This is a genomic window from Geodermatophilus sp. SYSU D00766 (genome assembly GCF_054049915.1).
This window is the reverse complement of sequence record NZ_JBJGYI010000018.1, coordinates 1-57671: the sequence shown is the minus strand read 5'-3', so window position 1 is coordinate 57671 and position 57671 is coordinate 1. Positions and strand designations below refer to the sequence as shown.

49 protein-coding genes (1 of these 49 running past the window's edge) are annotated in these 57671 nt (G+C 75.4%); 26 read left to right on the top strand and 23 right to left on the bottom strand.

Annotated features, from left to right (window positions below; all coding sequences use genetic code 11):
• Together ACI8AD_RS14465 and ACI8AD_RS14460 are read right to left on the bottom strand one after the other, a co-directional pair.
• Positions 1 to 646, bottom strand: partial view of a flotillin family protein gene (locus ACI8AD_RS14465; protein WP_456871221.1) — the start only. 899 nt of this gene lie to the left of the window's left edge; the window shows 646 of its 1545 coding nt (coding positions 1-646); its start codon is at positions 644 to 646; its stop codon lies off the left edge, out of view.
• Complete coding sequence (locus tag ACI8AD_RS14460) at positions 643 to 1209, bottom strand: hypothetical protein (RefSeq protein WP_456871220.1); 567 nt, start codon at positions 1207 to 1209, stop codon at positions 643 to 645. The genes ACI8AD_RS14465 and ACI8AD_RS14460 overlap by 4 nt, the downstream gene beginning before the upstream one ends.
• A gap of 151 nt (positions 1210 to 1360) precedes the next feature.
• Between ACI8AD_RS14460 and ACI8AD_RS14455 the strand changes: the two genes are divergently transcribed.
• Together ACI8AD_RS14455 and ACI8AD_RS14450 are read left to right on the top strand one after the other, a co-directional pair.
• A complete protein-coding gene (locus ACI8AD_RS14455) occupies positions 1361 to 2704 on the top strand; it encodes a DNA polymerase IV (RefSeq protein WP_456871219.1) in 1344 nt (447 codons plus the stop codon).
• Positions 2701 to 3291, top strand: a complete 591-nt coding sequence (locus ACI8AD_RS14450) for a class I SAM-dependent methyltransferase (RefSeq protein ID WP_456871218.1) — start codon at positions 2701 to 2703, stop codon at positions 3289 to 3291. The genes ACI8AD_RS14455 and ACI8AD_RS14450 overlap by 4 nt, the downstream gene beginning before the upstream one ends.
• Before the next feature lie 164 nt (positions 3292 to 3455).
• On the opposite strand, the gene ACI8AD_RS14445 is transcribed toward ACI8AD_RS14450, so the two are convergent.
• The gene (locus ACI8AD_RS14445) at positions 3456 to 4637 is read right to left on the bottom strand and encodes a PucR family transcriptional regulator (RefSeq protein ID WP_456871217.1); all 1182 of its coding nucleotides are present in this window, start codon (positions 4635 to 4637) and stop codon (positions 3456 to 3458) included.
• A 104-nt stretch (positions 4638 to 4741) separates the two neighbouring features.
• Here ACI8AD_RS14445 and ACI8AD_RS14440 point away from each other — a divergent pair, with 104 nt between their 5' ends.
• The 3 genes from ACI8AD_RS14440 (at position 4742) to ACI8AD_RS14430 (ending at position 8321) form a co-directional block, all read left to right on the top strand.
• Positions 4742 to 5842, top strand: coding sequence for a ferredoxin reductase (locus ACI8AD_RS14440; RefSeq protein ID WP_456871216.1), 1101 nt, complete (start codon positions 4742 to 4744; stop codon positions 5840 to 5842).
• Positions 5843 to 5870: 28 nt separating this feature from the next.
• Entirely contained in the window at positions 5871 to 7082 is a 1212-nt protein-coding gene (locus ACI8AD_RS14435; RefSeq protein ID WP_456871215.1) for a fatty acid desaturase family protein, read from the top strand.
• Between the two features lie 105 nt (positions 7083 to 7187).
• Positions 7188 to 8321: a hypothetical protein gene (locus tag ACI8AD_RS14430; protein ID WP_456871214.1), complete on the top strand. Its 1134-nt coding sequence runs from the start codon at positions 7188 to 7190 to the stop codon at positions 8319 to 8321.
• 77 nt (positions 8322 to 8398) lie between these two features.
• Here the strand turns inward: ACI8AD_RS14430 and ACI8AD_RS14425 are convergent, their stop codons facing one another.
• The 6 genes from ACI8AD_RS14425 to rpsF form a co-directional block, all read right to left on the bottom strand.
• Positions 8399 to 10240 (bottom strand): Ig-like domain-containing protein, encoded by a 1842-nt coding sequence (locus tag ACI8AD_RS14425; RefSeq protein WP_456871213.1) that lies wholly within the window; start codon positions 10238 to 10240, stop codon positions 8399 to 8401.
• 296 nt (positions 10241 to 10536) lie between these two features.
• Positions 10537 to 14394 carry a replicative DNA helicase gene (locus ACI8AD_RS14420; RefSeq protein ID WP_456871212.1) on the bottom strand — a complete coding sequence of 1286 codons (3858 nt, stop codon included), beginning with the start codon at positions 14392 to 14394 and terminating at the stop codon, positions 10537 to 10539.
• 680 nt (positions 14395 to 15074) lie between these two features.
• Entirely contained in the window at positions 15075 to 15530 is a 456-nt protein-coding gene (gene rplI / locus ACI8AD_RS14415; RefSeq protein ID WP_456871211.1) for a 50S ribosomal protein L9, read from the bottom strand.
• A 2-nt stretch (positions 15531 to 15532) separates the two neighbouring features.
• On the bottom strand, positions 15533 to 15769 hold the full coding sequence (rpsR, locus tag ACI8AD_RS14410) for a 30S ribosomal protein S18 (protein WP_073422051.1): 237 nt from the start codon (positions 15767 to 15769) through the stop codon (positions 15533 to 15535).
• A gap of 98 nt (positions 15770 to 15867) precedes the next feature.
• A complete protein-coding gene (locus ACI8AD_RS14405) occupies positions 15868 to 16365 on the bottom strand; it encodes a single-stranded DNA-binding protein (protein ID WP_456871210.1) in 498 nt (165 codons plus the stop codon).
• 2 nt (positions 16366 to 16367) lie between these two features.
• Positions 16368 to 16655, bottom strand: a complete 288-nt coding sequence (gene rpsF, locus ACI8AD_RS14400) for a 30S ribosomal protein S6 (RefSeq protein WP_456871209.1) — start codon at positions 16653 to 16655, stop codon at positions 16368 to 16370.
• A 173-nt stretch (positions 16656 to 16828) separates the two neighbouring features.
• On the opposite strand from rpsF, the gene ACI8AD_RS14395 reads away from it, so the two are divergent.
• Positions 16829 to 17641 (top strand): deoxyribonuclease IV, encoded by an 813-nt coding sequence (locus ACI8AD_RS14395; protein WP_456871208.1) that lies wholly within the window; start codon positions 16829 to 16831, stop codon positions 17639 to 17641.
• A 79-nt stretch (positions 17642 to 17720) separates the two neighbouring features.
• On the opposite strand, the gene ACI8AD_RS14390 is transcribed toward ACI8AD_RS14395, so the two are convergent.
• The 3 genes from ACI8AD_RS14390 to ACI8AD_RS14380 form a co-directional block, all read right to left on the bottom strand.
• Complete coding sequence (locus ACI8AD_RS14390; protein ID WP_456871207.1) at positions 17721 to 19178, bottom strand: glycosyltransferase family 87 protein; 1458 nt, start codon at positions 19176 to 19178, stop codon at positions 17721 to 17723.
• Between the two features lie 91 nt (positions 19179 to 19269).
• Positions 19270 to 21687 (bottom strand): transglycosylase domain-containing protein, encoded by a 2418-nt coding sequence (locus ACI8AD_RS14385; RefSeq protein WP_456871206.1) that lies wholly within the window; start codon positions 21685 to 21687, stop codon positions 19270 to 19272.
• Between the two features lie 159 nt (positions 21688 to 21846).
• Complete coding sequence (locus tag ACI8AD_RS14380) at positions 21847 to 22257, bottom strand: DUF5318 family protein (RefSeq protein WP_456871205.1); 411 nt, start codon at positions 22255 to 22257, stop codon at positions 21847 to 21849.
• A 156-nt stretch (positions 22258 to 22413) separates the two neighbouring features.
• On the opposite strand from ACI8AD_RS14380, the gene ACI8AD_RS14375 reads away from it, so the two are divergent.
• The 3 genes from ACI8AD_RS14375 to ACI8AD_RS14365 all read left to right on the top strand — a co-directional run bounded on the left by ACI8AD_RS14375 (position 22414) and on the right by ACI8AD_RS14365 (position 25097).
• Entirely contained in the window at positions 22414 to 23034 is a 621-nt protein-coding gene (locus ACI8AD_RS14375) for a PadR family transcriptional regulator (protein ID WP_456871204.1), read from the top strand.
• Positions 23035 to 23141: 107 nt separating this feature from the next.
• Positions 23142 to 24221 (top strand): inositol-3-phosphate synthase, encoded by a 1080-nt coding sequence (locus ACI8AD_RS14370; protein ID WP_456871203.1) that lies wholly within the window; start codon positions 23142 to 23144, stop codon positions 24219 to 24221.
• Positions 24222 to 24335: 114 nt separating this feature from the next.
• Positions 24336 to 25097 carry a hypothetical protein gene (locus ACI8AD_RS14365; RefSeq protein ID WP_456871202.1) on the top strand — a complete coding sequence of 254 codons (762 nt, stop codon included), beginning with the start codon at positions 24336 to 24338 and terminating at the stop codon, positions 25095 to 25097.
• 134 nt (positions 25098 to 25231) lie between these two features.
• Here ACI8AD_RS14365 and ACI8AD_RS14360 read toward each other — a convergent pair whose 3' ends face one another.
• Entirely contained in the window at positions 25232 to 25894 is a 663-nt protein-coding gene (locus tag ACI8AD_RS14360; protein WP_456871201.1) for a YqgE/AlgH family protein, read from the bottom strand.
• 63 nt (positions 25895 to 25957) lie between these two features.
• Between ACI8AD_RS14360 and ACI8AD_RS14355 the strand changes: the two genes are divergently transcribed.
• Positions 25958 to 27247, top strand: coding sequence for an MFS transporter (locus tag ACI8AD_RS14355; RefSeq protein ID WP_456871200.1), 1290 nt, complete (start codon positions 25958 to 25960; stop codon positions 27245 to 27247).
• Here the strand turns inward: ACI8AD_RS14355 and ACI8AD_RS14350 are convergent.
• A complete protein-coding gene (locus tag ACI8AD_RS14350; protein WP_456871199.1) occupies positions 27244 to 27996 on the bottom strand; it encodes a matrixin family metalloprotease in 753 nt (250 codons plus the stop codon). The genes ACI8AD_RS14355 and ACI8AD_RS14350 overlap by 4 nt on opposite strands.
• A 99-nt stretch (positions 27997 to 28095) precedes the next feature.
• Entirely contained in the window at positions 28096 to 29550 is a 1455-nt protein-coding gene (locus tag ACI8AD_RS14345; RefSeq protein ID WP_456871198.1) for a CCA tRNA nucleotidyltransferase, read from the bottom strand.
• Between the two features lie 42 nt (positions 29551 to 29592).
• On the opposite strand from ACI8AD_RS14345, the gene ACI8AD_RS14340 reads away from it, so the two are divergent.
• The 9 genes from ACI8AD_RS14340 to ACI8AD_RS14300 all read left to right on the top strand — a co-directional run bounded on the left by ACI8AD_RS14340 (position 29593) and on the right by ACI8AD_RS14300 (position 41646).
• A complete protein-coding gene (locus ACI8AD_RS14340; protein ID WP_456871197.1) occupies positions 29593 to 30069 on the top strand; it encodes an NUDIX hydrolase in 477 nt (158 codons plus the stop codon).
• Between the two features lie 97 nt (positions 30070 to 30166).
• Complete coding sequence (locus tag ACI8AD_RS14335) at positions 30167 to 32461, top strand: DUF6049 family protein (RefSeq protein WP_456871196.1); 2295 nt, start codon at positions 30167 to 30169, stop codon at positions 32459 to 32461.
• Positions 32458 to 34521, top strand: coding sequence for a murein biosynthesis integral membrane protein MurJ (murJ, locus tag ACI8AD_RS14330; protein WP_456871195.1), 2064 nt, complete (start codon positions 32458 to 32460; stop codon positions 34519 to 34521). The genes ACI8AD_RS14335 and murJ overlap by 4 nt, the downstream gene beginning before the upstream one ends.
• 83 nt (positions 34522 to 34604) lie before the next feature.
• Entirely contained in the window at positions 34605 to 36260 is a 1656-nt protein-coding gene (locus ACI8AD_RS14325) for a hypothetical protein (RefSeq protein WP_456871194.1), read from the top strand.
• A gap of 65 nt (positions 36261 to 36325) precedes the next feature.
• Positions 36326 to 37336: a thioredoxin-disulfide reductase gene (trxB, locus tag ACI8AD_RS14320; RefSeq protein WP_456871193.1), complete on the top strand. Its 1011-nt coding sequence runs from the start codon at positions 36326 to 36328 to the stop codon at positions 37334 to 37336.
• An 83-nt stretch (positions 37337 to 37419) separates the two neighbouring features.
• Positions 37420 to 37749, top strand: a complete 330-nt coding sequence (gene trxA / locus ACI8AD_RS14315) for a thioredoxin (RefSeq protein ID WP_089405465.1) — start codon at positions 37420 to 37422, stop codon at positions 37747 to 37749.
• Between the two features lie 144 nt (positions 37750 to 37893).
• Positions 37894 to 39039 carry an N-acetylmuramoyl-L-alanine amidase gene (locus ACI8AD_RS14310; protein WP_456871192.1) on the top strand — a complete coding sequence of 382 codons (1146 nt, stop codon included), beginning with the start codon at positions 37894 to 37896 and terminating at the stop codon, positions 39037 to 39039.
• Positions 39040 to 39244: 205 nt separating this feature from the next.
• Entirely contained in the window at positions 39245 to 40654 is a 1410-nt protein-coding gene (locus tag ACI8AD_RS14305) for an aminotransferase-like domain-containing protein (protein ID WP_456871191.1), read from the top strand.
• Positions 40651 to 41646, top strand: coding sequence for a D-alanine--D-alanine ligase family protein (locus ACI8AD_RS14300; protein ID WP_456871190.1), 996 nt, complete (start codon positions 40651 to 40653; stop codon positions 41644 to 41646). Before ACI8AD_RS14305 ends, ACI8AD_RS14300 begins: the two co-directional genes overlap by 4 nt.
• A gap of 71 nt (positions 41647 to 41717) precedes the next feature.
• Here ACI8AD_RS14300 and ACI8AD_RS14295 read toward each other — a convergent pair whose 3' ends face one another.
• From ACI8AD_RS14295 to rpmH, 8 genes are all read right to left on the bottom strand, one after another.
• Positions 41718 to 42770: a ParB/RepB/Spo0J family partition protein gene (locus tag ACI8AD_RS14295; RefSeq protein ID WP_456871189.1), complete on the bottom strand. Its 1053-nt coding sequence runs from the start codon at positions 42768 to 42770 to the stop codon at positions 41718 to 41720.
• Positions 42767 to 43876 carry a ParA family protein gene (locus ACI8AD_RS14290; RefSeq protein WP_456871188.1) on the bottom strand — a complete coding sequence of 370 codons (1110 nt, stop codon included), beginning with the start codon at positions 43874 to 43876 and terminating at the stop codon, positions 42767 to 42769. The genes ACI8AD_RS14295 and ACI8AD_RS14290 overlap by 4 nt, the downstream gene beginning before the upstream one ends.
• Positions 43877 to 43984: 108 nt before the next feature.
• Positions 43985 to 44641 (bottom strand): 16S rRNA (guanine(527)-N(7))-methyltransferase RsmG, encoded by a 657-nt coding sequence (gene rsmG, locus ACI8AD_RS14285; RefSeq protein ID WP_456871187.1) that lies wholly within the window; start codon positions 44639 to 44641, stop codon positions 43985 to 43987.
• Positions 44638 to 45288: a Jag family protein gene (locus tag ACI8AD_RS14280; RefSeq protein WP_456871186.1), complete on the bottom strand. Its 651-nt coding sequence runs from the start codon at positions 45286 to 45288 to the stop codon at positions 44638 to 44640. Before ACI8AD_RS14280 ends, rsmG begins: the two co-directional genes overlap by 4 nt.
• Before the next feature lie 125 nt (positions 45289 to 45413).
• A complete protein-coding gene (gene yidC / locus ACI8AD_RS14275; protein WP_456871185.1) occupies positions 45414 to 46595 on the bottom strand; it encodes a membrane protein insertase YidC in 1182 nt (393 codons plus the stop codon).
• Positions 46588 to 46974 (bottom strand): membrane protein insertion efficiency factor YidD, encoded by a 387-nt coding sequence (yidD, locus tag ACI8AD_RS14270; protein ID WP_456871184.1) that lies wholly within the window; start codon positions 46972 to 46974, stop codon positions 46588 to 46590. The genes yidC and yidD overlap by 8 nt, the downstream gene beginning before the upstream one ends.
• A 23-nt stretch (positions 46975 to 46997) precedes the next feature.
• Positions 46998 to 47411, bottom strand: coding sequence for a ribonuclease P protein component (gene rnpA / locus ACI8AD_RS14265; RefSeq protein ID WP_456871183.1), 414 nt, complete (start codon positions 47409 to 47411; stop codon positions 46998 to 47000).
• Position 47412: 1 nt separating this feature from the next.
• Entirely contained in the window at positions 47413 to 47550 is a 138-nt protein-coding gene (gene rpmH, locus ACI8AD_RS14260) for a 50S ribosomal protein L34 (RefSeq protein ID WP_040338882.1), read from the bottom strand.
• A 680-nt stretch (positions 47551 to 48230) separates the two neighbouring features.
• Between rpmH and dnaA the strand changes: the two genes are divergently transcribed.
• The 7 genes from dnaA (at position 48231) to ACI8AD_RS14225 (ending at position 57578) form a co-directional block, all read left to right on the top strand.
• Positions 48231 to 50114: a chromosomal replication initiator protein DnaA gene (gene dnaA / locus ACI8AD_RS14255; RefSeq protein WP_456871182.1), complete on the top strand. Its 1884-nt coding sequence runs from the start codon at positions 48231 to 48233 to the stop codon at positions 50112 to 50114.
• An 883-nt stretch (positions 50115 to 50997) separates the two neighbouring features.
• On the top strand, positions 50998 to 52182 hold the full coding sequence (dnaN, locus tag ACI8AD_RS14250) for a DNA polymerase III subunit beta (protein ID WP_456871181.1): 1185 nt from the start codon (positions 50998 to 51000) through the stop codon (positions 52180 to 52182).
• Positions 52183 to 52291: 109 nt separating this feature from the next.
• Positions 52292 to 53224 carry a phosphogluconate dehydrogenase (NAD(+)-dependent, decarboxylating) gene (gene gnd, locus ACI8AD_RS14245; protein WP_456871180.1) on the top strand — a complete coding sequence of 311 codons (933 nt, stop codon included), beginning with the start codon at positions 52292 to 52294 and terminating at the stop codon, positions 53222 to 53224.
• Between the two features lie 90 nt (positions 53225 to 53314).
• The gene (gene recF, locus ACI8AD_RS14240; RefSeq protein ID WP_456871179.1) at positions 53315 to 54478 is read left to right on the top strand and encodes a DNA replication/repair protein RecF; all 1164 of its coding nucleotides are present in this window, start codon (positions 53315 to 53317) and stop codon (positions 54476 to 54478) included.
• Positions 54475 to 54975 (top strand): DUF721 domain-containing protein, encoded by a 501-nt coding sequence (locus ACI8AD_RS14235; protein WP_089405451.1) that lies wholly within the window; start codon positions 54475 to 54477, stop codon positions 54973 to 54975. Before recF ends, ACI8AD_RS14235 begins: the two co-directional genes overlap by 4 nt.
• A gap of 13 nt (positions 54976 to 54988) precedes the next feature.
• Entirely contained in the window at positions 54989 to 55798 is an 810-nt protein-coding gene (locus tag ACI8AD_RS14230; protein ID WP_456871178.1) for a hypothetical protein, read from the top strand.
• Positions 55799 to 55805: 7 nt separating this feature from the next.
• Positions 55806 to 57578: an ABC transporter ATP-binding protein gene (locus tag ACI8AD_RS14225; protein ID WP_456871177.1), complete on the top strand. Its 1773-nt coding sequence runs from the start codon at positions 55806 to 55808 to the stop codon at positions 57576 to 57578.
• Positions 57579 to 57671 lie beyond the last annotated feature (93 nt).

The window sequence follows — 57671 nt, the reverse complement described above, 5'->3', positions numbered from 1 at the left end:
CCTCGGCGATGGAGGCCTCCTTCAGCACGCGGGCGGCCTCGGGGCGGCCGAGGTCGGCGAGGTAGGTGCCCTCGGCCTGGATGTCCTGCAGCTGGAAGGTGTCGAGCACCAGCCCCTGACCCGTCAGCGAGGACTCGGCCTCCTCGGCGACGGCGGAGGCGAACGCGGCGCGGTCGCGGATGATCTCCTCGATCGTCAGCCGGCCCACGATCGAGCGCAGCGCACCGGCCAGCACCTCCGAGGTGAAGGTGTCGATCCCCTGCTGCTGGTTGAGGAACCGCTGCGCGGCCGCCCGGATGGCGCCCTCGGTGCCGCCGACCTTGACGATCGCCACGCCCTCGAGGTCGCACTTGACGCCCTGCTTGGACACCGCGCCCCGGATGCCGACCGGGATCCGCCGGCTCGACAGGTCCATCGTGTGCAGCTTCTGCACCACGGGGAGGACGAAGACGCTGGCGCCCATGACCACCTTCTGGCCGGAGCTGTCGCGCGAGACGACGCCGGCCCCGTCGGTGACCTGGCGGCCCTGCCGGCCGGTGACGATGAAGGCCTGGTTGGGCCCGGCCACCTTGATCCGGCTGAGCACGAACAGCACCAGCACGACGACGAGGACGACGATGCCGCCCACGGCGAGCAACAGGGTCATGCGGGGCCTCCGGGGTCTGGGAGGGAGCCGGGGAGCGGCTCGGGTGCGGTGGACACGACGTGGACGGCGGTCTCGCTGAGCGCCTCGACGACGTAGACGGGGGTGCCGGCCGGCAGCGGGATGTCGCTGCGGGCGGCGAACTTCAGGCCCTGCCCGGCCAGGGACAGCCGGACCTCGCCGAACCCGCCGGCCGGCACCGCGGAGACGACGACGCCCTGCGCGCCGGCCAGGTGGTGGCGGGTCAGGGTCTCGGCGGTGGGCATGTCACGCAGCGCGCGCGAGAGGCGGGCCGCGCCCCAGGCCAGCGGCGCGGCGGCGACCACGCCGACCAGCAGGGCCAGGAGCACGGTGAGCGACGTCGACAGGTCCGCGGGCAGCAGGACCGTGGCCGCGGCCCCGCCGAAACCGATCCCGCCGAGGAGTGCGGCCACGACCTCCAGCGAGACGGGACCGTCGGCGTCGGCGCCCCCGAGGTGGCCGATCTCGCCGACGACCAGGGAGAGCAGCAGCAGGGCGACCCCGAGCCCGCCGACGAGGAGGAACGCGGTGGCGACGGGGTCCACGGGCCTCCTCCGGTCGTCGTCCTGGGCCCGCAGCCTCACATCCGGCGCGGTGGTGATCAACGGGTTCTGGCACGGCGCGGTGCCGGTTCACCCGGACGGTGCCCGGCGCGGTCGCGGCGGTCCCGTCGCCCCCGCGTAGGACGATGGGGGCGTGCGGCGGGAGGCGAGTGTGCTGCACCTCGACCTCGACGCGTTCTTCGCCGCCGTCGAGCAGCGCGACAAGCCCTCGCTGCGCGGCCGGCCGGTCGTCGTCGGCGGCACCGGCGGGCGCGGCGTCGTCGCCACCGCGTCCTACGAGGCGCGCGCCTACGGGGCGCGCTCGGCCATGTCGACGGCGGAGGCGCGGCGCCGCTGCCCCCCGGGGACGGCGTTCCTCGGCGGCCGGTTCGGCGCCTACCGGCGGACGTCGGAGGTGGTCATGGGCCTGCTGCGCGAGCTGTCGCCGCTGGTGGAGCAGGTGTCCATCGACGAGGCCTACGTCGACCTGGCGGCCGGCGGGGGCTGCGACCTGTCCGTCGACGGCGTCACCGCGCTGGCCCGCGACCTCAAGGCGCGCATCGCCGCGGCCACCGGCGGGGTCACCGGCTCGGTGGGCATCGGCAGCTCCAAGCTCATGGCCAAGATCGCCTCCGACCTGGACAAGCCCGACGGCCTCGTCGTCGTCGCGCCGGGCACCGAGCTCGACGTGCTGCACCCGCTGCCGGTGACCCGGCTGGGCGGGGTGGGCCCGGCCACGGCGGAGCGGCTGCGGCAGGTCGGCGTCGGCACGGTGGCGCAGCTGGCGGCCAAGTCGCTGCCGGACCTGGTCGCGCTGGCCGGCCGGGCGCACGGCGGCGGGCTGTACCAGCTGGCGCGCGCGGAGGACGACCGGCCGGTGGTGGCCGAGCGGGAGGCGAAGTCGGTCTCGCAGGAGGAGACCTTCGAGCGCGACCTGACCGACCTGGCCCAGCTCAACCGGCTCGTCGACGCGATGGCCGGCCGGGTGGGCAGCCGGCTGCGCGCCTCGGCGCTGTCGGGGCGGACGGTGACGGTCAAGCTGCGCCGCTACGACTTCACCACCATGACGCGCTCGCAGACGCTGCCGCAGCCCACCGACGACGCCCGGCAGGTCGCCGCGGTCGCCCGCCGGCTGCTCGCCGAGGCCGGCACGGGCGGCGGCCTGCGGCTGCTCGGCGTCGGCGTCTCGGGGCTGTCGCAGTACGCGCAGGGCGACCTGTTCTCCGGCGACGACGCCGCCGAGGAGGTCGAGGACGCCGCCGACGAGGGTCCGGCCGTGCCCGAGCCGCCGGCCGACCGGCGCTGGTGGCCGGGGCAGGACGTGGTCCACGACGAGCTGGGCGCGGGGTGGGTGTGGGGCCGCGGCATTGGCCGGGTGACCGTCCGGTTCGAGGGACCGCTCACCCCGCCGGGGCCGGTGCGCACGCTGGCCGCCGACGACCCCGCGCTGCACCCGGGCGACCCGCCGGACTGGCGCCCGACGACGATGGGGGCATGACCGAACCGAGCGCCTGGGTGCGGATGACGCAGGCCGATCCCGGCCACTCGGCCGCGTACGTGCAGCGGTTCCGGGACCTGGCCGCGGGCGGGATGGACCTCGTCGGCGAGGCCCGGCTCGTCGACGCGATGCTGCCCCGCGGTTCGCGGGTGCTCGACGCCGGCTGCGGCCCGGGCCGCGTCGGCGGGCACCTGGCGTCCGTGGGTCACACGGTGGTCGGGGTCGACGTCGACCCGGTGCTCATCGCGGCGGCCGAGCAGGACCACCCCGGGCCGCGCTGGCTCGTCGGCGACCTCGCCGAGCTCGACCTGCCCGACCGGTTCGACGCGATCGTCTGCGCCGGCAACGTGGTGACCTTCCTGGCGCCGTCCACCCGCGGTGAGGTGCTGCGCCGGTTCCGCGGGCACCTGGCCGAGGGCGGGCGGGCCGTCGTCGGCTTCGGTGCCGGGCGCGACTACGACTTCGCCGTCTTCCTCGCCGACGCCCGCGCCGCGGGACTGGAGCCCGACCTGCTCCTGTCGAGCTGGCACCTGCACCCGTTCACCGCGGAGTCGGACTTCCTCGTCGCGGTGCTGCGCCCCGGGTGACCCGAGGACCGGCGGCTGCCGTGCCTCGCCCGTGCCGCCCGCAGTGCCGGTCTTCCTCGCGCACCGAGGGCGCTGCAGTACCCGCAGAGCGAGCGGAACGCCCGCAGTGCGGCGGCGCCGGCGGGCGATGGCGGGGGACGGCACCGACCCGGCCGCGGCCGGGCTCAGCGGGCGCCGAGGGCGAGGGTCAGCTCGAGGACCGTCTGCGGGTCGTCGAGGCGCTTGCCGTAGAGGTCGCGCAGCTGCCCCATCCGGTAGCGCACCGTCTGCGGGTGGACGAACAGCTCGGCGGCCACCTGCTCGCGCCGGCCGTGGTGCAGCAGCCACGAGCGCAGCGTCTCCAGCAGCTTCTCCCGCGGACCGGGGCCCAGGCCCTCCAGCGGCGCGAGCACCTGCGCGCGCAGGTCGGTCAGCGCCTCGGCGTCGGCACGCAGCACCAGGTCGGCCAGCCGGAGCTCGGTGTCGACCGGGGCGTCGCCGTCGGGCAGCAGCTGCAGCTGCAGCGCCCGCAGCGCCCGCGTGTAGGACGACCGCGCGTCCTGCCACGGCCGCGGGGGTCCGACGACGGCGCCGTGCCCGGTGAGCGAGGTCAGCAGCGCTGCCCGCGCGTGGCCCTCGGCGTCGGGCACCAGCAGCACGGATCGCTCGGTCGACGGCTCGGCGCCGGGCAGGTCCTCGCCGGCCTGCAGCGTCCGCGCGTCCAGCGCGCCCATCGCCCCGCGCGCGTCGGCCTCGGGCAGCAGGACTGCGGTGAGCGTCCGCGGCGGCGTCCAGTCCGCCCGCTCCGCGGCGGCGTGCAGCTCGTAGGGCGGCGCCCCGGTGACCAGCAGCGCCGCCAGCCGCTCGAGGTGCCGGCGCCGCTCGCGGCCGCTGGCGGCCAGGTGGTCGGCGTGGCCGGACGCGCTGGCCGCCGACAGCCGGTCGATGTAGGCGAACACGAGCTCGGCGAAGCGGGCCAGCGACCCGGCGGGCATGCCGGCGGCCACCGCCGTCTCGCTGAGGTGCCGCCAGGCCACGCGGGCACCCACCCGGTAGGCCGCCAGCAGCGCGTCCATCGGCCGCCCGGTGCGGGCCTCCCCGCGGCCCAGGGAGTAGGCACCCTCGATGGCCGGGTCGACCGGCCGGCTGGCGTCGGCGCCCCCGGCCGACGTCGCCAGTTCCAGGAAGCCCGCGAGCGCGAGCTGGACGGCGTTCTCGATCTTGCGCCCCATCGGGCCGCGGAACGCCTCGGCGTAGCTGGGCACCTCGACCACGATCGCCGCGACCGTGCGCTCGGCCACCGACGGCAGCTCGCCGACCATCGCCGCCGCGATCTCCGGCGCGAACATCCCCTGCTCGGGTGTCACCGTGACCTCCCCGTGACCTCGGTTGTGCGCTGGGAACAGTATCCGGCGCGACGTTCACGTCCAGGGCACAGGTAGTTAGACGTTCGGCAGGGAACTGTGGAGGCATGACCGCGACCGTTCCGCGCCCTTCCCCGGCCCGGCCGGGCCTGCGGGCGCTGCGCGACCGCGCGCTCCGTCTCGCCGAGCTCGTGACCACGCCGCTGCTGCCCGCCGACTACCTCGACCTCATCGACCCGCTGCGCTCCGGTGCTGCCCTGCGCGGGCGCATCGAGGCCGTGCTGCCGGAGACCCGCGACGCCGCCACCCTGGTCATCCGCCCGGGTGCCGACTGGCGGCCGCACCGCCCCGGCCAGTACGTGCGCCTCGGCATCGACGTCGACGGCGTCCGCCTGTGGCGGGCCTACTCGGTCACCTCCGACCTCGGCCGCGCCGACGGCTGCTTCACCGTCACCGTCAAGGCCATCCCCGACGGCAAGGTCAGCAACCACCTGGTCCGCCGGGCGCGGCCGGGCACGATCGTGCAGCTCGACCAGGCCACCGGCGAGTTCTGCCTGCCCGAGCAGCGGCCGGCCAAGGCGCTGTTCGTCACCGCCGGCTCCGGCATCACGCCGGTCATGGGCATCCTGCGCAACCACCCCGAGCTCGACGACGTCGTCCTGGTGCACTCCGCGCCCACCGCCGACGACGTCGTCTTCGGCGCCGAGCTGCGGCAGCTGGCCGCCGACGGCCGGATCCGGCTGGTCGAGCAGCACACCGACACCGCCGGCATGCTCGACGCCGCCGCGATCGCCGCGCTGGTGCCCGACCTCGCCGAGCGCGCCACCTGGGCCTGCGGCCCGGTCGGGATGCTCGAGGCGCTCGAGGAGCACTGGGCCGCCGCCGGCCTCGCCGACCGCCTGTACACCGAGCGGTTCCGGCCCACGGTGCTGGTCACCGGCGAGGGCGGCACCGTCTCCTTCACGCGGAACGGGACGACGGTGGAGGCCGACGGCGCCACCCCGATCCTCGACGCCGCCGAGGAGGCCGGCGTCCTCATGCCCAGCGGCTGCCGGATGGGCATCTGCTACGGCTGCGTGCTCCCGCTGCGCGAGGGCGCCGTCCGCGACCTGCGCACCGGCGAGGTCACCACCGCCGCCCCCGGCGACGGCGTCCTCGTCCAGACCTGCGTCAGCGCCGCCGCCGGCGCCTGCGACATCGACCACTGACCCGAGAACCCCGGAGGAGCCGCACCGCATGACCGCGCTGCAGAAGAAGGACGTCAACCCCATCGAGCACCTCACCCCCGAGGACGTCGAGCTCATCGGCAAGGAGCTCGACGAGATCCGCCAGGGCGTGGTGGACAGCCGTGGCGAGGCCGACGCCCGCTACATCCGCACGGTCATCGACGTGCACCGCAAGATCGAGCTGGGCAGCCGCGCCGTCCTGCTCGCCTCCGGCTTCCCGCCGGCCTGGATCGTCGGCACGATCGGCCTGTCGATCGCCAAGATCCTCGAGAACATGGAGATCGGGCACAACATCCTGCACGGCCAGTGGGACTGGATGCGGGACCCGAAGATCCACTCCACGACGTGGGAGTGGGACATGGCCAGCCCGGCCGAGCAGTGGAAGCACTCGCACAACGAGCTGCACCACACGTACACGAACGTGATCGGCAAGGACAACGACCTCGGCTACGGCATCATGCGCGTCGACGAGGACCAGCCGTGGACGCCGATGTACCTCGGCCAGCCGCTGTGGAGCTTCGTCAACGCCTGCTTCTTCGAGTACGGGATCGCCGCCTACGACCTCGAGCTCGGCGCCGTCATCGCCAAGAAGCAGACCGGCGACCCCGAGTTCCGCCGCCGGGCGAAGCAGGTGCTGGTCAAGATCGGCCGCCAGGTGCGCAAGGACTACCTGATCCACCCGCTGCTGTCGGGCCCGAACTTCCTGGCCACGCTGGCCGCGAACGTCACCGCCAACACGGTCCGCAACCTGTGGACCAACTCCGTCATCCTGTGCGGCCACTTCCCCGAGGGCGTCGAGACCTTCGAGAAGAAGTCGATCGACGGCGAGACCCGCGGCGAGTGGTACCTGCGCCAGATGCTGGGCTCGGCCAACATCTCCGGCTCGAAGGCCATGCACGTCATGACCGGTAACCTGTCGCACCAGATCGAGCACCACCTGTTCCCGGACCTGCCGAGCAACCGGTACGCCGAGATCGCGCCGAAGATCCGCGACCTGTTCGACCGCTACGGCCTGAACTACCACACCGCGCCGCTGCACCGGCAGGTCGGCTCCGCCTGGCACAAGATCATCCGGCTGTCGCTGCCCAACGGCTGGCTGCAGAACACCACGGCCCGGAACCTGCCCACCCAGGTGGCCAAGCTGTGGAAGATGACCACCGGCAAGCCGCGGGTCCGCCGCCTGCTGATCCGGGAGCAGGCCGCCATGGCCGCTGCCGCGTAGCGGACCGACCCACCGCGAGAGGGCGGGGTGCCCGGCACCCCGCCCTCTCGCGCGTCCGGCCGTGTCGCGGCCGGCACCGGCCCGGACGGCACCTACCGTCGCCCCGTGCTGGTGAGCATCGTCCTCGTGGCCGACACCCGGGTCTCCGCCGTCGAGGCGTCGCTGGAGGCGCTGGTCGCCGCCGTGGGCACCGCCGAGGCCGCCGGGCACGCGGTCCAGACCGTGGTCGTCGACAGCTCCGGCCGCTTCGACGTCGCCGACTTCCTGCGCCTCGTCGAGGGCGCGGAGGTGGTGCGCGCCCCCGGCGCCGACCGCGCCACCGCCCTGCTGCTGGGCCTGGACCGGGCCGACGGCGACGTCGTGTGGGCCGGCGGCACCGAGGGCTGCGCGGTGCCGACGGCGGTCACCGCCCTGGCCGAGGCGGCCGCCCGTGACGGCGGGGTCGCCGTCGCCGCCCCCGGGGACCCCGCACCGCACGTCGCCGCCCCGGCCGGGCTGCTGCGGCGCTGGGCCACCCCCGGGGACGACGCCGAGGCGGCCGACCCCGTGCCCCGCCTCGTGCGCCGCGCGCTGGCCGAGGGCGTCCCGGTCACCCCCTGCGCCGGCGCGGGCAGCCTGCGCGAGCGCGTGCGCCGGCCCTTCGGCGGCAGCCCCGGCGTCGTCGCCGGTCCGGGGACCTACGCCGGCCAGCGCACCCTCATGCAGACCTTCACGCCGCTGGACCGGGTGGAGCTCGGCGGCTACTGCTCGATCGCCGACGACGTGCGCATCGTGCTGCCCGGCGGCCGGGTGCACGACGAGACCGGCGAGGAGCTCGCGCTCGACCAGCGCGGCCTGCACCGCCCCGAGACCGCCTCCACCTTCCCCATCGGGATCCTGGTGCCCGACGAGCCCTACGACGAGCCGCCGCCGGGTGTCACCGGTGAGCGGCTGGTGGTCGGCGACGACGTCTGGATCGGCTACGGCGCCACGCTGCTCGGCGACGTCACCGTGGGCACCGGCTCGATCGTGGGCGCCCGGGCGCTGGTCAACGCCGACGTGCCGCCGTACTCCGTGGTCGGCGGGGTGCCGGCCCGGGTGATCCGCCGGCGCTTCCCCGACGACGTCGTCGACCGCCTGCTGGGCGTCGCGTGGTGGGACTGGCCGCAGGTGGCCGTGCAGGGCGCGCACCGCTGGTTCGGCCGGCCGGTCGGGGAGTTCCTCGACCACTTCGACCCCGGGTCGCTGGCGCCGGCCTGATCGCCGGACACGCAGGAGGGGCCCGGGACGACGGATCGTCCCGGGCCCCTCGCGTGCGCCCTGCGGTCAGCGGCCGGTCAGGGCCGCAGCGCCGGCTGCGGGAAGTTGAGCGAGAGCAGCACCGACGGGTCCTCGACCGGCACCTCCCACACCCTCCCGGCCCCGTCGGGGTCGATCACCTCGCCGCGGCCGAGGAAGGCCGCCACCTGCGCCTGCCCCTGCAGAGCCGAGGGGTGGGTCAGCACCAGCAGGAACGAGTGCGGGTTGGGCAGCGGCGGCGTCGCCCGGTCGTTGCGGTAGAGGCTGGTCCGCGACCACAGGTCCCCGGCGTCGACCAGCGTGTACGACGTCGGGTTGGGCACCGTCTGGTCCCCGAAGGCCACCTGCACCAGCACCCGCTCCGGCTCGGTGAGCGGGGCGAAGGTCTCCGGGCTGCCCGGGCGGGACAGCCAGGTCGACCGGGCCAGGTACTCCTGGATCTGCACCGCGCCGGGCACGGTCGCCGTCACCGGGCCCTCCCCGCGCAGCGGCAGCTGCTCCTGGAAGAAGTTGCGGGTCGGGTCGGTGCTGTTGAGCAGGCCCGCCGCGTCCAGGGCCGCCGCGGTGAGCGGGCGGAAGGACGGCGACAGCCGGGCGATCTCGCTGACCGGCCCGCCGGGCACGTTGAGCACCGAACGGGAGACCGCCGGGTCGGTGCCGGTCAGCAGCGTGCCGTAGATGCCGCCGAAGCTCTGCCCGAAGTAGGTCACGTCCTCGCCGGAGAGGTCCGGCGTCCCGTCGCCATCGACGTCGGTGCCGCCCAGCGAGCGGATCAGCGTCATGTTGTCGGCGGCGGTCTGCCGCAGCGCGTCCCGGGAGGACTGCGCCGCGGCCGCGCCGGTGGCCGAGGACCCCTCGGTGGAGTCGATGGCGCCGTCGCCGTTCTGGTCGGTCCCGCGCCCGTAGGCCGGGATGGTCGTCGTCGTACCCCCGCTGGTGACGACCCAGCCGCTCTCGGGCCCGTACCCGTGGCCGACGACGTTGGTGCCGATCGTGGCGATGCCGTTCTTCGCGTTCTCGACCGCGGCGAGGAAGACGGCGTTGGTCGAGCTGGTGAACCCGTGGCCGAACACGGCCACCGGCCAGCCGCCGGAGGGCGGGGTGCCGGGGGGGAGCACCGCGACGAAGGGCAGCTGCTCGGCCCCGACCGGGCGCGGGCCGGCGTCCCCGGTCGGCGTCTGGGGGATGGTGACGTCGGACGTGAGCCAGGACGGCGCCTGGAACGAGCCGAAGACGATCGTGCCGCCGAGGGCCGCCGTCGGGACGGGCGTGGGCGTCGGCGCGGGGTCCGTGGCGCCGCGGTCGGTGGCCCACGCGACCGTCGTCCCCCGGGCCGGGAAGGCGCCCTGCACCTGCAGGGCCGGGTCGTCGATCCCGGCGGCGGCGAAGGCGTCCCCGCTGTCGATCTGCCGCTGGATGTCCAGCAGGCCGTCGGTGGCGCTCATCGTGGTGAACGTGTCGTGGGTGGCCTTGTTGGCCGGGCCGCCCTGGACGCGCAGCCGGTAGGTGGTCGACGGCGCCAGCTGCTCGGCCGGGTGGGCGTAGAGCGTGTTGGTCGCGGGGTCCCAGACGACGCGGTCGACGCCGATGCGGGCGTCGGTGCCGGCCGGCTGCAGGGTGATGCGGGCGGCGGTCGCGGCCGGGTCCACGGGCCCGCTGAAGCGCACCGCGATCCGCGGGTCGAGGTCGAACCCGTCGAGCCGGTTGAGCTGCTGCACCAGGCCGCAGGCGATCGGGGCGCCGCACCCGTCCGTGGGCAGCGCGACCCGGCGTCCGGTCAGCTGCGCGGGGTCGCGGACGGTCAGCGAGTCGGTGGGGAAGACCGAGAGCGGCTCGGGCTTGTGCGGGGCGGCCAGGGCGGGGGTGGCGGAGACCGTCACGGCGGCGGTCAGGGTCAGTGCACCGAGGAGCGACGAGGTCGCCCGGTGCCAGCGTCGTTGCTGCACAGGCTTCTCCAGGTTGAGGGAGGACGCCCCTTCCTAGTCGACGGAGATCCGGATCACAAATCCGCATCCGATCGCTCACATCGGGTCATCCGAGGGGCGCGGTCCTCCCGCCCGTCCGCCGGTGATCCACGTGGAACACCGCACCTCCCATGGATGCGGGGCCGTCCCCGTGACCCACGAGGGCCCGGGACAGTGGCGGTCCCGGGCCCTCGTGCTCGAGTTCAGCGCGCTCAGTTGGCCATGTCGACGAAACGGCTGTAGTGGCCCTGGAAGGCGACGGTGACGTTCGCGGTCGGGCCGTTGCGGTGCTTGACCAGCATGATGTCGGCCTCGCCGGCCCGCGGGCTCTCCTTCTCGTACATGTCCTCGCGGTGGATCATCATGACCATGTCGGCGTCCTGCTCGATGCTGTTGTGGACGGCGATGCCCTCGGCGATGAAGTTGTGCCCACCCAGCACCGTGGCGTCGTAGACCTCCTCCTCGGGGCCCTGCTCGACAGAGACGATCTCGTCCCACAGCAGGTCGTTGACCGCCTGGATCTCCAGATCGGCGTCGTCCAGGACGGCCGCGATGCGCCCGAGCCGCTCGCGGCTGGGCGCGCGCTTCCACATGGCGCTGCCACAGAAGGCCGAGTCCATCGCGGCGGCGAAGGCGCGGTGGCTCATGCCCTTCTCCTCCAGGACCGCCCGCACCCGCTCCCAGACCTGCACCGGCACCGTGTCGACGTCCGGGTTGCCCGACGTCTCCCGGACGATCCCCAGCAGGCGCTCGGCGGCGGCGCCGCGGGCTCCGTGGACGCCGATCTCGCCGAGGAATCGCCGCTGGTCGTCGCAGCCGCTGACGTCGAGCGTCCAGCCGTCCCGGTATCCGGCCTTCCGGACCCGGCGGATGCGGCAGGAGATGCCGAACCGCAGGAGCAGTCGGGAGACGTCGTCGACGAGCCGGCGGCTGGTCGAGGCGTAGTACACGCGCCCACCCCGGCCGTCCTCGTTCACCGTGACGGATCCGTCGGTGGCCCACAGGTGCCGCAGGAACACCGCGATCTGCTTCTTCGGCAGGGAGAACACCGGCTCGGGCACGAACTTCTCGTGGCTGCGAAGGCCGAACAGCCCCAGCTCGTCGAGCCAGGCCGCGATCGGGTTGCGACGGCCGTGGGTCAGCGGGAACGGCGACCGCAGCCGCAGGGTGGTGCAGCGGGCCGCGGCGTACTCGTCTCGCACCGCCACGACACCGAAGTGCAGCGCCGCCGCCGTGACCGCCCGCAGGTTCTCCTCGTCGATCGAGGCATAGCGGAGAGGCTGGCGCCGGACGAAGCTGCCGTCGCCGATGAGGTGGGCGAGCAGGACGACCCGCTCGTCCTCCCACACCGTCATCCGGTCCGGCGCGGGCACGTGCCGCGGCACCGCGATGCGATCACCGGGCACCAGCTCCCCGAGCGGCCGGAACCCGTCGTAGGTGAGGAACGGGTGGTTGGCCGTGGCGCGCACCGTCTTGCCCGACGCGGTGGTCAGCTGCAGCACGGGCTTGCGGCCGGTGGAGAAGACGTGCGTCAGGTGACGGCGCACGTAGCGGAGGTTGTCGTCGAGCGCCCACACCGGGACGTCGGTGGCACCGGCCGTGAACAGCTCACCCATCGTCGTCTCGGCGCCCGTGTCGGCCCGGAGGACGCGGGTCTCCGCGGGCAGACACCCCGACTCGCGGAGGTCCGACAGCATCGGCTTCTTGTCCTGCCGCTGCTCGGAGCCACGGTTGAGCTGCGACATCGCGATGACGGGGACCTCGAGCTCCTTGGCCAGCAGCTTGAGCGCACGGGAGAACTCCGAGACCTCCTGCTGGCGGCTCTCGACGCGCTTTCCCGACGTCATGAGCTGGAGGTAGTCGATGACCACGAGCTTGAGGTCGTTGCGCTGCTTGAGACGTCGCGCCTTCGCCCGGATCTCCATCATGGTCATGTTCGGTGAGTCGTCGATGTAGAGCGGCGCGTCGGCCACCTCACCCATGCGGCGGGCCAGTTTCGACCAGTCCTCGTCGGACAGCGTGCCGGCGCGCATGTGGTGCAGCGGCACCTTCGCCTCGGCCGACAGCAGACGCATGGTGATCTCGTGCTTGCTCATCTCGAGCGAGAAGATGCACGTGGCCAGGTGGTTCTTCACCGCCGCAGAACGCGCGATGTCCAGCCCGAGGGTCGAGTTGTGCGTCGGGACGAAGCTGCGGCCGGCGAGGAAGAGGGAGTCGGCGGCGTCGACCTGGATGCACCGCACGGGCACGCTCTGGACCGGCCGGACGTCGGTGACGAAACGGACGCCGCGGGCGGTGAACGTGCGGGCACCCCGCTCCTTGTGCAGCAGCCGCTTGCGTTCCAGGCGGAACACCTCGTCGTCGGTGCTGAAGGTGAGCGTGTAGCAGGTGGACGAGGCCTCGCTCCGGCCGCGGACCCGCTTGGTGCTCATCCGGACGCGGTGGCCCAGGCCCGCGATCAGCTCACGGGCGTCCTCGGCCAGCCGACGGCTGGTGACGGCGAACTGCACCGCACCGCCTCCCGTCACGGTGCCGTCGGTGTCGAGCAGGCCGGCCAGCAGCGCCCGCCGCTGGGTCACCGACGCGCGCAGGTAGGCGGTCGGGATGTGCTTGTCCCCGAGCACGCCCAGGCCGCGCAGGAGGGCCTGCACGGTGCCGTGGTCGTCCCGGCAGTCCTGGCACTGCGCCAGGCCGCTCGAGGGGCCGCCGCAGTCGGGGCAGGTCGCCGCGCGGCCGGCTCCGCCGCGGGCCCGCAGCGCACCGCCGCAGGTCTTCCCGCAGGTCTGCACCTGGGAGGTCTTCGGCACGAAGGGCTCGCCGCACATCGGGCACGGCCGCGCCTCGGGGCCGGGACGGGCCGGCAGGCGCAGGGAGTACCGCCGGTCGGCGCCCGTGGGGACGACGACCAGCCCCTCAGCCTCGATGTGGACGGCGATCTCGGGGTCGGCGCTGGTGTACTGCGCGGCGGCCGACGTGCCGTCGCCCAGCCAGACGCCGAGGGCGTACGGCGGCACCGGGAGGTCGGCGGTGGGCAGGTCGAGCGGGGCGGCGTTGACGACGGCGTGGTTGAGCCGCCGGTCGGCGGTGGCGCAGCGGACCGTGCGGGCCAGCTCCTCCGTGGTGCGGACGCGGGCCTGCCCACGCGCGCCGAGCCGGCGGGCGGCGCGGTCGGTGGTCACCCACTGGTGCCGGGCGTCGGCGACGACCACGGTGCCGTCGGAGAAGTGCACCTCGTAGCAGGGCCGGTCGGTCATGACGCCGGTGGCGGCCACGACCGTCGTCGGGCGGCCGTCGGCACCCAGCACCCGGTCGCCGACGGCGATGTCGCCCATCGTGGTCCAGCCCGTGGGTGTGGGGATCGGGGTGTCGAGGGCCAGCGCCTTGCCCACACCGGGACGGGCGGCGATGACGACCATCTGCCCGGCCTGAAGACCATTCGTCAGTTCGTCCAGGTCGCGGATCCCGGTGGGCACGCCGCGGGCGGTGCCGCCGCGGGAGGCGATGGCGTCGAGCTCGTCCATCGTCGGCTGCAGGATGTCCTCGAGGCGCGAGTAGTCCTCGCTCATCCGCTTCTCGGTGACCTCGTAGATCTCCTGCTGCGCGCGGTCGACGATGTCGTCGACGTCGCCCCGCCCGCCGGCCGCTCCGTAGCCGAGCTGCACCACGCGGGTGCCGGCCTCCACGAGCCGCCGGAGGGTGGCCTGCTCGGCGACGATCTGGGCGTAGTAGCCGGCGTTGGCCGCCGTGGGCGTCGAGGCGATGAGCGTGTGCAGGTAGACCGCGCCGCCCATCTTCGACAGCTGGTCGGTGCGGTTGAGCTCTGCGGCGACGGTGATGGCGTCGGCCGGCTCTCCGCGGCCGTAGAGGTCGAGGATCGTGTCGTAGATGACCTGGTGCGCCGGCCGGTAGAAGTCGTTGCCGGTCAGCTGCTCCACGACGTCGGCGATCGCGTCCTTGCTCATCAGCATGCCGCCGAGCACCGACTGCTCGGCCGCGACGTCCTGCGGGGGCTGCCGGTCGTACTCCGGCGCCGTCGCCTGCGGCCGGCTGAAGTCGTCGGCCACCGCCACCTGGGTACCTCCCTCCGCTCACGCGCACGCTGACCAGCCCCGGCCTGTCCGGCCGGGGCCCGGTGGGGGAAGCACCAGGACGCGCGTCGCCTGCACTCGAACGCCCGTTCGAGGACCGTGGTACCGGGAGCCACTGACAGTTCTCGCAGTTCCCGGCGCCGGAGAGACGGTAGGAAGCGACGGCGGGTCCGTCCAACACCCCGTGTGCACCGCGTTCTGCACAACTTGTGGACAAGTCGGTGGACAGCCCGAGTCGACATGTGGAGACGGGCGGGACACCGGCCGGACATCCAGCGGTCCTGCGGGTGTCACCTGCGCCGGGTCCGCCCACCGGCTGTGGACACGAGTTTCTCGGCGCGCCGGACGCCCGGGCGTGTCGTGTCGTCCCGCCCGGCGCAGCCGTCACAGCACCGGCGGTGACGGCGCGCGACGACCCACCGGCGGGGACGCCGTCACCCCGTGGCCGGCGCCTCGCCGGGGCGAGGACGCCAGGCAGGCCGGCCACGCCGCCTCGGGGTGCCCCGGCCGCAGGGACGGCCCGGGGGGCGTCAGCGGGCCGTGGACGGTCCTCCGCGCCCCGTCCGACCACAGCAGGCCTGCTCCGCCGGGCGAGGCCCGAGACGACGCGAGGGGCGCCGGACGACGTCCGGCGCCCCTCGCGGGCAGTGCGGTGCGGTGCGTCAGCCGGCGACGACCTCGATCGCCAGCCGGGTGGTGACCTCCGGGTGCACCCGCACGGTGACGGTGTGCTGGCCGGTGGTCTTGATGCTGCTCGGCAGCTCGATGCGGCGGCGGTCGAGCTCCGGGCCGCCGGCGGCGGTGACGGCCGCGGCGACGTCGGCGGTGGTGACCCGGCCGAAGAGGCGGCCCCCGTCACCGGCACGGGCGGGCACCCGGACGGTCAGGCCGGACAGGCGCCCGGCCACGGACTGGGCCTCCTCGAGCGAGCGCACCTCGCGGGCGGCACGCGCCCGGCGCAGCGACTCGACCTGCTTCTCGGCACCGCGGGTGGCGACGATGGCCAGACCGCGGGGCAGGAGGTAGTTGCGGGCGTACCCGCCCTTGACCTCCACGGTGTCACCGGAGGACCCGAGACCGGTGACCTCCTGCGTCAGGATCAGCTTCTGGGTGCTCATGGTCAGCGCGCCGTCGAGGTGTAGGGCAGCAGGGCCATCTCACGGCTGTTCTTGACGGCCGTGGCGACGTCCCGCTGGTGCTGGCTGCAGTTGCCGCTCACGCGGCGGGCACGGATCTTGCCGCGGTCGGAGATGAACTTCCGCAGCAGGGTCGTGTCCTTGTAGTCGATGTAGGTCGCCTTGTCCTTGCAGAACTGGCAGACCTTCTTCTTGGGCTTGCGCACGGGGGGCTTGGGCACTGGGTTCTCCAGGTACGGCTAGGGGGGTAGATGGAACGGCCCTCTCGCAGGGACCCGCGCCGCGCGGAGCGGGGCGTGGGGGGCGAGGGGGTCCTCTCTCAGAAGGGCGGCTCGTCGGACGGGCCGGCGGGCGTCGACCACGGGTCGCTCGCGCCGCCGCCACCACCGCCGCCGAAGCCACCGCCACCGCCACCGCCGCCGCCGAAGCCGCCACCGCCGCCGCCCTCACCACGGGAGGCGCGGGTGACCTTCGCGGTGGCGTAGCGCAGCGAGGGGCCGATCTCATCGACCTCGAGCTCGATGACGGTGCGCTTCTCGCCCTCCTTGGTCTCGAACGAGCGCTGCTTGAGGCGCCCCGAGACGATGACCCGCGAGCCGCGGGTGAGGGACTCGGCCACGTTCTCGGCCGCCTGCCGCCAGACGTTGCAGCGGAGGAACAGCGCCTCACCGTCCTTCCACTCCTGCGACTGCCGGTCGAAGGTGCGCGGCGTCGAGGCGACCGTGAAGTTGGCGACCGCGGCACCCGACGGCGTGAACCGCAGCTCCGGGTCGGAGGTCAGGTTGCCGATGACGGTGATGACGGTCTCGCCAGCCATGCTCAGTGGACCTCGGGCCGCATCAGCTTGGTGCGCAGCACCGACTCGTTGAGGTTGAGCTGGCGGTCGAGCTCGGCGACGGCGGCCGGCTCGGCCTGGATGTCGACGACCGCGTAGATGCCCTCGACGTGCTTCTTGATCTCGTAGGCCAGGCGGCGCCGGCCCCAGATCTCGGTCTTGACGGTGCCACCGGAGTTGGTGACGACGGTCAGGAACCGGTCGAGGGAGGGAGCGATGGTGCGCTCCTCCAGGTCGGGGTCGAGGATGACCATCAGTTCGTAGTGACGCACGGAGAACCCCACCTCCTCTGGTCTGGGCGGCTGCAGTCGGTCTGCAGCAGGAGGGTCGTACACGCGTCGCGCGCCCGGTCCCGCCGGGGACGGCGGACGGACGCGCACCTCCAGGCTACCAGCGCGGCCGGGAGCCCCGGCCGCCGTCACCGGACCTGACTACCGTCGCCGGGGTGAGCAGGCACCCGATCGGCGTCCACGTCGGACCCGGACTGACCGAGGACAACGAGCTCGACGCCGGGGGCCCGCTGGCCCGGGCGGCGGAGATGGACGCCGACGCCGTGCAGGTGTTCCTCGGCGACCCGCAGGGCTGGAAGAGCCCGCCGCCGCGCCCGGACGCCGAGGCGCTGCTCGCCGGCGACGTCGCGGTGTTCGTGCACGCGCCCTACGTGCTCAACGTGGCCTCGACGAACAACCGCATCCGCATCCCCAGCCGCAAGAGCCTGGCGGTGCACGCGCGGGCCTCGGCGGCGATCGGCGCCCGCGGGATGGTCGTGCACGGCGGGCACGTGCTGGCCAAGGACGACCCGGCGGCCGGCTTCGACAACTGGCGCAAGACCTTCGCGCGGCAGGCCGAGGACGGCGGCTTCCCGCTGCCGCTGCTCATCGAGAACACCGCCGGCGGCGAGAACGCGATGGCGCGCGAGCTGGGTGCGGTGGCGCGGCTGTGGGACGCCGTCGGCGAGTTCGGCGCGGGGTTCGTGCTCGACACCTGTCACGCCTGGGCGGCCGGCTGGGACCTCGCCACCGCCGTCGACGACGTCCGGGCGATCACCGGTCGGGTCGACCTGGTGCACCTGAACAACAGCCGCGACCCGCAGGGATCGGGCCGGGACCGGCACGCGCCGCTCACCGCGGGCGAGATCCCGCTGGACCTGCTGCTCGGCCTCGCCCGCGCCGCCGACTGCCCCGTCGTCCTGGAGACCCCCGGCGACGCCGCGTCGCACGCCGAGGAGGTCGCCCTCGTGCGCGAGGCGCTCGGGTAGCCGACCGCCCGCACGGCCGTCCTCCCTCACCCCGCGGCGTCCTCCCTCGTGACCGGACGTGCGGGAGGACGCCCCACGATCAGGTCACCTGATCCCAGCGGCGCCGCCCGCGCAGCACCACGCGGTCCTCCGCGCCGTCCAGCGGACCGCCGGCGGGGTCGTCGACGGCCGGCCAGGAGGTGCGCACGACGTCGCCGTCGGGACGCCACACGTCCCGCACGACCAGCCCCACGAGCACGAGAACGGCGACGTCGCGGGCGGTCACCGCGAGGAAGAACCACTCGGTGCCCACGCCGCGCTCGTCGGTGCCGAGGTACCAGAGCATCCGCACCACCCACAGCACCGCCTCGGTGGCCTGCCAGAGCAGCAGCGACCGCCACCTGGGCCGGGCCAGCACCGCCAGCGGCAGCAGCCACAGCGAGTACTGCGGGCTCCACACCTTGGTGACCAGCAGGAACCCGGCCACCAGCAGGAAGGCGACCTGCGCCACCCGCGGCCGCACCGGCGCGGCGAGGGTCAGCCAGCCCACGGCGGCCACCACCAGCAGCACGCAGACCGCCACCAGCGCGTTGAGCACCACCGGCGTCTCGCCCTCGGCGAGCGGCCCGTCGAGGAGGTCGCCGCCGGCCGCGGTGATCGCGATGTTCCACAGCGTGTCCGGATCGGCCGGGCGGGTGCTGTTGAGGCGGAAGAACAGCGACCAGTTCTCCGGCGCCAGCAGCGCGACCGGGACGTCGACGGCCAGCCAGGCGACGGCGGCGGCCAGCGCCGCGCGCAGCCACACCCGCAGCCGCCCGGCCCGCAGGCACAGCAGGAACAGCGCGCCGAGCAGCAGGGCGGGGAACAGCTTGGCCGCGGTGCCCAGGCCCAGCAGCACGCCGGCCAGCACCGGCCGCCCGCGCGCCCACGCCCACAGCCCGCAGGCGGCCAGGGCGACGGCGAGCAGGTCCCAGTTGGTGAACGCGTGCACCAGCAGCAGCGGCGAGAGGCCGACCATCGCCGCGTCCCACGGACGGCGGCCGGAGGCGCCCAGCACCGCCCGGACGGTGACCAGCGCGCACAGGCTCAGCAGCAGGCAGGTCGCCGCGTAGTAGGCCTGCACCGGCGGGACCTGGGGGAGCAGGCCGGCCGCGCCGGCCAGGTCCTCGTAGCCGCGGCCGAGGACCGCCGCGAGCGCCATGAGCGCGCCGGTGAGCACCGGGTACTCCACGGCCGCGTCCAGGTAGGGGAGCGCGCCCTCGCCGAGGCCGTGGATGCCGAACAGCGGGACGGTGTCGGAGTAGCACAGGTGCGTGTACTGCACCGACCCCGCCCAGTTGCCGTCGGAGCACGGCGCCTGCTTGAGCCACGCGGCGGCCAGCACGACGGTGGCGTAGAGCAGGCAGACCCGCAGCGGCGTCCAGAACAGCGCCCGGCCGGTGACCGCGTGCCGGCCCCACGGGCCGCCGACGGCCTCGCTGGCCTGCGCGGCCACCCGGTCCGACCACGTGGGCACCACCCGGTCGGGGCGGCGGTCGGTACCGGGTGCGGGCGCCACCGCAGACGCCGCGGGCCCGTCCGCCGGCTGGGGTGCCGGAGCGGACGGGCCCGTGGGGGAGGAGCTCACCGGGTCAGTGTGCCCGGGACGGTCAGCCGGTCGGTTGCGGTTCCGGCTGCGTCGTCGGGGCGGCCGGTGCGGGCTGGCCGTTGGCCCAGCCGTTGCCGTCGGTGCCGTCCTCACCGCCGAGGGTGCCGCTGACCGGCGGCTCCACGACCTCCGTGGGTTCCTCGGGGGACCCGGTGTCCGGCGCGGTCGGCGGCGTGGTGGGCGCCGGTGCCGTCGTCGGTGCCGGGGCCTCGGTCGTCGCGGGCGCGGACGGCTCGGTCGGCTGCGCCTGCGTCGGCGGGGCCTGCGTGGTCGGCGCCGCGACGCCCTCGCCGGTGTCCCCGCGGATCTTCGGCGAGTCGGGCAGGTCCTCCTCCGGCGTGCCGGCGAGGGCGGTGTCCATGAACTGCTGCCAGATGGCCCCGGGCAGACCGGCGCCGTAGACGATCTGGCCGGCGGCGTTCTCGATCGGGACGGTGGGCGAGTCGTTGCCGATCCACACCGCCGCCGACAGCGAGGGCGTGTAGCCGACCATCCAGGCGTCGGAGTTCTCCGAGCCGTTGAGGCCCTGCGTACCGGTCTTGCTGGCCACCTCGCGGCCGCCGTCGAGCGCCCGGCGGGAGTACTGCGCGACGCCCTCGAGGGCGAAGGTGGTGTCGTTGGCGACGTCGGGGTCGATGACCTGCTCGCCCGGGCCCTCGCCGCTCTCCAGCAGCACGGTGCCCTCGGAGTCGGTGACCCGGGCGACGAAGTGCGCCGGGCGGTGGACGCCGCCGTTGGCGAGGGTGGCGAAGCCGACGGCCTGGTCGATCGGGCGCATCTCGTACTGGCCGATGCCGATCGACCCGCCGGTGGCCCCGGTCTCGGGGTCCGACAGCGTCCGGGCGTCGTCGAGCGTGCCGCCGGTGACGGCCGGCCACGTCTCGGGCAGGCCCGTGGCGCGCAGGATGGTGTCGCGGACGTTGTCCGGGCCGACCTCGTAGGCCAGGCCGTAGTACGTGGTGTTCAGCGACCGCGTCATGGCCTCGACCAGGGTGCAGGCGCCGCACTGGGCGTTGCCTGAGTTGCGCACCGGCAGGCCCGGGCGGTCGGGGAACTCCTGCGGCGAGCTGCCGTCGCGGCGGGAGTTGACGCCGATGCCCTCCTCCAGCGCGGTGGCCAGCACGTAGGGCTTCACCGACGAGCCGGGCTGCCGGCGCGCCTGGGCGTAGTCGATCGCCCCGTCGCCGGACCCGACCGGACCGCCGTAGTAGGCGCGCACCGCGCCGGTCCGGGGGTCGACGGCGACCAGCGCCTCCCGCAGCGGGTCGGGCTCGCCGTCCATCACGTCGTTGACGGCGGCGACCGCGGCGTCCTGCGCGGCCTTGTCCACGGTCGTGGTGATGCGCAGGCCGCCGGCGCGGATCTGCTCCTCGGAGTAGCCGCGGGCCTCGAGCTCGGCGATCGCCTGCGAGACCACCAGGCCCTCGGGACCGGTGGGGATGCCCAGCGACGAGGACTCCGGCCGCGGCAGGACCGGCGGGTAGACGGACGCGTCGCGCTCGCCCTGGGTGATCCAGCCCTCCTCGACCATGGCGTCGAGGACCAGGCCCCAGCGATCCTGGGCGCCCTCGGGGTTGGCCTCGGGGTCGTAGGAGCTCGGGCTGCGGACGAGGACGGCGAGGACGGCGCCCTGCTGCGGGGTCAGCTGCGCGGCGGGCACGCCGAAGAAGGTGTTCGCCGCGGCCTCGATGCCGTAGGCGCCGCGGCCGAAGTAGATGGTGTTCAGGTAGTTCTCGAGGATCTCGTCCTTCGAGTACTGGTTGTCGAGCTTGACGGCCAGGAACAGCTCCTGGAACTTGCGGCTGAACGTCTGCTCGTGGGTGAGGAAGGCGTTCTTGACGTACTGCTGGGTGATCGTCGAGCCGCCCTGCGTCGAGCCGCCGGTGAGGTTGTTCCACGCGGCCCGGACGATGCCGGTCAGGGAGATGCCCGGGTCGGAGTAGAACTCCCGGTTCTCCGCGGCGAGGATGGCGTGGCGGGCGCCCTCGGAGACCTCGCCGAGGGCGACGTTGGTGCGGTTGGTGTCGCCGAGCCGGCCCATCTCGGTGGTGCCGTCGGCGTAGTAGACGACCGTCGTCTGCGCGTTCTGCACCGAACTGGGGTCGGGCACCTCGGTGGTGGCGTAGACGACGCCGACGAAGACGCCGAGCAGCACGAACAGCCCGGCGACGGTCGCCAGGGCGATCTTCAGCCGGCGACGGCGGCGCTGCTTCTTCGTCCGCGCCTTCTTGCCGCCGGGCTTGCCGCCGGCCGGGCGGGAGCCGGTGGGCCGGGAGCCGCCCGGGCGCGACCCCCCCGGCCGCCCCGCGGTCGGGCGGCTGCGCCCACTGCCCGCTCCGCCGGTCGCGCGGGCGGCCGGCGGGCGACGGGGCGGCACGCCGGACGGGCCGACCGGCGAGGTCTCGTCGTGGGGAGGCACCAGGGAGCCCCTCCTCGGTAGTCGGTGGGCAGGACGGGATCCGGCCCAGCGTGGCGTTCTCGGCTGTGTGCGCCGGGGAGGACGCGCGAGGCGCGCCGCACCCCCGGGGCGGGTGTGACGGACGGGTCCGCCGGTGTGGCAACCGCCGGACCGGCGGAGTTAGTCCGTGGCAGCGCGACGACGACGGCGCGGCTGCCGGCCCGGGTCGGGCTCGGCCCCGAGGACGAAGGAGCAGTCCAGGTGGTTCCACCCGCACCCGCGGCACACCTCGACGGTGTACACGGAGAACTCCTCCTGAGCGGCGTCCATCCGGACGAGCTCCGCCTCGGTCTTGGCCTGGCCGGACACGTGGCCCAGCCCTTCACCGTAGACGTAGTTGACCAGGGAGAGGCGCTCGCGGCGGCAGACCGGGCAGGGGAGGTCGGTCTGCTCCCCGTGGTACCGCGCCGCACGGGTCAGGTACGGACTGGCGTCGCAGACCTCCGAGAGCCCGGTGCGCCCGGCCTGGACGTCGCGCAGCACCGCTCGCCGGTGCAGCGAGTAGTCCACGACGGAGCGACGTCCGGGCACGGCGCCAATGTACGCAGGTGCACCAGTCGGCAGGTCCTCTCCGGCGGCGTCCCGCGGCCCTCCGGGCGGCCCGTCCCCGATCGGGCGACCTCCCTCCGGTTGCCCTCCCGTTCCCCTCCCGATGTATCGTCCCGATACATCGACCGGCAGGGACCGATGGGGGGCGAGGTGCTCGAGTTCGCCATCCTCGGGTTGCTGCAGCAGTCCCCGATGCACGGCTACGAGCTGCGCAAGCGGCTCGCGGAGGTCCTCGGCGGGCTGCGCAGCATCTCCTACGGGTCGCTGTACCCCGCGCTCAAGCGGTTGCACGCCGCCGGGCTCGTCACCACCGACGAGCCCGACCGGCGGGCGCCGCTGCCGGCCGACGCACCGCCGTTGACCGGCCGGCGCGGGAAGGTGGTCTACACGATCACCGCGGAGGGCAAGGAGCGCTTCGCGGAGCTGGTCAGCCAGGCCGGCCCCGAGGCGTACGACGACGACCGGCTGTTCGGCGTCCACCTCGCCTTCTTCCGGCACACCGCCGCCGACGTGCGGCTGCGCATCCTCGAGGGGCGCCGCCGCACGGTCGAACGGCAGCGGGACGGCCTGCGGTCCTCACTGGCGCGGACCCGGGAACGGCTCGACCGCTACACGCTGGAGCTGCAGCGCCACGGCCTGGACTCGGTCGACCGCGAGGTGCGCTGGCTGTCGGAGCTCATCGACAGCGAGCGCCGCCGGCCCGAGCCGGACCCGGACCCGGCGAGCCGGACCGGGGAGGACCGACCACGGCACGACTGACCACGGCACGACTGCAGGCACCACCGGCTGCGCCGCCACCGCAGCCACCGCCAGGACCGGAACGGTCCCGCGACACGGACCACCCGGTCCAGGGAGAAGGGAACACCATGGGAGCTGTCAAGGTCGCCATCGTGGGCGTCGGCAACTGCGCCGCCTCGCTGGTGCAGGGCGTGCACTACTACCGGGACGCCGACGAGACCACCTCGGTGCCGGGCCTCATGCACGTCCGCTTCGGTGACTACCACGTCTCCGACGTGCAGTTCGTCGCCGCCTTCGACGTCGACGCCAAGAAGGTCGGCCGCGACCTCTCCGAGGCGATCGTCGCCAGCGAGAACAACACGATCAAGATCTGTGACGTGCCCCCGCTGGGCGTGACGGTGCAGCGCGGCACCACCCTCGACGGCCTGGGCAAGTACTACCGGGCCACGATCGAGGAGTCCGACGAGCAGCCGGTCGACGTCGTCGCCGCCCTGCGCGAGTCCGGCGCCGACGTGCTCGTCTGCTACCTGCCGGTCGGCTCGCAGCAGGCCGCCGAGTTCTACGCGCAGGCCGCGCTCGACGCCGGCGTCGCGTTCGTCAACGCCCTGCCGGTGTTCATCGCCGGGACGAAGGAGTGGGCGGACCGGTTCACCGCCGCCGGCGTCCCGATCGTCGGCGACGACATCAAGAGCCAGGTCGGCGCCACCATCACCCACCGGGTGCTGGCCAAGCTGTTCGAGGACCGCGGCGTGCAGCTCGACCGCACGATGCAGCTCAACGTCGGCGGCAACATGGACTTCAAGAACATGCTCGAGCGCGAGCGCCTGGAGTCCAAGAAGATCTCCAAGACCCAGGCCGTGACCAGCCAGGTCGACCGCGACATGGGCACCGACAACGTGCACATCGGCCCGTCGGACCACGTGCCGTGGCTGTCGGACCGCAAGTGGGCCTACGTGCGGCTCGAGGGTCGCGCCTTCGGCGACGTCCCGCTGAACCTGGAGTACAAGCTCGAGGTCTGGGACTCCCCGAACTCGGCCGGCATCATCATCGACGCCGTCCGCGCCGCGAAGATCGCCAAGGACCGCGGCATCGGCGGCCCGATCCTGTCGGCGTCGTCGTACTTCATGAAGAGCCCGCCGGTGCAGTACGACGACAGCGAGGCCCGCGACGCCGTCGAGGCCTTCATCCGGGGCGACGTCGAGCGCTGATCGCGCCGCACCGACCGCACCGGGGCCCGTCCTCCGACCCGGAGGGCGGGCCCCGGTGCGTTCCGGGCCTGTCGGGGACCGCACGGGGCCGCGGCGCTGCTTACGCTGGCCGCCATGCCGCGCCGCCTCCTCGCGTCCGCGCTGGTCCTGCTCGGGGCGGGGCTGGCCGGCTGCTCGGACGACGAGGCCGACCGGCAGCCGGGTGACCCGGTGACCGCCGCGCAGGCCGAGGTGCTGGCCGGGCTCCTCGCGCGCGGTGTCGAGGAGGGCGGCGGCGCCGACGTCGTCGCCACGGCACCCTTCGGCGAGGAGGGCCTGCTCACCCTCACCGGCGAGGTCGACCTGGCCGGGGCCGCCGGCCGCGCCCGGGTGGTGACCTCCTACGGGGACGGGCGGCCCGACGACGTCCGCACGCTGTTCTTCACCCGCGAGCAGGTCTGGTTCGGCGACGTGCCGGGTCTGCCCGAGGCGCTGGCCGCCGCCGGCCTGCCCGACGTGCCGTTCGTGCGCCGGCCGCTCGCCACGGGGCCCGACGCGGTGCCGCTGACCGACGTCCTGGTGCAGGTGGTGCTCAACCTCGGCGCCGAGGAGCCCGACGACGCGGCGGCGTTCCTCGGCGGGACGGCGACCTGGGAGGGGCAGCGGTCGATCGACAGCCGGCTGGCGTCGGTCTACGCGTCGGAGGCGGGCTGGTCGGTGGCCGTCGACGACAGCAGCGACCTGCTGGTGCAGTTCGAGGCGGAGCTGCCCGGCCAGGGGACCGAGGTGACGGTGACCCTGGCCGACCACGGGCCGCGGACGATCGCGCTGCCGGAGGACGGGCAGACCCTCGACGCGCTCGCGCACCCGGAGGTGGCCGCCGTCCTGGGGCTGTGACGGTCCCTGGACATGGGGGGAGGGGGCGGCCTCTTCCCCAGACCGCCCCCTCCGGGCTCTTTCCTACCAGACCCCGCGGTCGCGCGCAGCACCGTGGCGTGTCCGGCGGCGCCGGACTCCCCCGGGCGGGTGGGTCAGTTCGCGGACGGGTCGGCCGGCGCCGTCGACAGCACGGCCAGCCGGCCGGTCTGGCGGGCCAGCACCGCGCGCCACAGCTCCGGGCCGGACAGCCCGCTGAGGACGTCGCCCGGCGTGCCCGGCACGCAGGCCCACGCGCCCTCGGCGATCTCGGCGGCCAGCTGACCTCGGGACCAGCCCGCGTACCCGGCGAACACCCGCAGGCCCGCGACCCCGGTGTCGAGCGCGTCCGGGTCGGCGTCGAGGTCGACGAGGTAGACGTCGCCGGCCACCCGGCGCAGGCCGGCCGGCTCCTCGCCCTGGCCGGGGCAGGTGGCCAGGCACAGCGCGGTGTCGGTCTCGCAGGGACCGCCGACGTGGAAGACCCCCGGCTCGACGGCGAGGTCGCACCAGCCGGGCAGCACGTCGCGGATCTCGACCTGGCTGGGCCGCCCGAGCACGACGCCGAGGGTGCCGCTGTCGTTGTGGTCGAGCACGTAGACGACGGTGCCGGCGAAGTTGGGGTCGCTCAGCGCGGGCATCGCGACCAGCAGGGACCCCGGGCCGACGTCGTCGAGCGTGCCGGTGGACAGCGTGGGGACCGCCGGACGACGTCGCCCCCGGGCCGCCCGGGCGGGGCGGCCGGAGTCGGGGTCGGGTGACGCGGGCACCGAGGACATCGGATCCAGTGTGCAACAGTCCGGCGGCCGAGGGTGGACGAGGCCGCGCCGTACGGTGATCGGGTGCAGCAGGCCGACACCAGCGTCCGGCACCTGCTCGCCCGGGGGGACTTCCGCCGGCTGCTGGCCGCCCGCCTGCTCGCCCAGTCCGGCGACGGCGTGCTGCAGGCCGCCCTCGCCGGGACCGTGCTGTTCAACCCGCAGCGCGCCGCCGACCCGGTCGACGTGGCCGCCGCCTTCGCCGTCCTGCTGCTGCCGTACTCGGTGGTCGGGCCGTTCGCCGGGGTGTGGCTGGACCGGTGGAGCCGCCGCCAGGTGCTCGTGCGCGCCAACGTGCTGCGCGCCGGGCTGGTCGCCGTCCTCGCCGCGCTCGTGCTCGCCGGCCAGGCGGGCGTGCCGTTCTACGCCGCCGGGCTCGCGGTCTTCGCGGTCACCCGGTTCCTGCTGGCGGCGCTGTCCGCGGCGCTGCCGCACACCACCGACGCGGCCTCGCTGGTGCCGGCCAACGCGCTGTCGACGACGTCGGGGGCGGTGGCCACGGTGACCGGCGGCGTCCTCGCCCTGGGCCTGCTGCAGCTGGGCACGGCCGGGGACGCCGCCTACGCCGCGGTGGCGCTGTCCGCGACGGTGCCCTACCTGGCGTCGGCCGCCGTCGCCGCCGGGTTCGGCCGCGAGTACCTCGGCCCCGACTCGGGCGTCCGCTCGGCCCGCCTGCCGGCGCGGGCGGTGCTGCGCGGGATGGTCGCCGGTGCCCGGCACGTGGCCCAGCACCCGCCGGCCGCCGCGGCGCTGGCGGCCATCACGGCGCACCGGGTCTGCTACGGCCTGCTCACGCTGATGACCCTGCTGCTGTACCGGAACACGCTGACGGAGTGGACCGGCCCGCTCCCGGGCGGGCTGGCCGGGCTGGGCGTGGTGCTCGCGGCCGGGTCGGCCGGCACCCTGATCGCCGCCGTGGCCACCCCGCCGGCGGTGCGGCGGCTGGGCACCCGGGGATGGGTGGTCGCGCTGCTGGCCGGCGGCGGCGTCCTGCAGCTCGTGCTCGGCCTGACCTTCACGGCGCCCGGGTGGGTGGCCGCCGGCCTGGTGCTCGGCGTCGTCGCGCAGGGCGTGAAGATCTGCGTCGACGCCACGCTGCAGCGCTCGGTCGACGACGACTTCCGCGGCCGGGTGTTCTCCGTCTACGACACCCTGGTCAACGTCGCCTACGTGGCCGCCCTGGTGGCCGGCGCGCTGCTGCTGCCCGAGTCGGGGCGGTCGGTGACCGGGTTGCTCGTCGTCGCCGCGGTCTACGCCCTCACCGCCGTCGGCTACGCCGCCGCCACCCGCACGCACGCCTCCGACCGGGTCTAGAGGCGCGGCTCGCAGGGACCCCGGCCGAGCCGGGCGAGGCCCGCGCGGTCGCCGGGACCCAGGTCGACCTGGCCGTCGTTGACCGCGTGCATCAGCTCGCCGGCGTCGTCCACGTGGGCCAGGCCGACGACGTGGCCGAGCTCGTGCACCAGGACGGCGCGCAGCGCGGCACGGCCCGGCGCCGACGTCACCGCGGCGGCGGCCCAGTCGGCGTCGACGAGCACGCTCCCGGTGACGTAGACCGCCGGCCCGCCCGCGGAGGCGGCGTCGCTGCCGCCGCGCGCGGCGATGCCGCCGCCCACGTCGGGGGTGTCCGCCGGCGGCTCGAAGGAGACCAGCACCGGCGCCCAGCGGTCGCCGTAGCGGGCGGGCTGGCGCGCCGGGCGGTCGCGGGTGACCCGCTCGTCGGTGCGGCCGTCGTAGGCGAACCGCAGGCCGGTCGCCGCGGCGATCTCCCCGACGGCGCCGGCCAGCAGCTCCTCGGCGCCCGGCGGGGCGTCGCCGGGGCGCAGCACGTAGTGGACGACGCGGCAGGGGTCGTAGGCGACCGGGGTGACGCCGTCGTCCTGGTGGTGCAGGAACGCCCAGCTGCCGGACCCGGTCGGAGCGGGCGGCGCGACGTCGTGAGGCCAGGCGGCCGAGGGCTCGCGGACCGGCCACGACAGCAGCGCCAGCACCAGGCAGGCGACCGTGACGGTGCGCCGGCGCGCTGTCGCGCCGAGCACGCGGCCGTGCGGTCGACCGTGCACCCGCGCCCCCGTCCTCCCGGTCCGGCCGTCGGTCCTACCGGCGCGGGGCGGGGCGGGGGAGACCGCGCGGGGGAGGTGTCACCCGGGCGGGTGAGGGCGCTACGAGCGGGCGGCCCACCAGGCACGCAGCTCCGCCTCGGCCTCGTCGGGGTCCAGCGGCCCACGCTCGAGGCGGAGGTCCTTCAGGAAGCGCCACGCCTCGCCGACCTCGCGGCCCGGAGGGAGGCCGAGGATCTCCATGATCGCGTTGCCGTCGAGGTCGGGCCGGACGCGAGCGAGGTCCTCGGCCTCCGACAGCTCGGCGATCCGCCGCTCCAGGGAGTCGTAGGTGGCCGACAGCGCCGCGGCCCGGCGCCGGTTGCGGGTGGTGCAGTCGGAGCGGACCAGCTTGTGCAGCCGCGGCAGCAGGTCACCGGCGTCGGTGACGTAGCGGCGCACCGCGGAGTCGGTCCACTCACCCCGGCCGTAGCCGTGGAAGCGCAGGTGCAGGAAGGTCAGCCGGGCCACCGCCTCGACGACGTCCTTCGGGTAGCGCAGCGCGGTCAGCCGCTTGCGCACCAGCTTGGCGCCGACCACCTCGTGGTGGTGGAAGGAGACCCGGCCGCGGGGCTCGTGCCGGCGGGTCGCGGGCTTGCCGACGTCGTGCAGCAGCGCTGCCAGCCGCAGCACCAGGTCCGGCGACGGCGCCTCCGGGTCGGCCTCCTCCAGCGCGATCGCCCGGTCCAGGACGGTCAGCGAGTGGCTGTAGACGTCCTTGTGCTGGTGGTGCTCGTCGATCTCCATCCGCAGCGCGGACAGCTCCGGCAGGACGACGTCGGCCAGGCCGGTGGAGACGAACAGCTCCAGCGCCGCGCGGGGGGCGTCCTGCAGCAGCGTCCTGCTCAGCTCGGCCTGCACCCGCTCCGGGGTGATCCGGGCCAGTTCCCCGGACATCGCGGTGAGCGCCTCGAGCACCTCGTCGACCGGGGTGAGGCCGAGCTGGGCGACGAAGCGCACCGCGCGCAGCATCCGCAGCGGGTCGTCGGCGAAGGAGTCCGACGCCGCCCCGGGCGTGCGCAGCCGGCTGGCCAGCAGGTCGCCGAGGCCGCCGAAGGGGTCGGTCACCGTGCGGTCGGGACCGAGCGAGACGGCCATGGCGTTGACCGTGAAGTCGCGGCGGGCGAGGTCGTCGACCAGCGACGTCCCCCAGGCCACCTCCGGGTCGCGGGAGATCCGGTCGTAGCGGTCGGCGCGGAAGGTGGTGATCTCCACCCGGGTGCCGCGGATCTCGGCGCCCACCGTGCCGAAGGCGATGCCCTGGTTCCACGTGGAACCCGCCCAGCCGCGCAGCAGCCGCAGCACCTGCTCGGGGCGGGCGTCGGTGGTGACGTCGAGGTCACCGGGCGGCAGCGCCGACCGGCTCCCCGCGGCGAGCAGCGCGTCGCGCACCGATCCGCCCACGAGGTGGGCCTCGAAGCCCGCCGCGGCGAACCGCTCGCCCAGCTCTCCCAGGACGGGGGAGACGTCGACGAGGTCGCGCACGGTCTGCTGGACCGCCGGGGGCACACCGGACACGACGAGCCAGGGTAGTGCGGTCTCTCGCGCTACCCTCCTGGCATGGGAGGGACCGGTGGACGAGGCCGCCCCGGCCGCCGACTGCGCCGGGTCGACGAGACCTCCGCCGGGGGACTGGTGGTCGCCGACGACGGCATCTCCGGTCCCCGCGCCGCGCTCATCGGTCGCACCGACCGCCGCGGCCGGCTGCTGTGGTCGCTGCCCAAGGGCCACATCGAGGAGGGGGAGACCCCGGAGGACACCGCCGTCCGGGAGGTCGCCGAGGAGACCGGGATCATCGGCGAGGTCCTCGCCCCGCTCGGGATCATCGACTTCTGGTTCGTCGCCGAGGGCCGGCGCGTCCACAAGACGGTGCACCACTTCCTGCTGCGCGCCATCGGAGGTGCCCTGTCCGACGCCGACGTCGAGGTGACCGAGGTCGCCTGGGTGCCCCTCGACGAGCTGAGCGGCCGGCTCGCCTACGCCGACGAGCGTGCGCTGGTCGAGCGCGCGCCGGCGCTGCTCGCCGACAGTGCGTGACCGCGCGCGCGAGGTCCGTCCCAGGCACAGCACCCCCGCACCCGGGGCCGGCCGGCGCGGGAGGGCCCGGACGCGCCCCGGCGCCTCCGTCCGCCGGGTGCTGACCACGGCCCTGCTGGCCGTCCCGCTGCTCACCGGCCCCGGACCGGCCGCGCCGGCCGCCTCCGCCGCGCCGCCGCTGCCGCTCCCCGCGGCGCCGGCCACCCCCGCCCCGGCCCCGCCCCCGGCGGTCGACCCGGAGCGCCCGGTGACGGTGGAGCTGACCCGCCTCGACCCGCGCACGGTCGCGCCCGGCGGCACGGTGACGCTGGCCGGGACGCTCACCAACGGCGGCGCGGAGACGCTCACCGACCTCGGCGTCCGCCTGCAGCGCGGCGACGTCGTCACCACCCGGGCCGGGCTGCTCGCCACCGACGCCGACCCCGACGCGCTGTCGGCCGCCTCCACGCCCTTCGTGCCGGTGCCCGGCGAGCTCGGCCCCGGCGCCTCGCTGGACTTCAGCTACACGGTGCCCACCGCCGACCTGACCGTCGACCGCGACGGCGTCTACCCGGTGCTGCTCAACGTCAACGCCACCGGCGAGGACCGCACCCAGCGTCGGGTGGGCGAGGTGACCACCTCGGTGATCCAGCAGAGCGCCGCGCCGCCCGCCGCCACGGCGGTGGCCTGGCTGTGGCCGCTGGTCGAGCGCACCCACCGCGACGCCTCCGGCGACTTCGTCGACGACGACCTCACCGCCCTGGTCTCCGACGGCGGCCGCCTCGACCGGGCGCTGCAGGTGCTCGAGCGGCTGCCGACCGTCCTCGCCCCGGGTGCGCTCGACGCCGTGCCCGTCGCCCCGGTCACCGTGGCCGTCGACCCCGCGCTCGTCGAGGAGCTGTCGGTCATGGCCGAGGGGTCCTACGACGTCGCGGGCGAGGAGGACGCCGGCACCGGCACCGAGGCCGCGGCGGCCTGGCTGGAGCGGCTGCGCGCGGTGGCCGCCGACCACCCCGTCGTCGCGCTGTCCTACGGCGACGTCGACGCTGATGCGCTGCAGGCGGCCGGCCTGCCGGCCGCGCTCACCCGCAGCCTCCCCGCCGCGGCCGCCCCCGCCGGGACCGCGGGTGACACCCCCGACGGCACCGACGACGGCACCGACGAGGGCACGGTCTCCGCCGCGTCCCCGGGCCCGGCCGGCGCGGCGCTGCTGGAGGACGTCCTCGGCGTCGCCCCGCGCACCGACCTGTCCTGGGCGGTCGGCGGCTCGCTGCGCCCGGAGACCCTCGGGACGCTGCGGGAGGGCGGCGTCGAGCGGGTCGTCGTCGCCTCCAGCGCGCTGTCGGCCGGCGAGGCCGTCCTCGGCGTCACCGGCGGCGGTGCCGCCGCCCGCACCACCGTGCCCGGCGCCGACGGGCCGGTGGAGGCGCTGGTGGCCGACAGTGGCCTGTCCGCCCTGGCCGGCGCCACGCGCAGCACCGCCGGCGGGCCCCGGGTGGCCGAGCAGCGGTACCTCGCCGAGCTGGTGCTGCTCTCCTCCCAGCCGGTGGCCGACCCGGCCGGGCAGACGGTGCTCGTCGCGCCGCCGCGCGACGTCGACCCCGACCCCGAGACCGCCGCGGCGATGGTCGCCGACACCGCGCTGCCGGGTCTGCGCCCCGTCTCGCTGGCCGACCTGGCCGCCGGCCCGGCCGTCGACGCCGGCACGCCGCTGGAGCCGGCCGACGCCGCGGTGCTCGACCCCGAGGGCCTGGTCGACGTCGTCGCCGCGGCCCGGCTGCGCGACGACCTCGCCGGCGCCGTCGCCGGGGACCCGGCCACCGAGCTCGCCCCCCACGACGCCGCCCTGTCCCGCACCGCCTCGGCGTCCTGGCGCGACGAGCCGGCCGCCTTCCGGGCCGCCGCGGCCGACCTGCGCGCCACGATCGACGACCTGCGCCAGGAGGTCACCCTGATCGCGCCGGCCGACGGCACCTACAGCCTGGCCTCCACGGACGCCCCGCTGGCCCTCACCGTGCAGAACGACCTGCCCTTCGCGGTGCGCGTGCTCCCCGTCGTGCGCACCCGCGGCAACGTGGGCCTGACCTTCGGCGAGGTCCGCCCGCAGGAGGTGGCGCCCGGGGAGCGGGCGCTGCTGGAGGTGCCCACCCAGGTGACCCAGTCCGGCCGGTTCGCCGTCACCGCGACCCTCACCACCCCGGGCGGCCGGCCGCTGGGCGACGACGTGGAGATCCTGGTGCGCAGCACCGCCTACGGGACGATCTCGCTGTCGATCACCATCGGCGCGGCCGCGCTGCTCGGCCTGCTGTTCCTCCGCCGCGGGGTGCTCTTCCTGCGCCGCCGCAGCCGGGGCGAGCACGACGCCGCCGACGCCGCCGGGACGGCGTACCCGCCCAGCCGGAGCCCGGTGTGACCGGCCACCCGCGCAGCGAGGAGGAGGCTCCCGCGCAGCGGCCGCTGCCGCCGGTGCCGCCGGCGTCCGCGGCCCGGGAGCGCTCCGCCCGGCCCCCGCTGCCCCCGCCGCCGTACCCGGTCGCGCCGCCGCCGGAGTCGCGGCTGCCGTCCCCGCCGGCCCGTCGGCCGGTGCCGCCCGTCCCGCCGCCGGTCCGCCCGCGCCCCGGCGCCGCGCCGGAGCGCACCGCGGCCGACCGGCCCGTCGCCGGGCTGCCGCAGTCCGGCGCGCCCCTGAACGGGGAGGTGCGGCGCGCCGCCCGGCCGCTGCCGCCGGTGCCGCCGCCGGTGCGGCACCGCTTCCTGCCGGCCGAGGAGACCCAGGTCCTCCCGATGCTGGTGCTGCCGCCGGTGCCGCGGGCGCCGGAGGGGGAGACCGAGGAGGAGGCCCGCGAGCGCGAGGGCACCCCCGGCGCCAGCCGGGGCATCCTGCGCGCCGCCGGCACGATGGCGGTGGCCACGCTGGTCTCCCGCGTGACCGGGCTGCTGCGCACCGTCGTGCTGGCCGCGGCGCTGGGCGTCGGCCTGGTCAACGACGCCTACAACACCGCCAACACCCTGCCCAACATCGTCTACGAGCTGCTGCTCGGCGGCGTGCTGACCTCGGTCATCGTCCCGCTGCTGGTGCACGCCCAGGAGCGCGACCGCGACGGCGGCGTCTCCTACGCCCAGCGGCTGTCCACGGTCGCCATCGCCGGGCTGGTCGTGGTCACCGCCCTCGCCGTCGCCGTCGCTCCGGTGCTGACGGCGCTCTACGGCATCCAGGGCGACCCCGATCAGGTGCGGCTGGCCAACTGGCTGGCGCGGATCCTGCTCCTCGAGATCGTCTTCTACGGCATCGGCGCGCTGGCCCAGGCCATCCTCAACAGCCGCGGCGTCTTCGGGCCCCCGGCGTGGGCGCCGGTGCTCAACAACGTCGTCGTCATCGCCACCGGCGTGCTGTTCGTCATGGCCGCCGGCCCCGGGGAGCTCACGCCGCAGACCATCACCCCCGGCCAGGTCTGGCTGCTCGGCGGCGGCACGCTGCTCGGGATCGCGGTGCAGGCGCTGGTGCTCGTCCCGCTGCTGCGCCGCGCCGGCGTGCCGCTGCGGCCCCGGTGGAACCTGCGCGGGATCGGCCTGCGGGAGGTCGGGAACCTGGGCCTGTGGGTGCTCGGCTACGTCGCCGTCAGCCAGGTCGGCGTGGTGGTGGCCACCCGCATCGCCAACGCCGCCACCCGGGAGGGCGGCCTGGGGTCCAGCGCGCTGGCCATCGCCAGCCTGCTGTTCCAGATGCCCTACGGGATCATCGGCGTCGCGCTGCTGACCGCCCTGGTGCCGCGGATGAGCCGCGCCGCCGCCCGCTCCGACGTCCCCGGCGTCGTGCAGGACCTCTCCCTGGGCACCCGGCTGTCGGCGCTGGGGCTGCTGCCGGTGTCGGCGGCGCTGACCGTGCTGGGCCCGGAGCTGGCCACCGTCGCGTTCGCCCGCGGCAACACCTCGGTGGCCGAGGCGCAGGGCATCGGCGCGGCGCTGGCCGTCGGCGCCTTCGGCCTGCTGCCGATGGCGGTCACGCTCCTGCAGCTGCGGGTCTTCTACGCCATGAAGGACGCCCGCACGCCGACCCTCATCCAGGTGGGCATGGTCGCGGTCCGGGTGCCGCTGCTGCTGCTCGTGCCCGTGGTGGTCGGGCCCGAGCACGTCGTCGCCGGGCTGATGCTGGTCACCAGCGTCACCTACGTCGCCGGCTGGGTGTTCGGGCACGTCGCGCTGCAGCGCACCCTCGGGGGCCTGCGCACCCGCGAGACCCTCGGGCCGCTGCTGCGGATGGTCCTGGCCGCCGTCGTGGCCGGGCTGCTCGGCTGGCTCGTGGCCGGGGTGACCGAGGACGCGTTCGGGTCGTCGACGGGAGGCTCGCTCGCCACCCTCGTGATCGGTACCGTGGTCGTCGGTGTCACGGCCCTGGCCGGGTTCGTGCTCGCCCGTGTCCCGGAGCTCCGGGGTCCCCTCGCCGCCGTCCGCGGGCGGCTGGGGCGCGGATGAGCACCGACCGGCCGGCACCCGGGGACACCGGCCCCGGGGCAGCGCGCCACCGGCCGGAGAGGGACAGGGGGACGGAAGCGTCCGTGACCGCCACGATCACCGGACTCCCCGACCGCTACCGGCCGCTGGACCAGGTCGGCGTCGAGGAGTCCACCGAGACCGGTGTCATCCACTGCTGGCGGGCCCGCGACCGCGTCCTCAACCGCGACGTCGCCATCCGCGTGCACGTCCCCGGCGGGCCGCCCGCGCGGGCCTGGATCGCCCGGGCGCTGACCGCCGGCGGCCTGGCCACGCCTGCCCTGGCGATGGTCTACGACGCCTCCGAGGGCACCGGGGGCGAGGGCGGCGTCGCCTACGTCGTCAACGAGTGGATCGAGGGGGAGACCCTCGCCGAGCGGCTCGCCGACGGGCCGATGGACGAGCGGCAGGCGCGCACCGTGCTGCGCCGGCTGGCCGAGGGCGTCGCCGAGGCGCACCGGGTCGGGCTCGCCGTCGGCGGGCTGGGCCCGGAGACGGTCGTGCTGCGCCCCAACGGGCTGGTCGGGCTGCGCGCCGTGCCAGCCGCCACCGGCAGCGTCCAGGAGGACATCGCCGCGCTCGGCGCCCTGCTCGAGTACTGCCTGACCGGCCGCCGCACCGGTGTCACCGGGCCCGACGGCCTGCCCTCGCCGCCCCCGGTCATCCCCCAGCCGGACCTGGCCGCCCTGGTGCGCCGCGCGCGGTCCACCGAGCCGGGCGCCCGGCTGGCCAGCGCCGCGGCGATGGCCGCCCTGCTCGCCGAGCGGCCCCGCGGCGGGCACGCCTCGGTGCCCGTCCGCGACCGCGACGAGAGCGACAGCGGCTGGCTGCGCCGGCTGCGCGAGCACCGCGACACCGAGGGGGAGACCACCGCCGAGGACCGCACGCTCGTCCCGCCGTCGCCCGCCCCCGCGCCCGCGCCCGGCGCCGAGGAGCGGCCGCACCGCCTCGACCCCGCCGTCCTCCCGCCCGTGCCCCCCGGCCGCCCCGCCCCGGCGCCGGCCGAGGACGGCGGGGTGCTCGGCGCGGGTGACGACGCGGTGTTCACCGGCACGGCCGACGACGACGCCGACGACCGCCCGGCCCGCTCCCGCCGGCTGCTGGTGGTCGTCCTGCCGCTGGTCGCGCTGGCCGTCGTGGTGCTGCTGGCCTGGTGGGTGGGCACCAACCTGCTCTCGGTGGCCGACTCGGTCGACCGGGCGCCCGCGCCCCGGCCGTCGGCGTCCAGCAGCGCGCCCGCCGAGGACAGCGCCGCGCCCGCGGCCGACCCCGGCGCCCCGCTGGCCGTCACCTCCGGCCGGGTCTTCGACCCCTTCGGCGACGGCGAGCCCGAGAACGACGGCGACGTGCCGCTGGCCACCGACGGGGACCCGGCCACCGCGTGGTCGACGCTGAGCTACCGGGGCTCGCCGGCCTTCGGCAACCTCAAGCCCGGCGTCGGGCTGGTCCTCGACCTCGGCTCGGCGCAGCCGGTCGGCGGGGTCACCGTGACCACGACCACCCCCGGCATCACCGTGGAGGTCCGCACCGGCGAGTCCGCCGACGGCGACCTCGACGCCTTCCCCGTCGCGGCCGGCGGCACCGTCGACGGCACCGCCGAGTTCGCCCTCGAGGAGCCGGTCACCACGCAGTTCGTGCTGGTGTGGGTGACCGGTCTGGTGCCCGCCGAGGACGGCTTCGCCGGGTCGATCGCGGAGGTCGCCGTCACCCCCGCGGGCTGACGTGTCGGGCGCCTCACCAGCCCCGATCCGGGAATGCGCCCCTAGGATCGGGCGTTGTGCCGCGCGTGACCGATCCCCAGCCGACCCCCGGCCCCGCCACCACCACCGAGATCACCACGCCGGTGATCCCGCCGGCGGAGCACGACGGGGTCCGTGACCTGATCATCATCGGCTCCGGCCCGGCCGGTTACACCGCGGCGGTCTACGCCGCGCGCGCCAATCTGCACCCGCTGGTCTTCGAGGGCTCCCAGTTCGGCGGCGCCCTGATGACGACCACCGAGGTCGAGAACTTCCCGGGCTTCCCCGAGGGCGTCCAGGGCCCGCAGCTGATGGACGACATGCGCACCCAGGCCGAGCGCTTCGGCGCCGAGCTCGTGGCCCGCGACGTCACCGAGGTCGACCTCACCGCCACCCCGAAGATCGTGAAGGTCGGCGACGAGGTGCACCGGGCGCACGCGGTCATCGTGGCCACCGGGTCGAAGTACCGGTACCTGGGCCTGGACAACGAGCAGCGCCTCCTCGGCCGCGGCGTGTCCGCCTGTGCCACCTGTGACGGCTTCTTCTTCCGCGACCAGGACATCGTCGTCGTCGGCGGCGGTGACTCGGCGATGGAGGAGGCCACCTTCCTCACCCGCTTCGCCAAGTCGGTGACCGTCGTCCACCGCCGCCAGGAGCTGCGCGCCTCGAAGATCATGCAGAAGCGCGCGCAGGACAACGACAAGATCCAGTGGCAGCTCGGCAAGCAGGTCACCGACGTCCTGGGCGAGCAGACCGTCTCCGGCGTGCAGCTCACCGACGTGGCCACCGGCACCACCGAGGAGGTCCCGGTGTCCGGCGTGTTCGTGGCCATCGGCCACGACCCGCGCAGCGAGCTGTTCGTCGGCCAGCTCAAGCTCGACGACGAGGGCTACATCCAGGTCGAGCACCCCACCACCCGCACCAACATCGACGGCGTCTTCGCCTGCGGTGACGTGGTCGACCACGTGTACCGCCAGGCGATCACCTCGGCCGGCACCGGCGCCTCGGCGGCCATCGACGCCGAGCGCTGGCTGGCCGAGACCTTCGACGAGCGCTGAACCGGGCATACCCCACGGCACTCCGGGGTTCTCCACCCCGGAGGCCCACCCCAGACCTCGACAGACCGAGAGGGAGAACGACCATGGCAGGCAACACCGTGACGGTCACCGACGCGACCTTCGCCAACGAGGTGCTGGGCAGCGACAAGCCCGTCCTCGTCGACTTCTGGGCGGAGTGGTGCGGACCGTGCAAGATGGTCGCCCCCGTGCTGGAGGAGATCGCCAAGGAGCACGGCGAGAAGCTCACGATCGCCAAGCTCAACATCGACGAGAACCCGCAGATCGCCCGCGACTACCAGGTCATGTCGATCCCGACGATGACCGTCTTCCAGGGCGGCAAGCCGGTCAAGAGCATCATCGGCGCCAAGCCCAAGGGCGCGATCCTCTCCGACCTCGCCGACTACATCCGCTGACACCGGCCCCCGCGGAGGGGCCGTTCCAGTGCGTCGCCGGGCCCGTTCCTCCACCCGGAGGAGCGGGCCCTCGTCGTCGCACGGCACGCGCGCGGGGACCCCGCCGGGCCGGACGGTGTCGCGCACGGGACAATCGTGCGCACGATGGGTAGCGAGAGCAGCATGCAGCCGCTGGGTCCGGGCAGCAGCGGGCCCGCGGTGTCCGACGTCCAGTCCGCCCTGCGCAGCCTCGGCCTGCTGGAGCCCGGCGGTGCCGGCCCGTCGGCCGGCCCCGAGGTCTACGACCGGGCCACCGAGCTCGCCGTGCGCCACTTCCAGCAGGTCCGCGGGCTGTCGGTCGACGGCCGGGTGGGCGAGGAGACCTACCGCGCGCTGTCGGAGGCGCGCTGGTCGCTGGGCGACCGGCTGCTGCACCACGACCCCGAGCGGCCGGTGCGCGGCGACGACGTCACGGGCCTGCAGGAGCGCCTCCTCGAGCTCGGCTACGACGCCGGCCCCGCCGACGGCATCTTCGGCCGCGAGACCGAGGAGGGGCTGCGGGCGTTCCAGCGCGACTACGGCCTGTCCGCCGACGGCACCTGCGGCCCGGCGACCCTGCGGGCGCTGCGCCAGCTCGGCCGCAAGGTCACCGGCGGGCGCCCCCAGCTGCTGCGGCAGAGCGCCAGCCTGGTCGACAGCGGCCCGCACCTGATCGGCCGGCGAATCGTCGTCGACCCCGGTCACGGCGGCACCGACCCCGGCTTCACCGCCGGGGAGACCACCGAGGCCGACCTGGTCCTCGACCTCGCCCGCCGGATCGAGGGCCGGCTGGCCGCCGCCGGCGCCACGGTCTACCTGACCCGCGGCCGCGACCAGGACCCCACGCCCGAGCAGCGGACCGCGTTCGCCAACGACGCCCGCGCCGACCTGTTCATCTCGCTGCACATGGACGCGCACGGCTCCGAGCACGCCCGCGGGGTGGCCAGCTACTACTACGGCACCGGCTCGGGGACGTCGTCGACGGTGGGGGAGCGGTTCGCCGACCTCGCCCGCCGCGAGGTCGTGGCCCGCACCGGCATGCTCGACCTCGGCGGGCACCCCAAGACCTGGGACCTGCTGCGCTGGACCCGCATGCCCGCCGTCCGGCTCGACTGCGGCTACCTGTCCCACCCCGTCGACCGGCTGCTGCTGCTCGACGCCCGGCTGCGCGGCACGGTGGCCTCCGCCGTCCTGGCCGCCGTCCAGCGGCTCGTCCTGCCCGCCGACGCCGACCCGCCGACCGGCACGTTCGTGCTGCCCCAGCGGGCGTAGCGGGGTCCGCCACGATCAGGTGACCTGATCGTGGCGCGTCCTACCCGACGGTGGGACGTGCGGGAGGACGCGCTGCGGGAAGGGAGGACGGCAGCCGGCCCCGACGGCGGTGCCCGTGGGGTGGGTGGGACGGCGGGGGGCGGACGGGTCCGTCTCACCGGCCGTGTCGACCGGCCCCCGGCAGGCGCCTCCCTACACTCGGTCCGTGGCCTCCACCCCGCCGTCGCACGGCCAGCCGCACCGCACCCCGCCGCAGCAGCACGGGCACGTGATCCCCCGCCACCCGCGGCTGGACCCGCTGGCCGACCGGTACGCAGCCCGCACGCACGGCATGAAGAGCTCGGAGATCCGTGCCCTCTTCTCCGTCGTCAGCCGGCCCGAGGTGGTGTCGCTGGCCGGCGGCATGCCCGCGGTCACCGCACTCCCGCTCGACGCCGTCGGCTCGATGATCGGCGAGCTGGTCAGCGGCATGGGCGCGCAGACCCTGCAGTACGGCTCCGGTCAGGGCGACCCCCGGCTGCGGGAGCGGATCTGCGACGTCATGGCGCTCGAGGGCATCACCGACGCCTCGCCCAGCGACGTCGTGGTCACCGTCGGCTCCCAGCAGGGTCTGGACCTGGTCACCCGCGTGTTCGTCGACCCCGGCGACGTCGTCCTCGCCGAGGGTCCGTCCTACGTCGGCGCGCTCGGCGTCTTCCAGGCCGCCGAGGCCCGGGTGCGGCACGTGCCCATGGACGACGACGGGCTGATCCCCGAGGCGCTGGAGCAGGCGCTGCTGGAGTGCCGCGCCAACGGCGACCGGGTGAAGTTCCTCTACACGGTGCCCAACTACCACAACCCGGCCGGCGTCACGCTGTCCGAGCCGCGGCGCCAGGCGATCGTCGACATCGCCGACCGCTACGACCTGCTGGTCATCGAGGACAACCCCTACGGCCTGCTCGGCTTCGACCACGAGCCGCACCGCGCGCTGCGCGCCCGCAACGCCCAGCGGGTCGTCTACCTCGGCTCGTTCTCCAAGACCTTCTCCCCGGGCCTGCGGGTCGGCTGGGTCCTCGCGCCGCTCGCCGTCCGCGAGAAGCTGGTGCTGGCCACCGAGGCGCAGGTGCTCTGCCCGCCGTCGCTGACGCAGTACGCCGTCGCCCGCTACCTCGACACCCAGCCCTGGCGCGAGCAGATCAAGCTGTTCACCGAGCTCTACCGCGAGCGCCGCGACGCCACGCTGGAGTCGCTGGACGCGCTCATGCCCCCGGGCACCACCTGGACCCGCCCCGACGGCGGCTTCTACGTGTGGCTGAAGCTGCCGCACGGCCTGGACAGCAAGCTCATGCAGCCCCGGGCGGTGGGCGCGCACGTCGCCTACGTCCCCGGCATCGGCTTCTACGCCGACGGCTCGGGCCGCGAGTTCATGCGGCTGTCCTACTGCTACCCCGAGCCCGACCAGATCCGCGAGGGCGTGCGCCGGCTGGCCCGGGTCATCGAGGCCGAGCTGGACCTGCACTCCACCTTCGACGCCGTCGACACCGGGACCTTCCGCGCCGTCGGCCGGCCCGGGACCGCTCCCGGCACCATCGTCGGGCCCGCCAGCAGCGACCGGATCGAGGACACCCACCCGTGACCGAGCCCGCCGCTCCCGCCGTCCCGACCGCGACCTCCGAGGAGACCCCCCTGCGCGCCGTCGTCCTGGCCGGTGGCCTGACCTTCGAGCGCGAGGTCAGCCTGTCCTCGGGCACCCAGGTGGTCGAGGAGCTGGCCCGCGTCGGGGTGGAGGCCGAGCTGCGCGACGCCGACGCCGAGCTGCTGCCGGGCCTGGCCGCCGCCCCCGCCGACGCCGTCTTCATCGCCCTGCACGGCGCCACCGGGGAGGACGGCGCCCTGCGCGCGGTCCTCGACCTGGCCGGCGTCCCCTACGTCGGCTCCCCGGCCGCGGCCTGCCGGCTGGCCTGGGACAAGCCGGCCGCCAAGTCGGTCGTGCGCGGCGCCGGCCTGCCGACGCCGGACTGGGTGGCGCTGCCGCACAGCACCTTCCGCGAGCTGGGCGCCGGCGCGGTGCTCGACCTCATCGTGGCCCGCCTCGGGCTGCCGCTGATGGTCAAGCCGGCCTCCGGTGGCTCCGCGCTGGGCGCGCAGAAGGTCACCCGGGTCGAGGACCTGCCCGCCGCGATGGTCAGCTGCTTCGCCTACGGCGACACGGTGCTCGTGGAGCGGTTCGTCGACGGCGTCGAGGTGGCGCTGTCGGTGGTCGACCTCGGCGAGGGCCCCCGGGCGCTGCCGGCGGTGGAGATCGCGCCGGAGTCCGGCGTCTTCGACTACACCGCCCGCTACACCCCCGGGCTCACCGAGTACCACGCGCCGGCCCGGCTGGCCGACGACGTCGCCGCCCGTGCGGCCGACCTCGCGGTGCGGGTGCACGAGGCGCTGGGCCTGGCCGACCTCTCCCGCACCGACGCGATCGTCGCCCCGGACGGCGAGGTGCACTTCCTGGAGGTGAACGTCTCCCCGGGGCTGACCGAGACGTCGATGTTCCCGATGGCCGTCGAGGCCGCCGGGCACGACCTCGGCGAGGTCCTCTCCGAGCTGCTCACCCGCCGGGCGGGCACTCCCCGCTGAACGACGCCGGAGGCCCGGTTTCCGCTGTGACGGAAACCGGGCCTCTGTCGTGTTCTGCCGACTACGGCGGGTCAGGACTCCTCGCGGCGTCCGGCCACGTCGGGGGCCATCTGGCCGATGATGCGCTGCAGGTCGTCGACCGAGCCGAACTCGACCACGATGCGGCCCTTGGCCCGGCCGATCTGGATCTTGACCTTCGTCTCGAAGACGTCGGAGAGCCGGCCGGCGAGGTCCTCGACCCCCGGCGCGCTGATCCGGCGGGCGCGGCGGCGGGAGGCCGGCTGCTCGGCCGCGGCGAGCGCGACCGCCTCCTCGGTGGCCCGGACCGACAGCCCCTCGGCGACGATCCGGGTGGCCAGCGCATCCTGGGCCTCGGCGTCGTCGAGCCCCAGCAGCGCTCGCGCGTGACCGGCGGAGATGACCCCGGCGGCGACCCGCGTCTGCACCTTCACCGGCAGCTTGAGCAGCCGGATCGTGTTGGTGACCTGCGAGCGGCTGCGGCCGATCCGCTGCGCCAGCTCCTCGTGGGTGGCGCCGAACTCCTCGAGCAGCTGCTGGTAGGCCGCGGCCTCCTCCAGCGGGTTGAGCTGGACCCGGTGGATGTTCTCCAGCAGGGCGTCGCGCAGCAGGGCGTCGTCCTCGGTCTCGCGGACGATCGCCGGCACGGTCTCCAGCCCCGCGGCCCGGGCGGCCCGCAGCCGCCGCTCGCCCATGATGAGCTCGTAGCGGCCCTCCGCGCCCTCGCGGACCACGACCGGCTGCAGCAGCCCGAACTCGCGCACCGAGTGGGTGAGCTCCTCGAGCGCCTCGTCGTCGAACACCTGCCGGGGCTGGCGGGGGTTGGGGACGACGTCGCCCACCGCCACCTCGCGCAGCTGCGCCCCGGGGACGCCGACGGCCGCCGCACCGGACGACACGGCCTGCGCGGCGACCGTGGCGGCGGCCTGCGCGGCCGGGGGCAGCAGCGTCACCGGGGCGGGCGTCCCGCCCGTCTCAGCGGCCTCGGGCGTCTCGGGCGCGGCGACCGGTGCGTCGGTCTCGGGCAGGGGCGGCTGCTCCACCGGCGGGGCGCTGGTGGGGATGAGCGCAGCCAGACCCCGGCCGAGGCCGCCACGCTTGCTCATCGGGTCTCCTCGTCGACGGAGGTGGGAACGGGCACGACGGCGGCGTCGGCGCCGGGGACGGCCCGCGGCACCGGCCCGGTGGCAGGCCGGACCACCGGCATCGGCGCGGTCGCCGGCGGCGGGGGAGGCGGAGTCCTCATCGGCCGAGGGTCGGACTCCGGCACCAGGTGCACGCCCCGCTCGGCGAGCTCCCGGGCGGCCTCCACGTAGCTGGTCGAGCCCCGCGAGCCGGGGTCGTAGGTGAGCACGGACTGGCCGTACCCCGGCGCCTCCGACACCCGGACGTTGCGCGGGATCACCGTGGCCAGCACCAGGTCACCGAAGTGGCTGCGGACCTCCTCGGCGACCTGGTCGGCGAGCTTGGTCCGGGCGTCGTACATCGTCAGCAGGATGGTGCGCACGGCGATCCCCGGGTTGAGGTGCGCGCGCACCAGCTCGATGTTGTTGAGCAGCTGGCCCAGCCCCTCCAGCGCGTAGTACTCGCACTGGATCGGGATGAGCACCTCGTCGCCGGCCACCAGCGCGTTGAGGGTGAGCAGGCCCAGCGACGGCGGGCAGTCGATGAGCACGTAGTGCGGCCGCTGCTCCTCGGGCAGGGCGTGGATGTAGCCCTCGATCGCGCGGCGCAGCCGGTACTCGCGGGCGACGACGGAGACCAGCTCGATCTCCGCGCCGGCCAGGTCGATCGTCGCCGGGACGCACCGCAGGTTGGGGCTCGCCGTCGTCGGGTGGACGACGTCGGCCAGGGAGCTGTCGCCGACGAGGGCGTCGTAGATCGACGGCGTCCCGACCGTGTGCTCGACCCCGAGGGCGGTGCTCGTGTTGCCCTGCGGGTCGAGGTCGATGACCAGGGCCCGCAGGCCGTAGAGGGCGAGCGCGACGCCGAGGTTGACCGTCGAGGTGGTCTTGCCGACGCCGCCCTTCTGGTTGGCGACGGTGATGACCCGGATCCGGCCGGGTACGGGGAAGGGCTCCTGGTCGGCGGCGTGCAGCACCCGGGTGGCCCGCAGCGCCTCCATGGCGATGGGACTGTCGAACTCCGGTGCGGCGCCGGCTGCCGAGTCGGCGGCGAGGCTGCTGCGCAGCCGCTGGCCCGGGTCGGTCATCGCAGGTCCTCCCTGCCGACCCGTTTCACGTGGAACGGGTCGGGTAGTCGTGCTCGGGTTCCACGTGGAACGACGTGCCGTGGAACGGGTCCCGCCTGCTCCGCAGCCTCAGCGCGGGCCACGCGTCATCACCACCACGGTAGTGGCAGCCTCCCCGAGGTCGGCGCCGACAGCCCGGGCGTGTACGTCCCGCATCCCCGACGCGTGCAGCTCCGGGAGCATCGCGGGCAGCTCCTCGACGGCGCGGGCCCCGACCAGGGCGACCAGCCGGGCCCCGGGCCGCAGCAGGCCGCGGCACCAGCCGACCAGCCGGGGGAGGGCGGCCACCGCCCGTGCCGTGACGACGTCGACCGGCCCGACGGCGGTGACGACCGAGCGCTCCTCGGCGCGGCCGCGCACGACCCGCCAGCCGACGCCGAGCTCGGCGACGACCTCCTCGAGGAACTCCACGCGGCGGGCCATCGGCTCGACCAGCGTCAGCCGCAGGTCGGGCCGGGCCAGCGCCAGCGGGATCCCGGGCAGGCCGGCGCCGCTGCCGACGTCGACCACCCGGGCGTCGGCCGGGACCGCCTCGGCCACCGCGGCGCTGTTGAGCACGTGCCGCTCCCACAGCCGCGGCACCTCCCGCGGGCCGATGAGCCCGCGGGTGACGCCGTCGGAGGCCAGGCGGGCGACGTAGCGCTCGGCGTCGGGCAGCGCCGCCCCGAACACCGCGGCCGCGACCTCCGGGTCGGGTGGGGCGGGCGGGGCGGGTGCGTCGCTCACCGCTCCGGCAGGACCACGACGCGCCGGTTGGGCTCCTCACCCTCCGACTCGCTGCGGACGCCGGCGACACCGGCGATGACGTCGTGGACGACCTTGCGCTCGAACGGGTTCATCGGCGCCAGCCGCTCGGCCTGCCCGCTCTCGGCCACCCGCTCGGCGGCCTCGGCGGCCATGGCGGTCAGGGAGGCGCGGCGGCGGGCGCGGTAGCCGCCGATGTCGAGCATCAGCCGGCTGCGCACGCCGGTGGACTGCGCCACGGCCAGCCGGGTGAGCTCCTGCAGCGCCTCGAGCACCGCGCCGTCGGAGCCCACGAGGTCGTCGAGCTCGCCGCCGACGATGGCCACCGAGGCCCGGTCGCCCTCCACGTCGAGGTCGATGTCGCCGTCGACGTCGAGGATGTCGAGCAGGCGCTCGAGGTAGTCGCCGGCCACGTCGCCCTCGCGGACCAGCAGCTCGGTGCCGCCGCTGCGGCCGCCCGTGACGGCCACCTCGTCGGCCGGCTCGAGGGTCGCGTCGGCGCCGGTCTCGTCGGTGTCGGGGAGGTCGGCGGGCCCGTCCGGCACGCCGGTCGCGGGGCTGAGGACCGCGCCGGAGGTGGCCTCGGCGGTCGCGGCGGTGTCGGTGGCGGGGGAGTGCGGAACGCTCACGGAGGAACCTCCAGTCGGTGGGGGCAGCCGGGCGGACCCGGTGGTCAGGGAGCCGGCCGGCGCCGTCGGGGAACGGCGGGCACGGGCCGGCGGGGGCGTCCGGGGCGGAGCCGCCGGACGCGGGCTCAGCGGCGCTTGCGCTTGCCGCCGGTGCCGGCGGGGCGGCCGTGCGGCGCGCGGGGAGCCGGGCGGGGGCCCTTGCCGGCGCCGCGTGCGCCCTTGGCGCCGGCCGCGGTGCTGCCCGCGGCGGTCGCACCGCCGCCGGGGGAGCCGCTGCCGGGGGTGCTGTCGGCCGGGGGAGCGTCGGCCGGTCCCGCGGTGGTCGGCTCCACGGTGGCACCGTCCGCGCCGTTCCCGCCGCCGTCCACGGCCGGGGTGCCGTCACCGCCCTTGGTGAGGGCGACCCCCGGGGTGGCCGGGCGGCCGCCCTTGGGAGTGCGGACCGGCTTGGCGCCGGGCTTCGGAGCCAGGGTCTTCGGGTCGACGACGGGCTTCTCGGCCGCGGCCTTGGCCTGGGCGGCGGGGGAGCCGGGCGGGGGCATCCTGCGCAGGATGAAGAACTGCTGACCGAGGGTCCACAGGTTGTTGGTCATCCAGTAGAGCAGGACGCCGATCGGGAAGAAGAAGCCGGTGACGAAGAGGCTGACCGGCATGCCGTAGAGCAGCAGCTTCTGCACCATGGCGGCCTGGCCCTCGACCGGGCCGGAGCGCTTCATGATCTGCTTCTGCGTGACGTAGGTGGTCACGCACATGATCACCATGAGGGTCAGCGCGACGGCGCGGATGCCGCCCTGGGTGACCCCGGGGATGGCGAGGACGGCGTCGGCCTTGTCCCCGGTCATGGTGAACGACGCGGAGATGGGGGCGACCCCGAACAGCTTGGCCGAGGCCGCCTGCTGGGTGAGCTCGTAGCTCCAGCTGTAGAGCCCCTGGGCGCCGGGCTGCAGGCGGCGCAGCACGTGGAACAGCGAGAGGAAGACCGGGATCTGCGGCAGGATCGGCAGGCAGCCGGCCAGCGGGTTGACCCCGCGCTCCTTCTGCAGCTGCATCATCGCCTGGCTGAAGCCCTGCCGGTCGGCCCCGTACTGCTTGCGCAGCTTCTGGATCTCCGGCTGGATCTCCTGCATCGCCCGCTGGCTCTTGATCTGCTTGACGAACAGCGGGAACAGGATCAGGCGCACGGTGACGACGAGGAACACGATCGACAGCGCCCAGGTGAGGCCGCCGGCCGGGTCGAGGAACGTCGAGAACACCGAGTGCCACGTCTTCATGACGAAGGCGATCGCGGTGTACAGCCAGTCAAGCAACGCCAGCCTCCTGCTGCGGGGACCGGCGGTCAGCCGGCGGGGTCTCGGGGGCGGGACGACGCGCGACGTCGGCGGCGGCTCCCGAGGAGGGTGCCGCTGTCATCGACGTGCGGCCGTCGCCGCCGGTTCCGGGGGTGGTGCGCCCGGGTCGGGGCGCCGGGACGGGGTCGAAGCCCCCGGGGTGCCAGGGCGCGCACTTGAGCAGCCGCCGCAGCGCCAGCCAGGACCCGCGGCCGGCGCCGTGCACGGCGACCGCCTCGGCGGCGTAGGCGCTGCAGGTGGGTGCGAAGCGGCAGCGCGGTGGCAGGGCCGGGCTGATCGCCCGGGAGTAGAAGCCGATCGAGGCCAGCAGCGCGCGGGCGAGCGGGCCCCGGCGCACGGACCCCTCCGGCGGGCGGGCGCTCACGACCGGGTCCGCTCGGCGAGCAACCGGTCCAGGCCCGCGGCGAGGTCGCGGCGCAGCGTCTGCCACGAGGCCGTCCCGGCCTCGGGCCGGGCGCGGACCACCAGGTCGGCGGTGGCCGGCAGCCGGGGCAGCTCCTCGCGGACGGCCGCGCGCAGCCGCCGGGTCACGCGGTGGCGGACCACGGAGTTGCCGACCGCCCGGCCGACCACGAACCCGGCGCGGGGCCCGGGTGCGGCCGTCCCGACCGCTGCGGCGGCGTCCCCGGACACGTCGAGACCCCCGGCCGGGGAGACCGGGGGTCGGACGGGGAGGTAGTGGAGCACCATGGTCGGCCGACCGGCACGCCGGCCCGACCGGACGACCGCGGTGAACTCCGGACGCCGGCGCAGGCGGGCCTGCGCGGGCAGCACCTCAGGCGGAGAGCTTCTCGCGACCCTTGCGGCGACGGCCGGCGAGGATCGCGCGGCCCGCGCGGGTGCGCATCCGCAGCCGGAAGCCGTGGGTCTTCGACCGGCGGCGGTTGTTCGGCTGGAAGGTGCGCTTGCTCACGGGGTACTCCTACGGCAGGACGTCGGCGGTGCGGGCCCGCCGGGGGGCAGGCACGCGGCGGGGCACGGTCGGATCGGCGCGATCCGCGTACCGGGCCCCGGTGGCGGGCTCCGCGCGGCTCCGCCCTCCACGGGAGGACGGGCGCACGGACTCCGCCCATCATAACCAGGGGCCGGGCCGATCCCGCCGCCGGCGCGGGCCGGATCCCCACGGGCACCCCCGCGGAGCCGCCCCGGCCGGGCCGACCCGCCAGGCTGCACCGGCCGGGCGGACGGATGGTGTCGGCGCGCCGACGGTCGAGGGACGACACGCCGAACGACACGCGCACCGCGCGCCCCACCGGCACCCCGGCGTCGTTGCCGGGCTGTGGACGGGGCTGTTAGCGTCGCCCCCGCTCTGGACCGGGCAGCCCTGTCCGGTCCGCGAGCCGACCATCCGGTCGACCGACCGCCGTCCGCCCCGAGCCGTCTCCCGACCTCCCTCCCGACCAGCGACGACGCCGGTACCGACCCGCACCCGCGAGTCGACAAGGCGCCGTGTCGCCGGTCGTGCACAGCCTGTGGACACTCGTGTGGAACCCGTGTGTCCGGATGTCCACAACCGGGCAGCCGCGGCGCCGGGACCCGGGGGCGCACGGAGGTCGGTTCCGGGGACGAGAACAGCTTGGGGAGGACACGGTCATGGCCGATGCCACGGTTGACCTGGCGGAGGTCTGGGACTCGGTCCGCGGACGGCTGTCGACCAGCCTGACCCGGCAGCAGAACGCGATGCTCAACCTCACCCGGCCGGTGGGTCTGGTGGGGGGCACCGCGGTGCTCGCCGCCCCCAACGAGTTCACCCAGACCGTGCTGGAGTCCCGCATGCGCCGGGTGCTGGCCGAGGCGCTGTCCGAGCAGCTCGGCCGCGACATCGGCGTCGCGATCCAGCTGGAGGACAGCCCGGCCGACGCCGGCCAGGAGCCCCCGCCCCCCACCCGCCGGCCGTGGACGCCGCCGGCCGACGAGCTCACCGACGAGGACCGCGAGCGCGAGGACGACGGCCGCAGCGCCTTCGGGGTGCGCAGCGACGCCCGCCCACTGGAGCGCTCCCCGTTCGACGGCCCCGCGTTCGACCCCGCCGACGCCCCGCGCGGGGGGCGCGACGGCGAGCGGTACGGCGAGGAGCCCTACGGCGCCCCCCGGACCGGGGACCCCTACGGCGGCCGCTACGAGCCGGCGCGGGCCGACGGCCGGCCCTCGCCCGAGGCGCCGTTCGAGCCGTACCCGCCGGTCGCCGCGCCCGGCGGGGAGCCCGCCGACGGCGCGGGGGAGTGGGGCGGCAGCGACTGGAGCCCCGCGGTCCGCCCGCGCGGCTCCGGCCGGCGGCGCGGCGTGCGCCCGGGCGAGGGCGCCGAGGTGCTGCCCTTCGACCTCGGCGACGACGGCGCGGACACCGCACCCGACGAGGCCGAGGCGGCCCCGCGCCGCCCGGGCACCCGCGGCGGCGGGGCGGTGCCGCTGTTCGGCGACCGCCGCCCGCCGGTCGGTCAGGACCCGGGGCTCAACCCCAAGTACGTCTTCGACAGTTTCGTCATCGGCAACAGCAACCGGTTCGCCCACGCGGCGGCGGTGGCGGTGGCCGAGGCCCCGGCACGGGCCTACAACCCGCTGTTCGTCTACGGCGACTCCGGGCTGGGCAAGACCCACCTGCTGCACGCCATCGGCCACTACGCGGCGCGGATGTTCCCCAACGTGCGGGTGCGCTACGTCAGCACCGAGGAGTTCACCAACGAGTTCATCAACCTGGTGCACTCCGGGCGGGCCGAGGACTTCCGCCGGCGTTACCGGGACATCGACTTCCTGCTCATCGACGACATCCAGTTCCTGGAGCGCGCCGAGCGGACGCAGGAGGAGTTCTTCCACACCTTCAACACGCTCCACAACGCCAGCAAGCAGATCGTCATCACCTCCGACCGGGCGCCGAAGAAGCTGACGACGCTGGAGGACCGGCTGCGCACGCGGTTCGAGTGGGGTCTGATCACCGACGTCCAGGCCCCGGACCTGGAGACCCGCATCGCCATCCTCCGGAAGAAGGCCTACGGCGAGCGCCTGCAGGTGCCCGACCCGGTGCTGGAGTTCATCGCCAGCAAGGTGCAGACCAACATCCGCGAGCTCGAGGGCGCCCTCATCCGGGTGACCGCCTTCGCCAGCCTCAACAAGCAGCAGGTCGACCTGCCGCTGGCCGAGCTGGTGCTCAAGGACCTCATCAGCGACGAGCAGGGCCCGCAGATCACCGCGGCGATCATCATGGCGGCGACCGCGGAGTACTTCTCCGTGACGATGGAGGAGCTGCAGGGCTCCAACCGCAGCCGCACGCTGGTCAACGCCCGCCAGATCGCGATGTACCTGTGCCGGGAGCTGACCGAGCTGTCGCTGCCGCGCATCGGTGCCTCCTTCGGCGGCAAGGACCACACCACGGTCATGCACGCCGTCAAGAAGATCACCAACCTGATGAGCGAGCGCCGGGCGACGTACACGCAGGTCACCGAGCTGACCGCCCGCATCAAGAGCCGCGCCCGCCAGTAGCGCCGGCGCCCCGCCGTCGCCCGGCGTCCTCGCCTCCCGCTCCTCCGGCCGCCGTCCCCGCGCACCCCGCGGTGGACGGCGGCCGTCGGCTGTCCACAAGCCGACGGCGGTGTGGACGGGTCGCCGTGCCGCGGCGGACCGCGGTTTCGCGGCCGGTCACCTGCCTCGCGGCTGTCGACACGTCGAGGAGTTGTCCCCAGGGATGTGCACACCCTGGGGAGATCGTGATCAGGGTGTGACCGCGGGTGCCGGTCCCGCCGCGTCACGCCGTGTCGTCCCCAGGTCACTCCCCAGCGTGTGAACCCAGCCGGAACACGGCCCCGACCTGCGCGTTCGGACTCCCGCCGCGCCGCCGTCCCCACCCCGGGCAGGGTCCCGGGGCCGCCTCGCGGCCGTCCGGAGCGGGCACGCGGCCCGGGGTGGGCACGGACTGGGGACATCCCGGGGGAGGACCGGGGACAGCGCGTGGACGACGGGGGGTGGCTGTGCACGGCCGTCGAGATGTCCACGTGTCGACAACAGCGGAACGCCGGTTGCCCACACCGAGCCAACATGTCGACTCGGGCGCTGACCTGCACGAAGGGCCTCGATCCCCAGCTTCCACACCAGTGATGACGGAGATGAGGGATGTATCTCGGGGAGTCCTTGAACCCCAGTAGGGCTGGGGACGCTCCGGCCCGGGGGCCCGGGAGAGCGGCAGCAGGGACGACGACGGCACGGGAGAGGAGCAGGCTGGAGGGACGGGAGGGAACGCCTGATCGGGTCCCGGCTTCCCCCCTGTCGGCCCCGACGGGCACGATGACCCCGCAGGAAGCGGCAGAGCACCACCCCCGGCCCGCACGGACGCCGGGGACCGCGGGTGCGCAGACGACAGCAGTGGACCGTGCAGAGCTGGGGTGGGTCGGTCATGGAGTTCCGGGTGACACGCGAGGTGCTCGCCGATGCCGTCGCGTGGACGGCGCGCAGCCTGCCGCCGCGCCCGTCCGTGCCGGTGCTGGCCGGCATCCTGCTGGAGGTCGACGGCAGCCAGCTGTCGGTGTCCGGCTTCGACTACGAGGTCTCCGCCCGCGCGGAGGTCGACGTGCAGGCCGCCGAGAGCGGGCGGGTGCTCGTCCCGGGGCGGCTGCTGGCCGAGATCACCCGCGCGCTGCCGCCGCACCCGGTCGACATCCGCGCCGAGGGCCCCCGGCTGTCGATCACCTGCGGCAACGCGCGGTTCAGCCTGCCGACGCTGCCGGCGGAGGACTACCCGTCGCTGCCGGCCATGCCGTCGTCGGCCGGCGTCGTCGACAGCGACGTCTTCGCCGAGGCGGTCGGCCAGGTCGCCGTCGCCGCCGGGCGCGACGACACCCTGCCCATGCTCACCGGCGTGCGCCTGGAGATCGAGGACGACCGGGTGACGCTGGCGGCCACCGACCGCTACCGGCTGGCGGTGCGCGAGTTCGCCTGGCGGCCGGAGACCCCCGGGATCTCGGCCGCGGTGCTGGTGCCGGCGCGCACGCTGGCCGACGCCGCGCGCACGCTGACCAGCGGCCCGGAGATCACCGTCTCGCTGTCCTCGGGCGGCTCGGGCGAGGGCATCCTGGGCCTGTCGGGCAAGGACCGGCAGACCACCACCCGGCTGCTCGACGCCGAGTTCGTCAAGTACCGCGCGATCATGCCGTCGGAGTCCAGCGCGAGCGCGACCCTGCCGGTCGTGCAGTTCACCGACGCCGCCAAGCGCGTGGCGCTGGTCGCCGAGCGGGGCACGCCGCTGCGCTGCGAGTTCACCCCCGGCCAGGTCACCCTGCGCGCCGGCGGCAGCGACGACGAGGGCCAGGCCGAGGAGCGCTGCGACGTCGAGTTCGACGGCGACCCGCTGACCATCGGCTTCAACCCGACGTTCCTGCTCGACGGGCTCGCCGCGGTGCACACCGGCCGGGCGCGGATGGACTTCACCAGCCCGCTCAAGCCGGCCGTGCTCTCCGGCGTGGAGGAGCCGGCCGCCGACGACGCCGACGGCGGCCGCCCGGCCGAGCGGCCCGGCAGCTACCGCTACCTGATCATGCCGGTGCGCCTGCCCGGCTAGCGGCCGCGCGAGGTGTCCCCGGCAGCCGACGCGGGCACCGCACAGCCCGCGGGCACCGCACCGTCGCGTGCGCCCGCGCCATGACGACCTGCGAGGGAAGGACGGAGCCGTGCAGCTGGGGCTGATCGGGCTGGGCAAGATGGGCGGCAACATGGCCACGCGGCTGCGCCGCGCGGGTCACGAGGTGGTCGGCTTCGACCACCACCCGGAGAAGCGCGACGTCGACAGCCTCGAGGCGCTCGTCGGCGCGCTGTCGGCGCCGCGGGTGGTGTGGGTGATGGTCCCGGCGGGGGACCCGACCCGGGAGACGGTGCGCCAGCTCGGTGAGCTGCTGGAGCCCGGCGACGTCGTCGTCGACGGCGGGAACTCGAAGTTCACCGACGACAAGGTGCACGCGCAGATGCTCGGGGAGAAGGGCGTCGGCTACGTCGACTGCGGCGTCTCCGGCGGGGTGTGGGGCCTGGAGAACGGCTACGCGCTCATGGTCGGCGGGTCGACGGAGGACGTCGCCAAGGTGCAGCCGGTCTTCGACGCGCTGCGGCCGCCGTCACCGACCGACGAGTCGGGCCAGGAGATGCCCGGCGCGGGCTTCGTGCACGCCGGCCCGGTGGGCGCCGGCCACTACGCGAAGATGGTCCACAACGGCATCGAGTACGCGCTCATGCAGGCCTACGGCGAGGGCTACGAGCTGCTGGCCGCCGTCGACCTGATCGAGGACGTCCCCGGTGTCGTCGCCTCGTGGACGCAGGGCACCGTGATCCGGTCCTGGCTGCTGGACCTGCTGGTCCGCGCGCTGCAGGAGGATCCCGCCCTGGAGAAGATCACCGGGTACGCCAACGACTCCGGCGAGGGCCGCTGGACGGTCCAGGAGGCCATCGACCACGCCGTCCCCATGCCGACGATCGCCGCGTCGCTGTTCGCGCGGTTCGTCTCCCGCCAGGAGGACTCGCCGACCATGAAGGCCGTCGCCGCGCTGCGCCAGCAGTTCGGCGGGCACGCCGTCCACGCGGTCCAGGCGCAGGAGGTCGAGCGCCCCGCATGAGGAAGGACCCCCCTGCCCCCCGCCCCTCGCAGGCTCGCGGCGGGACCCTGCAGGGGGGCCGTTCCAGCACCTCACCACTCGGGGGCTGAGGTGTACGTCCGGCACCTGCAGCTCGTCGACTTCCGCAGCTGGGAGAAGGTCGACCTCGCCCTGCGGCCCGGTCCCACCGTGTTCGTCGGCCGCAACGGCGAGGGCAAGACCAATCTCGTCGAGGCGGTCGGCTACCTCGCGACCCTGGGCAGCCACCGGGTGTCCGGCGACGCGCCGCTGGTCCGGCACGGCGCGGGCCAGGCGGTGGTGCGGGCGGCGCTGCGCCGCGAGGACCGCGAGCTGTTGGTGGAGGTGGAGGTCAACCCGGGCCGGGCCAACCGCGTCCGGGTCAACCGCTCCCCGCTGCCGCGGCCGCGCGAGCTGCTCGGCCTGGTCAAGAGCGTGCTGTTCGCACCCGAGGACCTCGCGCTGGTCCGCGGCGACCCGGCCGAGCGGCGGCGGTTCCTCGACGACCTGCTGGTCAGCCGCACGCCGCGGCTGGCCGGGGTGCGCAGCGACTACGACCGGGTGCTGCGGCAGCGCAACGCCCTGCTCAAGACCGCGCGGCTGGCCCGCGGTGATGCGCTGGCCACGCTCGACGTCTGGGACGCCCACCTGGTCGAGCTCGGCGGGCAGCTGCTGGCCGCCCGCCTGGCGCTGGTGGCCGACCTGGCCCCGCACGTCGCCCGGTCCTACGCCGCCGTCGCCGGGCCGGGTGCCGCGGCCGCCGGCCTCGGCTACGCGAGCACCGTGCCGCTGGCCGGTGACGGCGCCCCGCTGGCCGCCGGGGAGCCGACGCCGCGGGCGGGCGACCTGTCGGCGGCGCTGCGCGAGCGGATCGCCGAGCGGCGCCGCGAGGAGGTCGACCGCGGCATGACGCTGGTCGGCCCGCACCGCGACGACCTCGTGCTGCACCTGGGGCCCGCGCCGGCCAAGGGGTTCGCCAGCCACGGCGAGTCGTGGTCGCTGGCGCTGGCTCTCAAGCTCGGCTGCTTCGCGCTGCTGCGCGCCGACGGCGAGGAGCCGGTGCTCGTCCTCGACGACGTCTTCGCCACTCTCGACGCCGGCCGGCGGGCCGCCCTGGCCGACGTCGCCCGCTCCGCCGAGCAGACCCTCATCACCGCCGCGGTCCTCGACGACGTGCCCGGGGAGCTGCGCGGCGCGCGGGTGGAGGTCGGCGCGGGCACGGCCGTCCTGGTGGCCGACGAGGAGGGACCCGAGTGAGCGACGAGCGGCCCGCACGGCCCAGCGACATCGCCCGCGCCGCGCTGGAGGCGGCCCGCGCGGCCTCGGCGGCGCGCCCGGCGCCCACCCGCCGCCGGGTGGCCGGCCCGCGGCGGAACTGGACCGGCCCGCGCCCGGGCGACGACGACCCGCAGCCGCTGGCCCGGCTGGTCGACTCGCTGGTCAGCGCGCAGGACTGGACCGAGAACACCCGCGTCGGCGCGGTGTTCGGCCGCTGGTCGGCGCTGGTCGGCCCCGACATCGCGGCGCACTGCCGGCCCGAGACCCTCACCGAGGGCGAGTTGCTCGTCGTCGCCGAGTCCACGGCGTGGGCCACCCAGCTGCGGCTGCTCGCCCCCACGATCCTGGCCCGGCTGCGCGCCTCGGTCGGCGGGGACGTGGTGACCCGGTTGCGCGTTGTCGGACCGACGGCCCCGAGCTGGAAGAAGGGCCCGCGGTCGGTCCGCGGACGGGGCCCCCGCGACACGTACGGATGAGGACGGTGCCCCGATGAGCAGCCCGCGCGACGACCGGCCGCACGACGACGACCCCCGCGACGACGACTCCCGCGACGACGACCCCCGCGACCGCGGCGGCTGGCAGGAGCCGGCCCACCTCGGCGACGGCGAGCCCGGCGGCCCGCGGGACGGTGAGCGCGAGCCGGCCGCCGGCCCGGGACCGGTGACCTGGGCGCCGCCCGCCCGCCGCCCGCGCACCCCCGGCGTCGTCGAGCAGGTGTTCCGCTACCAGGGCGACCCCGTCGGCGCGCAGGGCTGGGCGCTGCAGCAGGGCTGGGAGATCTCCGACGGGACCGCACCGCAGGACGCCGTCCTCGCCGAGCTGGTGGCCACCGCCCCGGTGCGGGCGAGCCGGGACCACCGCCCCGCCGGGGTGATGCGCGGCCGCGCCGGCACCCTCGAGCTCGTCGCGTTCGACGTCGTCTTCGTCGACAAGCGGACGACGGTGCCCGAGTACGCGGTCACCGCGGCGCCGGTGCTGCTGCCGCTGCCCCCGCTGCGCCTCTCGCCGGCCCGGTTCTGGCGGCACCGCACCGGCGGCCTGCTGCACGTCCCGAGCGGCGACCCCGCCTTCGACGCCCGCTGGGTGCTGCTGGCCGCGGAGGACGGCCCGGGCGTGCGGCGGCTGGTGGAGGACGCGACGGTGCGCGGCCTGCTGATGGGCAGCGACGACGGCGACGAGTTCTGGACCGCGGCCGGCCACCTCGCCGCCGTCCGCCCCGACGGCCAGCGTCCCGAGCTCATCGAGCACCACGCCCGGCTGCTGGGCGCGATGGTGGCCGCGCTCGCCGGCGTCTTCTGATCGCTCCGTGACCACTCCCGGGACCGCTGCCGAGCAGGCGCCGGCCGCGGGGCTGCGCGAGCTGCTGCCGCTGGTCCGCCCGCACCGCCGGCCGCTGCTGCTGGCGGCGGGGCTGTCCCTGGTGGGCGCGGCGGCGGCGCTGGCCCAGCCGGCGCTCACCGGCCGGGTCATCTCCGCCGTCGGCGCCGGTGACCCGCTGCTGCCCGTCGTCTCGCTGCTCCTGCTGGTGCTCGTCGCCGGGGCGGTGCTCAGCGCGGTCCAGTCCTACCTGCTGCAGCGCACGGGGGAGGGCGTCGTCCTCTCCACCCGCCGGACGGTCGCCGACCGGCTGCTGCGGCTGCCGGTGGCCGAGTACGACCGCCGCCGCACCGGCGACCTGATGTCCCGGGTCGGCGCGGACACCACGCTGCTGCGGGCCACGGTCACCTCCGGCGTCATCGAGGTGGCCGGCTCGGCGGTGGTCGCCGTCGGCGCGCTGGTGGCGATGGCCCTGGTCGACGTCTGGCTGCTGCTGGTGACCGTCACCGCCGTCGCCGTCGGCATGACCGTCGTGGTGGCCAGCAGCCGGCGGGTGCGCGCGCTGTCGCGCCGGGCGCAGGACGAGGTCGGCGCGATGACGGCGGCCGTGGAGCGCGCGCTGTCGGCGGTGCGCACCATCCGCGCCAGCGGCGCGACCGCGCGGGAGGTCGACGCCGTCGGGGTCAGCGCGCAGCGGGCCTACCGCGCCGGCGTGGCGGTGGCCCGGGTGCAGGCGCTCGTGCAGCCCGCGGGCTCGATCGCCGTCCAGGGCGCGTTCCTCGCCGTGCTGGGGCTGGGCGGCTACCGGGTGGCCACCGGCTCGATCGCCGTCGCCGACCTGGTGGCGTTCATCCTCTACCTGTTCCTGCTGGTGATGCCGCTGGGCCAGGCGGTCTCGGCGTGGACGCAGCTGCAGACCGGGCTGGGGGCGCTGGCCCGCATCCAGGAGGTGCTCGTCCTCGAGCCCGAGCGCGACGACGTCCCCGAGGCCGGCGGCGCGGCCACGACGGCGCCCCGGGTGCCGGCGGCCGGGGTCCCGCTGCTCGAGCTCGACGGCGTCTCGTTCAGCTACCCCGACGGCACCCGGGTGCTCGACGGGGTCTCCCTCACCGTGCCGGCGGGCAGCCGGGTCGCGCTGGTCGGGCCCTCGGGTGCCGGCAAGTCGACGGTGCTGGCGCTGGTCGAGGGCTTCTACCCGCTGACCGGCGGCGCGATCCGGTGGGCCGGCACCGACGTCCGCGAGCTGCCGCGGGCGGCGCTGCGCGCGCAGCTGGGCTACGTCGAGCAGGAGGCGCCGGTGCTGGCCGGCATGGTGCGGGAGAACCTGCTGCTGGCCGCGCCGCACGCCGCCGACGACGAGCTGTGGGCGGTGCTCGCCGAGGTCGGCCTGACCGGTGTGGTGCAGCGCTCCCCGCGCGGGCTGGACGTGCCGGTCGGCGACGAGGGCGTGCTGCTGTCCGGCGGCGAGCGGCAGCGGCTGGCCATCGCCCGGTCGCTGCTGGCCCGCCCGGCGCTGCTGCTGCTCGACGAGCCGACCGCCAGCCTCGACGCCCGCAACGAGGGGCTGCTGCGCGAGACGCTCGCCGCCGCGGCCGCCGACCGGGCGCTGCTGGTGGTCGCCCACCGGCTGTCGACCGTGCTCGACAGCGACCAGATCGTGGTGCTCGACGGCGGCCGCGTCGTCGCGCGCGGCACCCACGACGAGCTGGTGGAGAACAGCCCGCTCTACCGCGAGCTCGCCTCCGCCCAGCTCCTGGTGTGAGGGGGTGCACGATCAGGTCACCTGATCGTGGGGGGGGGGGGGGGGCCGCCCCGCCCCCCGGGGCGGCGGGCGGCGGGGCGGGGCGGGGGGGAG

Coding starts and splice junctions, on each gene's coding strand:
- ACI8AD_RS14450 (WP_456871218.1), top strand. CDS start 2,701: ATGACCGAACCGAGCGCCTGGGTGCGGATGACGCAGGCCGATCCCGGC.
- ACI8AD_RS14440 (WP_456871216.1), top strand. CDS start 4,742: ATGACCGCGACCGTTCCGCGCCCTTCCCCGGCCCGGCCGGGCCTGCGG.
- ACI8AD_RS14435 (WP_456871215.1), top strand. CDS start 5,871: ATGACCGCGCTGCAGAAGAAGGACGTCAACCCCATCGAGCACCTCACC.
- rplI (WP_456871211.1), bottom strand. CDS start 15,530: ATGAGCACCCAGAAGCTGATCCTGACGCAGGAGGTCACCGGTCTCGGG.
- ACI8AD_RS14405 (WP_456871210.1), bottom strand. CDS start 16,365: ATGGCTGGCGAGACCGTCATCACCGTCATCGGCAACCTGACCTCCGAC.
- ACI8AD_RS14375 (WP_456871204.1), top strand. CDS start 22,414: ATGGGGGGCGAGGTGCTCGAGTTCGCCATCCTCGGGTTGCTGCAGCAG.
- ACI8AD_RS14370 (WP_456871203.1), top strand. CDS start 23,142: ATGGGAGCTGTCAAGGTCGCCATCGTGGGCGTCGGCAACTGCGCCGCC.
- ACI8AD_RS14365 (WP_456871202.1), top strand. CDS start 24,336: ATGCCGCGCCGCCTCCTCGCGTCCGCGCTGGTCCTGCTCGGGGCGGGG.
- ACI8AD_RS14360 (WP_456871201.1), bottom strand. CDS start 25,894: ATGTCCTCGGTGCCCGCGTCACCCGACCCCGACTCCGGCCGCCCCGCC.
- ACI8AD_RS14340 (WP_456871197.1), top strand. CDS start 29,593: ATGGGAGGGACCGGTGGACGAGGCCGCCCCGGCCGCCGACTGCGCCGG.
- trxA (WP_089405465.1), top strand. CDS start 37,420: ATGGCAGGCAACACCGTGACGGTCACCGACGCGACCTTCGCCAACGAG.
- ACI8AD_RS14310 (WP_456871192.1), top strand. CDS start 37,894: ATGGGTAGCGAGAGCAGCATGCAGCCGCTGGGTCCGGGCAGCAGCGGG.
- ACI8AD_RS14295 (WP_456871189.1), bottom strand. CDS start 42,770: ATGAGCAAGCGTGGCGGCCTCGGCCGGGGTCTGGCTGCGCTCATCCCC.
- ACI8AD_RS14290 (WP_456871188.1), bottom strand. CDS start 43,876: ATGACCGACCCGGGCCAGCGGCTGCGCAGCAGCCTCGCCGCCGACTCG.
- dnaA (WP_456871182.1), top strand. CDS start 48,231: ATGGCCGATGCCACGGTTGACCTGGCGGAGGTCTGGGACTCGGTCCGC.
- ACI8AD_RS14230 (WP_456871178.1), top strand. CDS start 54,989: ATGAGCAGCCCGCGCGACGACCGGCCGCACGACGACGACCCCCGCGAC.